Here is a 57,671-nt window from a genome sequence, read left to right as displayed (position 1 = left end):
AGATGATCGACACGCTGGCGGAACGTCTGCCCGGGCCGGATGGCCGGCTGCGCGCGGAACTGGTGATGTCGATGCTGACGGGTCTCGCCGTCATGCGCCGCAAGATGATGCAGGAGCATGCGACGGGCACGCCGGACGAGGTGGTGGCGCAGTACGCCCCGCTGGTGCAGGAGTTGCTCGACGGCTGAGGGCGGATTGTCCGGCTTGCGGGGTAAATGGTTGTTCACCTAATGTGGTGAACAATCATTTACCAGCTGCGCGAGGGGTGACATTTGACGATCTCGTTGCCGCGCCCGCTCTCGGCGCTCGCGGATCACCCGGGCGCGCAACCCGCATCGGCCAACGGATCGCGTTACCTCTTCCCGATTCTCGCGTTCGCGGGCGTGTTCCAGGCCGTCTTGCAGACCGTCATGGTGCCGCTCCTGCCCAGCATGCCGACGTTCACCGGCGCGAGTCAGACGTCGGTGTCCTGGCTGATCACCACCACCCTTCTGGTCGGCGCGGTCGTCACCCCGATCTTCGGCAGGCTCGCCGACATGTTCGGCAAGAAGCGGATGCTTCTCGTCGCATTCGCGTTCATGACGATCGGCGCGTTGATCTGCGCCGTGACGTCCGACATCGCCTTCCTGATCTTCGCCCGGGGACTGCAGGGGGCGGGCGCCGCCGTGATCCCGGTCGGAATCTCGATCCTCCGCGACGAACTGCCGCGTGAGAAGGTCCACGGCGCCATTGCCATGATGAGTTCGACCCTCGGGATCGGCACCGCGCTCGGACTGCCGTTCGCGGCGGCCGTCGCCGAGTACTCCAACTGGCACGTGCTCTTCTGGGTCGTCGCGGGAATCGGGCTCGCGGTCACCGTGGCCGCGATGCTGTTCATCCGCGAGTCCGAGGTGCGGTCGGGCGGGCGGTTCGACGGGGTCGGCGCCGTCGGCCTCACCGCCGCGCTCGTCTGCCTGCTCGTTCCGATCACCCAGGGCAGCTCGTGGGGCTGGGGAAGTCCCGCGGTGCTCGGCATGTTCGGGTCCGCGGTGTTCCTGTTCGCGCTGTGGGGATATCAGCAGCTACGCAACCGGAACCCGCTCGTGGACCTGCGGGTGTCGGCGCGACGGTCGGTGCTGCTGCCCCACGTCACGGCGCTGCTCGTCGGCTTCGCGTTCTACGGAAACGCCCTCATCACCACGCAACTGCTTCAAGCGCCCCGCGGCGATGCCGGCTACGGCCTGACCATCCTCCAGGCCGCGGTGTGCCAGCTCCCGACGAGCCTGTCGATGATCGTCTTCGCGCAGGTCGGCGCCCGGGTGTCCGAGCGCTACGGGTCCAAGGCGACGATCCTGTCGGGCGCGATCTGCCTCGTCCTCGGCTACGCACTGCACACCGTGCCGAACAAGGAGTTGTGGCTGGTGATCGCGGCTCTCGGGGTCGCGGCCATCGGCACGGCGCTGGTGTACAGCACGCTGCCGATGCTGATCGTCCGGGCCGTGCCGGCCACGCAGATGGCGGCGGCCAACGGCGTCAACGTGTTGCTGCGGACGATGGGCACGACCATGTGCAGTGCGGTCGTCGCGACGGTCCTGGCGGCGAGCATGGTGGGCGGGGTCGCCTCCGCCGCCGGATTCTCGATCGCCTACGGGGTGTGCGCCGTGCTCGCGGTCCTGGTGTTCGCGGTGTCCCTGATCCTGCCCGGGCACGATCGGACGAAGAAAAGTCCGGTGGAACCCCTTGTGACGTAGATCACTCGCGTGTATCGTCAGTGATGCGGATCGAGGAATTGTACCTGTGAGCAGAGAAAACTCGAGAAGCAGAGATCCGGCCGAGAATGCAGAAGCATTCCCGGCCGAACCCCTGTCTGGGGTCTTTACTCCTCCATCGATTCCGCGATCTCCTTGATGGCGGCCAAACGACGGTCCCACTCGGCCCCGATCCGCTCCAGCGTCCGCGCCGTCTTGTTCAGTTCGGCGCCCAGCGCGCGGTAGCGGATCTCGCGGCCCACCTTCACCGACTCGACCAGCCCGCACGCCTGTAGCGCGGTCAGGTGCTTCGCGATGGCCTGCCGCGACACCGGAAGTCGCGTGGCCAGCGACGACGCCGACTGGTCTGATCGCCCCAGTTCGGTCAGGATCTCCCAGCGGGTCTCGTCGGACAGCGCCGCGAATACCGAGGCCAGTTCGGCATACGTGCCCACCGTCATGCCTTCACGCCGTGCAGGTACGCGACCAGTTCGTCGAGTTCGGCGTGCCAGCCCTTGATGTTGGCCTCGCGGGCCCGCTTCTGGTCGGCGACGTCGCGGTCGAGGTCGTCGAATCCGGTTTCGACAACGGTCAGTTCGGTGCCTGCGGCGTGCTCGGACAGCGTGAACCGCACCAGGGTCGAGTTGCCGATCACCGGGTCGGTGTCGACGTCGGCGGCCCAGCGGAAGCCGAACGCGTTCGGTTCGTCGACCTCCGTGACGACGGCGCGGGCGGTGCCGTGCTCGTCCCACGTGAAGGCGGCCTCGCCGCCGACGCTGAGATCGAGCGACGTGCGCTGTCCGAACCACTGACTGATCTTGTCGGGATCCGTGATCGCCGCCCACACCGCCGCTCTCGGGGCGTTCACGACAACGGTCCGGGTGATGCTGCTCGATGCGTCCATGACGGCCACCTTCCTCGTGGGTTGTTCTGCAACTCCATGGTTGCACACGCCCTCTCCTTGTGCAACTGCCAGGTTGCACTGATACGTGAGTGGCAAAGCGTCGCCGGGGACGCTTTGCCACTCACCTGGGTTATGCACAGCCTGTGGATAAACGGGTCTGCGGGACCGATCCGTGTCGGAGCGGGCCGACACCGTTTCCGGCATGGAACACGACTCTTGGCAAGCACTTCTCGACGCCCAGGACGGCGTCGTCACCACGGCACAGCTACGGGCGCACGGCGTCAGTGCCACCGCACTCCGGCACCGGGTGGTCACCGGGCAATGGTTGAGGGTGTTTCCCCGGGTAATCGCGGTGACCAACGGCCCGCTCACGCGCCCGATGGCCCTCTCCGCCGCGCTTCTCTACGGCGGCGGGCGCGCGATCCTCAGCCACCGGACCGCGGCCGAGGAGTGGGGGATGCTCCGCATCGACGACCCGTCCGCTCCCGTCCACATCACCGTGCCCTACAAATGCTCGGCGGTGAACCAGGGGCCGACGGTACGCGCACCGGGCGGTCCACGCCCGACCTCCGCCGGCAACGCCCTCGTGCACGGTGGCGTCGTGGTCCATCGGTCCCGGGCGTTCGGGCACATCGCCGTCCCGTTCCGTCAACCCCGAACGTCGAAGGCCGACACGGTGTTCGACCTCGCTGTGTCCGAGGCAACCCCGAAGGAAGCGGCCGCGCGATTGATCGAAGCTGCCACCAACGGCAAGGTCCACGTCGACGCCCTCCGCCGGAAACTCGAGCTGCGGCGCCCGTACCGGCACGCGACGGACATCGCCGACGCCGTGACGCTGCTCGGCGACGGTGTCCAATCCGTCCTCGAGCATCGGTACGCGCTCGACGTCGAGAGGTCGCACGGACTGCCGACGGGGAAACGCCAGATGCCGCACGTCGTGGACGGCCGGATTCTGTACGAGGACGTCGACTACAGCCCGACGGGTGTCCCGCTGATCGTCCGGCTCGACGGGCAGCAGTATCACAGTGGGCAGCAGTCGCGCTTCCGTGACCGTCGGCGTGACAATGCCGCGGAACTCGCGGACCGTCCGCGGTTGGTCTACGGGTGGGACGAGACGACCCGCGACCCGTGCGGGGTGTTCGAGGAGGTGCGCCGGGTGCTGGTCCGTGAGGGCTGGGCCGACACGACGCACCGCTGTCCCGCCTGCCCACGTGAGTGAAAAAGCGTGTCCAGGGACGCTTTCCCACTCACCTGCCCACGTGAGTGAAAAAGCGTGCGGGACCACGCTTTGGCGCTCACCTAGACGCGCAGGCGCTCCCGGCGCAGCTGCTCGACCTCGGGCAGGTCGAGGGGCGCGAGTTCGTCGACGCCCAGCGCCCGCTTCAGTAGCAGGTCGGCGAGTTCGGGGTTGCGGGCGAGCGCGGGTCCGTGCATGTACGTGCCGATCACGGAACCCTGCACGACGCCTTCGAGCCCGTCCCCGACGCCGTTGCCGACGCCGTGCGTGACCCGGGCGAGGCCGCGGGCTCCGGAGCCGAGTGTGGTTCCGCCGCGGTGGTTTTCGAACCCCGTGAGCGGCTGCGTCAACCCGTCCATCTGCGGTGTCGTGATCACTTCACCGATGGACCGCGTCGCCTGCGGGGACGTGGTGACGTCGAGCATCGACACACCGTCGACGCGTTCGCCGCTCGACGTCTCGTACCAGTTGCCGAGCACCTGGATGGCGGCACAGATCGCCAGGACGGGGGCTCCGCGTTCGGCGGCCTTCTGCAGTCCGGGGTGTTTGGCGAGGTGCCGGGTGGCGAGGCGCTGCGCCGAGTCCTCGGCGCCGCCGAGCGTGTACACGTCGAGGGACTCCGGGACCGGGTCGTTCAGTGTGATCTCGACGATCTCCGCGTCGTAGCCGCGCATCCGCAGCCGCTGCCGGAGGATCAGGGCGTTGCCGCCGTCGCCGTAGGTGCCCATCACGTCGGGCAGCACCAGTCCGATGCGGACGGTCGAGTCAGGCATTGCGCGCCTCCTTCGCGATGGCGGTGTTGAGGTCGCGGAACGCGGTGTAGTTGGCGAGCACCTCGACGCGTCCGGGCGGGCAGGACGCGATGGCCCGCAACGGGTTCGGGTCGAGGGTGTGCTCGACTCCGGCGTACGTGAGGCGGACGGCCAGGTCGGTGCCGCGTTCGCCGGCCGCCACCACCTTGACGCCCTCGAAGTGCTCGAACCGCACGTCCCACAGCCAGGACAGGTCCTCGCCGTCGGGGACCTGCCCGTTCACGGCGATCACGAGGCCGTCGACGGTGGGGTCGATCATCGACAGCGCTTCCTGCCAGCCGGCGGGGTTCTTGGCGAGCAGCATGTGCACGGAGTGCGAACCGACCTCGACGGTGCTGTAGCGACCGGCGACCTCCTGCACGGTGGCCGCGGCGGCGACCGCGTCCTCCGCCTTCGCACCCATCGCGACGGCCGCCGCGACGGCCTGCGCGGCGTTGCCACGGTTGGCGCGCCCGGGCAGGGCGAGCGTCATCGGGATCTTCAGGCCGTCGGGCCCGTACAGGTTTTCGTCGTCCAGCCACCAGTCGGGGGTGGGGCGCGCGAAGTCGGAGCCGGTGCTGCGCCAGTGCGAGCCCTCCCAGACGATGGGTTCGCCGGTGCGCGGACAGCTGGCGGCGTCGCTGGCCCAGCCGCCGCCCGCGGCGACCCAGACGACGTTCTTCGCGTCGTAGGCGACCGAGGTGACGAGGACGTCGTCGCAGTTGGCGATCACGACGGACTCCGGGTGCGCGGCGACGCAGGCGCGGAGTTTGCGTTCGATCATGTTGATCTCGCCGACGCGGTCGAGCTGGTCGCGGCTGAGGTTGAGCAGAACGAGGGCTTCGGGGTTCACGGCGTCGCTGACGTGCGGGACGTGCAGTTCGTCGACCTCGAGGGCGGCGAGGGGCGCGTGGACGCGGGTGCTGAGCGCCGCGACGATGCCGGCGTCCATGTTGGCGCCGTCCGCCTGCGTCGCGACCTCACCGAGCGTGGAGAGCGCCGCCGCGGTCATCCGGGTGGTCGTGGACTTGCCGTTGGTGCCGGTGATCACCGCGGTGCGCCGGTGGGCGCCGAGCTGTTCCATCAGGGTCGGGTCGATCTTGAGGGCGATCAGGCCGCCGATCATCGAGCCCTTGCCGCGCCCCGCCTTCTGCGACGCCCACGAGGCCGCGGCCGCTGCGCGCAGGGCGACCTTGCCGCGCGTCGTGATCCTAGTTCCAGTACTCACTCCGCGAGTTTTGCACAGGCTCCGGTCAGACGCCGACTCGCGCGGGCGCACGTGAGTGCGAAAGTGTGCCCGGACGCACTGTGGCGCTCACCTGGGTGGCGGCGGCCCCGGCGATGACGACGGCCCCGCCGATCAGCGACAGGACGCTCGGCTCCTCGTGCAGCACCAGCCAGGACGCCCCGATCCCGACGATCGGGACCAGCAGCGAGAACGGCGCGACCGTCCCCGCGGGGTAGCGGCTGAGCAGCGCCGTCCACAGACCGGAGCCCGCGACCGTGCCGAGGATCACGATGTAGGCGAGGCCCGCGAGCGCCAGGGGGCCGGTGCCGTGCAGCGAGGACGTCAGGGAGTCCCAGCCGGCCGACGGGCCCTCCACCCCGAGCGACAGCGCCAGCATCGGCAGCGGCGGGATGACGCACATCCACAGCATCAGACGCATCGGCTGGTCCGACGCGGCCTTGCGGTTGCCGATGTTGCCCAGCGCCCACGACAGTCCCGCGAGCAGGGTCAGGGCCACCGGCAGCAGCGCGGCGTGCTGGGCGCGGTCCCAGCCGATGAGGGTCATCCCGGCCATCGCGACGAGCAGCCCGCCCACCTGCGTCGGCCGCAGCCGCTCCCGCAGCAGGATTGCGCCGAGGACCACCGTGAACGGCGCCGAGGACTGCAGCACCAGCGACGCCAGCCCGGTCGGCATCCCGACGTGCATGGCCCAGAACAGGAAGGCGAACTGGCCGACGCCGAATCCGAGGCCGTACACGAGCAGCCATTTCAGCGGGACCTGCGGACGGGGAACGAACAGGATCACCGGGATCGCGATGACGAAGAATCGCAGGGCCGCGAAGAAGAACGGCGGGAAGTGGTCGAGGCCTGCGCGGATGGCGAGAAAGTTGAGCCCCCACAGGACGACGACGGTGAGTCCGAGCAGCCGGTCGCGGGAGGTCATGCCTTCCATCGTGAGGGCGGGAAACAATCAGGACAAGCGCATAAAAGTGCACCATCGATGTAGTTTTGCTACATGGATGCGACCCGGCTGCGTGTGCTCCGCGAGCTCGCGGACCGCGGGACGGTGGCAGCGACCGCACAGGCGTTGTCGATGACGCCGTCGGCGGTGTCCCAGCAGCTCAAGATCCTCTCGCGGGAGGCCGGGGTGACGCTGCTCGAACCGGCGGGCCGCCGGCTGCGGCTCACCGATGCCGGTCAGGCCCTCGTCGTCCGCGCCGACGACGTCGTGGCCGCCCTGGACCGCGCGGCGGCGGAGATGAGCGCCTACCGCGGTTCGCCGCGCGGCCGGGTGCGGGTGGCGCTGTTCCCGTCCGGGGCCGCGCTGCTGCTGCCCGGACTGCTGGACGCGCTCGCCGGCAGCGGGGTGGACGTGCAGGCGCGGGACGAGGACCTGCCCGCGGCCGCGGTGCCCGCCCTGCTCGCCGATTACGACGTGGTGCTGACCCACCGCGACGAGCGGGCCCCGGACACGTCTTCGCCGCGGGTGACGGCCGAGCCGCTGATGCGCGAGCCCATCGACCTCATCCTGCCGCCCGGCCATCCGCTCGCCGGACAGGACGCGGTCCGCCCGGATCAGCTGGCGGACGAGCGGTGGATCAGTGTGCGCGGCGGATTTCCCGTCGACGACGTGCTGATGTCGGTGGCCGCCGCGACCGGTGTGCAGCCGCACGTGGCGATGCGCATCAACGACTTCCGGGTCATCGAGGAACTCGTCGCCGGCGGTCACGGCGTGGCCCTGCTGGCCCGGCACGCGGTGACCAGCCGCGCGGTGGTCCAGCTTCCCCTGGCCGGGGTGCGCGCCGCCCGCATCTACGAACTGGCGCGCAGACCCGCAGCCGACGACGTTCCCGCCGTCGCCACCGTGCTGCAGGCGTTCCGGGACGTCGCGGCCCGGATCGCGGAGTGAAGGGACGGGAAACGGAAGAAGGCCCGCCGGGCAGGCGGGCCTTCATCGGGGCGGGTGCTCAGCTGCTCAGCGCCTTCGCCTTCAGCGTGTCGTATTCCTCCTGTGTGATGGTGCCCGCGTCGAGGAGTGCCTTCGCGTCCGCGATCTGCTCGGCCGAGGACTTGCCCGCGACGGAACGGATGTAGCTGTCCTGCGCCTGCTTCGCCTCCTGCGCGGCCGCCATCGACCGCTCGGCCATGCTCTTGCTCCGGGTGATGAGGTACACGAGCGCGGTCAGCAGCGGGACGAAGAACAGGAAGACGATCCAGATCGCCTTCACCCAGCCCGATGTCTTATGGTCGCGGAACAGGTCGGTGATGATGGAGAACAACAGGATCAGGTAGGCCACGAAGCCGAAGGTGACGATGATCACCCAGAGAAAGTCCCAGAAAGAGTCCATAGCAGCGCTCCATTCACAGTCGAATTCACTCTGCGCTGACTATCGCACCGGGTCGGGGCGTCCGCGTCATCCGAAACAGGTGAAATGCGGGCCGACCTGACGCCACGCCCGCGAACGCCGAACGGCCGCGACACCGGTAGGTGCCGCGGCCGTTCGGGTGGGGATTACTTGCCGGCTTCGACCGCCCGGCGCATGCCGCGCTCGACCGCACCGATGATGTACGGACGCAGCTCCACGGCGGGGATGACGGCGTCGACGGAGCCGACCCGCTGTGCCCGCTGGATGTTGTGCACGGCCTCGAACTCGGCCGCGACCTCACCGAGCTTCTCGTTGCGCACCGCGGCCTGCTGGGCCGCCAGCTCCACCCGCAGGTGAGCCTGCTGGGCGTCGGTCTGGGCGCCCGCCAGGTTGGCCTCGAGCTCCCGGATCGACGGGTCCGCCGCCACCCGCGAGTTGACCTCACGGGTGAACACGACGGCCGCGGCGGGGGCACCACCGAGGACCGAGGCGAACGAGCCCTCGACCGCCAGCACCTCCATGTTGTCGTTCAGTGCTCCGGAGAACACCACGAACGCGCCACCGTGGTAGCGGGAGACGACGCAGAACACGATCGGGCCGTCGAAATTGACGATGGCGCGGCCGATCTCGGCGCCGTACTCGAGCTGGATGTGCCGCAGCGAGTCCGGGGAACCGTCGAATCCGGACAGGTTGGCCAGCACCACGAGCGGCCGGCTGCCGCTGGCGGCGTTGATCGCGCGGGCCGTCTTCTTCGACGACTGCGGGAACAGCGTGCCCGCGGTCCACTGGTCGGGACCGTTGGCCGGCGACCATCCCTTACGGGCGATGGCCCGCGACTCGATGCCGATGACGCTCACCGGGTATCCGCCGAGGTGCGCGTCGAACACGACGGACGTGTCGGCGTCCGCCATGTCGGCCCACCGCTCCAGCACCGTGTGGTCCTGGTCGACGAGTGAACGCATCACCGTGCGAATGTCGAACGGCTTCTTGCGTTCCGGGTTCGTCTCCGCGGAGAAGATGTCGCCGACCGTGGTGAAGTCGCTGGACGGGTGGATGTGCGGGAAGGACCGCACGTCGCGCCCAATCGGGTCGCTGGTCTGCGCCCGACGCGGGAAGCGTTCTCCGGCAACGACGTACGCGTGGTCGTAGTGCGCGAACAGGATCTCGCACGCGGCGGGCAGGTTCGGCGCCCAGTACTGCGCCTCACCGTTGGGGCCCATCACGCGGTCGTAACCACCGATGCCGAAGTTGTCCTCGGCCGAGACGCCACCCGAGTAGTCGAGCGAGTTCTTGCCGGTGAGCACCATGGCGCTGTCGGGCGTCATGACGAGAATGCCCTTGGTGTGCATCAGCATCGTGGCTTCGGCGTTCCAGTACGGCTGCGCACCGACGTTGATGCCGGCCACGATCACGTTGACCTCGCCACCGTCCTGCGTGAACGTGATGAGGCGACGCAGGCCGCGGGAGACCCAGTCCATGTTCTCGGTGCCGCTGTCCATGGAGATCGTCGCGCCGGACGACAGCGCGAACCACTCGACGGGGACACCCAGCTTCTCGGCCAGGTCGACACCGGCGACGAGGCGGGCGCACTCGGCTTCCGCAACGGTACCCAGTGCCTTCGTCGGGTCACCGAACAGCGCGACGCGGGTCATGCCCTCGGGGTGCCGGTCGGTGCGGGCCGTGACCAGACCGACGACGAGGCCGGCCTTGTTCTGGCCGTACGGACGCTCGACGGGCACCAGCTGGCCCGACTCGTCCAGGTCGTGCTCGACGAAGCTGCCGTCGCGGCCGGTGAGCAGCGGGATCAGCTCGTACGGGTAGACGGTGCCGCGGGCACGGGAGCTGCGGACCTTCTGCGTGTACGCGTCGAGCGGCTGCAGCGGCTCGGTCGGCGGTTCGGTGACCTTGACGACCACACCGGCGCCGGTGCGGTAGGAGAAGCGCAGAGCCTTCTCCCGCGACTCCGTGCCGGGCTCGCCCTGGAGGCGGGCGATGACGGTGATCTCCTCGAGGCCGGCGCCCGCGGTGAGCGGTGCCGCGACCCGGGCGAACGCCTCGAGGTCCTCGACGGGGACGTCGATCTTCGGCCACACGTACAGCACGACGCGGTTGGCGTCGAGCTTGCGCTTGCTGCCGCGCGTGGCCTGCGCCCGGCGGATGCCGTCGAGGCACGACTGCAGCACGCGTTCCGCGGCGGGAACACCGATGACCTGTCCGTCCTCGTTGCGGACCGGCGTGATGTCGCGGACCTCGGCGAGCGCGATGAGGCGTTCGTCGGTGGGGTTGTCGCGCGAGACCAGGTTGAACAGGAACGTCTCGGCGGCCGCGGGGAGGCGGGTGCCGTCGAAGTTCTTCAGACGCCACAGGTCGAGTCGCTGGCCGGTGAGCGGGTGCATGTCCCGGATCAGCTTCTCCTCCGCGAGGACGCCTGCGTCCGGGCGGTAGGTGAACTTGCGGACGTCGACGTCGGTTCCGCCGAAGACGGACACCGTGACGCGGCGGCAGGTCGCGGCCAGCGGCAGCGCCGTCAGTGCCTTCCGCAGGTCCTCGGACATGGTGTCCGGGTCGGCGGGCGGCGCAGTCCACGACAGGTAGAGGTCGAGGACGAGGTTCTCGGGGTTCTCCGAGGCGACGGCACCGATCTCGTCGAGCGCGCCGGGCAGTTCGGCGTACTCGCCGACGGCGGAGACCAGGTTCAGGCGCTCGCCGAGCAGGTCGAAGTTGCCGGTGACGAAACGGCGTCCGTTGCGTTCGAAGGCGGTGACGTCCTCGAGCGTGCGGATGTCGTAGTAGCGCCGGGTGACGACCTCGAGCAGCGGGCCGACGGTCGTGCTCTTGCGTGCGATCCGCTGTCCGAGGAGTTCGGTCAGCGACTGCGGGGTGGCGACCAGGGCCTCGAGGCGTTCCTGGTAGTCCGCCGCGTCGGGGTTCTCGGCGAGGTATTCGAGGCTGCCGCGGACACCGTCGTACACCTGCTCGCGGGCCTTGCGGATCTGCGGCTCGTCGAAGAACCGGAACCGCACGTTGCGGGCGACGTTGCCGATCACCGGGTAACGGACCTGGGTGGCGGTGATGAGCCGGTCCAGGACCTCGCCGAGTCCGCTGGGTGCGCGGCCGGGAGCGTTGCCGTCGTTCAGCCACCGGTCGAGCAGGGCGGCGATGACGGGAACCTGGTTGTCCATGCGCTGCTGCGCGAGGAACAGGCGGTAGACCGCCTCCTCCAGCTCGCCATTGCGCTCGAGGTCGGTGACGTCGTAGTGACGCAGCGCCCGAGACAGCCGGGTCGTGAACGACTCCGGCAGACCCTCGAGTTCGACGTCGAGGGTGTGGAGGTAGGTGTGGAAGTGCTCGCGCGGGCTGTGGACGCGCTCGTCAGCGTCCTCCTCGGCTGCGGTGGGACGGTTACGTCCGATCTCGCAGATGTCGGCGAACGTGTTCAGGAGGGCGAGTTCCGCCTGCACCAGATCCGCGTCGCCCGCGATTTCGGCGCGAAGCTTCTCGTAGCCGGCGAGGAGCACGCCTGCCCGCTTCGCGCTGACGTCGTAACCGGTGAGCAGGGCGCCGAGGGCGTCGATCTGCTCGAGGGCGTCGGTGCGGACGTCGCCCTTCGAGGCGGGGACGGCGACCGCGAATTCGACGCGCGGCGACTTCGGAGCGGCGGACTCCTCCGCGGTCTCCTCGACGCGCAGCAGTGCGGTGCCGGCGTCGACCTGGGAGTTGACCATCGCGAGGACTTCGCGGACCCGGCCTGCGACGGGCGCACGGACGGCCGTCTCCATCTTCATGCTCTCGAGGACGACCAGCGTGTCGCCGACCTCGACCTCGTCGCCGACGGACACGGGCACCGCGACCACGACTGCGGGGGCGGGTGCGCGGACGACGCCGGCCTCGTCCTGGCTGATCTGGTGGCTGATGCCGTCGACCTCGACGAGGTACTGGGCGCGGCCGGCGACCGACACCACGTGGTGGCGGCGGGTGCCGACGACGAGGCGGCTCTCGAATTCGCTGAGCCGATCGACCTCGACCTCGACGTCGGGGCTGTCGCCGTCGACGCGGTAGCTGTGGGCGCCGACCTGCGTGACGGTGAGGCCGTAGGCCTGACCCTGGTAGCTGAGCTCCACCTTGCGGCCGATGGCGTGACCGGCGCGGGGGCGTCCACCGCGAGCGGAGGACAGGAACGCCTCCCGCTCGAGCTTCTCCTCGGCGTCGTAGACGTCGATGGCGGCGGCGATCAGTGCGACGTCGGCCACCTTGGTGGGCGTCGTGACGCTACCGACGCCGGTGCGGTCGAGCCAGCCGGTGTCCGCGGATGCGGAGATGACCTCTTCGCGGTCGAGCAGTTCGAGGAGGAACGACTTCGTGGTGGTGCCGCCCTGCAGGACGACGGTGGTCTCGCGCAGTGCGGTGCGCAGCCGCGCGAGGGCCTCGGAGCGGTCGCGTCCCCAGGCGATGACCTTGGCGACCATCGAGTCGTAGTCGGGCGGGATGACGTCGCCCTGGGCGATGCCGGTGTCGACGCGGAGACCGGAGCCGAGCGGGAACTTGAGCAACTGCACGGCGCCGGGTGCGGGAGCGAAGCCGTTGGCGGCGTCCTCCGCGTTGAGGCGGGCCTCGACGGCGTGACCGAACTCGGACGGGCAGTCGCCGACCAGGGGCTCGCCGTTCGCGACGAGGATCTGCAGCTTCACCAGGTCGATGCCGGTGGTGGCCTCGGTGATGGGGTGCTCTACCTGCAGGCGGGTGTTGACCTCGAGGAAGGTGAAGGACTTCTGCTCGGGCTGGTACAGGTACTCCACCGTGGCGGCGCCGTGGTAACCGGCAGCGCGCACGAGGTCGGCGGAGACGCTGCGCAGGTTCTTCGACTGCTCGTCGGTGAGGAGCGGGGAGCTGGACTCCTCGATCACTTTCTGGTTCTTGCGCTGGATGGAGCAGTCGCGGACGCCGGGAGCCCAGACGTTGCCGTGCTTGTCGGCGATGACCTGGACCTCGACGTGGCGGGCGTCGGTGACGAGCCGCTCGATGAACACGACGGGGTCGCCGAAGGAACGCTGGGCCTCACCCTGGGTGCGTTCGAGCGCGAGTTCGAGTTCGTCTTCCGACCACACCTTGCGGATACCGCGGCCACCACCACCGGAGCGGGCCTTGATGATGAGCGGGTAGCCGATGGCCTGGGCGTGACGGCGGGCGTCGGCGCGGGTGGCGACGGGGCCACCGCTCCACGGCGCGACCGGGACCTCCACCTTCTCGGCGAGGAGCTTGGCCTCGACCTTGTCTCCGAGCAGGCGCATCGATTCGGCGGGCGGGCCGATGAACGTGATGCCGAGCTGGTCGCAGACCTCCACGAACGCGGGATCCTCGGCGACGAAGCCCCAGCCGACCCACACGGCGTCGGCCTTGCTCTCGCGCAGCGCGCGGGCGAGCTCGGTGTGGTCGAGGTAGGCGGTGCCGGTCTTGACTGTGCGCAAGCACACACCTTCGTCGGCCTGCCGGACGAACATCGCGCGACGTTCCGCCTCGGTGTGCAGGGCGATCGTGCGGATGCCGTAGTTGTGCTCGGCGTTCAGTTCGCGCACGGCACGAATCAGGCGGACGGCCGCCTCGCCGCGGTTCACTATCGCTATTCGCTTGAACATCTGTTATCGCTCCGTTTCCGTAAAACTCATTGATCCGCAGAGTGTTTCGATGGCCAAGGCCATGTCCCGCCGAGGACTGGGTGCCGCCTTCGCGGACACGTGCACCCCTGCACAACCCGCTTGACTACCTCCAGGGGCGCCCCGAACGCGATCGCCGGACCTGCGTCGTTGCAGGGCCGATGCTCGGGGAATGCGAGCATAACGTCGAAAATATGTACCCGCGCGTAACTTCTGCGGGGCCCCGATCGGCTTGTCAAGTCTTCAAGGACTTGCGTGTCGACCCTACGAGAGAGTAAGAAGGCCGGAATTCCGTCCAACTGGGCGTCCTTCGGCGAGTTGTCTGCAACCCGTTGTCACAGAGTCGGATTCGTCCGATTTTTCGAGATGTTCTCGCAGACGGGAACTTTCACACGGAAGTTACTGAGGGTTCACCTTCGGTTCGACGGCGACGGGTTCGGTCGCATGCGCCACCGCGCCCCGCAGGCCCACATGCGCCTCGCGGTGCATCCGGTCGACCATGTGCGGATAGTGCAGTTCGAACGCCGGCCGCTCGGAGCGGATGCGTGGCAACTCCGTGAAGTTGTGCCGCGGCGGCGGGCAGCTGGTCGCCCACTCGAGGGAGTTGCCGAAACCCCACGGGTCGTCCACCGTCACCACCTCGCCGTACCGGTAGCTCTTGAAGACGTTCCAGACGAACGGCACCGTCGACGCGCCGAGGACGAATGCGAACACCGTGGACACCGAGTTGAGGACGGTGAAGCCGTCCGAGGGCAGGTAGTCGGCGTAGCGGCGCGGCATCCCCTCCGCGCCGAGCCAGTGCTGGACGAGGAACGTGCCGTGGAACCCGGTGAACGTCGTCCAGAAGTGCCACTTGCCGAGGCGTTCGTCGAGCATGCGTCCGGTCATCTTCGGGAACCAGAAGTAGATGCCGGCGTAGGTGGCGAAGACGATCGTCCCGAACAGCACGTAGTGGAAGTGGGCGATGACGAAGTAGCTGTCCGTGACGTGGAAGTCCAGCGGCGGGCTCGCGAGGATGACGCCGGTGAGGCCGCCGAAGATGAACGTGATGAGGAAGCCGAGCGAGAACAGCATGGGGGTCTCGAACGTCAGCTGACCCTTCCACATGGTGCCGACCCAGTTGAAGATCTTCACCCCGGTGGGCACCGCGATCAGGAACGTCATGAACGAGAAGAACGGCAGCAGCACCGCGCCGGTCGCGTACATGTGGTGCGCCCACACGGCGATCGACAGGGCCGCGATCGCGATCGTCGCGTAGACGAGCCCGTTGTACCCGAACACCGGCTTGCGGCTGAACACCGGGAACACCTCCGTGACGATGCCGAAGAACGGCAGCGCCACGATGTACACCTCCGGGTGGCCGAAGAACCAGAACAGGTGCTGCCACAGCAGCACGCCGCCGGTCGCCGGGTCGTACAGGTTCCCGCCCAGGTGACGGTCGACGAACAGACCCATCAGCGCGGCCGTGAGGATCGGGAACGCGACCAGGATCAGGATGCTGGTGACGAAGATGTTCCACGTGAAGATCGGCATCCGGAACATCGTCATGCCCGGCGCCCGCAAGCAGATGACGGTGGTGATCATGTTGACCCCGCCGAGGATGGTGCCGAGGCCGGACAGCGCCAGCCCCATGATCCACAGGTCGGCGCCGACGCCCGGCGAATGCAGGGCGCTCGTCAGCGGCGAGTACGCCGTCCAGCCGAAGTCCGCGGCGCCGCCCGGGGTGACGAAGCCCGCGATCGCGATGGTCCCGCCGAACAGGAACGCCCAGTAACTGAATGCGTTGAGGCGGGGAAACGCGACGTCGGGAGCACCGATCTGCAGCGGCAGGATGTAGTTGGCGAACCCGAACACGATCGGCGTCGCGTACAGCAGCAGCATGATCGTGCCGTGCATCGTGAACAGCTGGTTGTACTGCTCGTTCGACAGGAACTGCAGACCCGGGACCGCGAGTTCGCCGCGGATCAGCAGGGCCATCAGACCGCCGGCCATGAAGAAGGCGAACGACGTGATCAGGTACAGAATCCCAAGGTCCTTGGGGTCCGTCGTCGTGATCATCTTGTAGAAGAAGCCGCCCTTGGGGCGGCGCCGGGCCGGATACGGACGGACCGGACGATGCTGTTGAAATGCCAGATTCACGACGCCCCCCGAAGGGTCCGAGGCGGTTCGGGTCCGGTGTGGACTCCGTTACCAGGGTAGTCACCCGGTGCCCGGAGAGCGCCATTTTCCGGGGGCCTGAAAACCGGGGGCCTGAAAACCGGGGGCCTGAAAATGAGCCGCCGCGGAAACGACGCTGCCGCAGGTGCGCGTGATGCGCGCCTGCGGCAGCGGTGGTGCGGAAGCGGTCAGTGCGCCCGGTTGACCGCCGAGACGACGGCGCGCAGCGACGCGGTGGTGATCGACGTCGCGATGCCGACACCCCAGACCACGGTGTTCCGACCGTCGGGGGCGGTCACCGCGCACTCGACGTACGCGGCCGCCTGGGCGTCGTCGCCCGCCGACATGGCGTGCTCCGAGTAGTCGAGGACGCGCACGTCGAAGTCGATCGTGGCGAGCGCGTCGACGAACGCGGCGAGCGGGCCGTTGCCCGAACCCGAGATCTCGTGCTCCTTGCCGTCGACCTTCACCGTCGCGGTGATGGAGTCGGTGCCGCCGTCCTCCTCGGCCGCGGTGACCTTCTGCTTCATCCGCTCGAGCGGCGTGATCGGAGCCAGGTACTCCTCGTGGAAGACGTCCCACATCTCCTTGGGCGACACCTCGCCGCCCTCGCCGTCGGTGATCCGCTGGACGGCCTGCGAGAACTCGATCTGCAGGCGACGGGGCAGCACCAGCCCGTGATCGGCCTTCATGATGTACGCGACGCCGCCCTTGCCGGACTGCGAGTTCACGCGGATCACGGCCTCGTACGTGCGGCCCACGTCCTTCGGGTCGATCGGCAGGTAGGGAACCGCCCACAGGATGTCGTCGACGTCCGCGTCCTGCGAGTCGGCGTCGAACTTCATGGCGTCGAGGCCCTTGTTGATCGCGTCCTGGTGGCTGCCGGAGAACGCGGTGTACACGAGGTCGCCGCCGTACGGGTGGCGCTCGTGAACGGGCAGCTGGTTGCAGTACTCGACGGTGCGGCGGATCTCGTCGATGTTCGAGAAGTCGATCTGCGGGTCGACGCCCCGGGTGAACATGTTGAGTCCGAGCGTGACCAGGCAGACGTTGCCGGTGCGCTCACCGTTACCGAACAGGCAGCCCTCGATGCGGTCGGCCCCGGCCTGGTAGCCCAGCTCGGCGGCGGCCACACCGGTGCCGCGGTCGTTGTGGGGGTGCAGCGACAGGATGACCGAGTCGCGGCGGGCCAGGTTGCGGTGCATCCACTCGATGGAGTCGGCGTACACGTTCGGCGTCGCCATCTCGACGGTGGCGGGCAGGTTCAGGATCACCGGGTTCTGCGGCGTCGGCTGCAGCACCTCGGTGACGGCGTCGCACACCTCCTTGGCGTACTCGAGTTCCGTGCCGGTGTACGACTCGGGGGAGTACTCCCAGCGCCACTGCGTGTCCGGGTACTTCTTCGCCTCTTCGAGGGCCAGGGTCGCCGCGTCCGTCGCGATCTTCTTGATCACCTCGCGGTCGGCCTTGAACACCACCCGGCGCTGCAGGACGGACGTCGAGTTGTAGAAGTGGACGATCACCTTGTTCGCGCCCTCACAGGCCTCGAACGTGCGCTTGATCAGCTCCGGCCGGGACTGCGTGAGCACCTGAATGGTGACGTCGTCCGGAATCGCGCCGTCTTCGATGATCTCGCGGACGAAGTCGAAGTCCGTCTGGCTCGCAGACGGGAAGCCGACCTCGATCTCCTTGTACCCCATCCGCACCAGCAGTTCGAACATGCGGCGCTTGCGGGCGGGGCTCATCGGGTCGATCAGCGCCTGGTTGCCGTCACGGAGATCGACGGCGCACCACTGCGGGGCGCGGTCGATGATCTTGTCGGGCCACGTGCGGTCCGGCAGCGACACCGGCTCCACTTCCTCGGAGAAGGAGCGGTAGCGGAACGTCGGCATCGACGAATTCTTCTGCGTGTTCCATTCCGGCTGATCGGAGGGAGCAGGCTTGGAAGGCGGCGTGATGGTGCGCGTTCCGGAGGTAAAGGCGTCAGCGGGGGACATGGGATTGATCTCCAGGTTCGATGTGGACTGTCGGGAGTCCAACGGCTGTGTCGACCGGCGCACGAGAAACCCCGCGACGGGAAGCCAGTCTGGATCAGACCCCGTCGCGGCAACCAAGGAGGAGTGCGCGCTGCATACTCAGCACTGTACTCCGGGCATCGTCGTTCGCGTGCCGGGGTTCGAAGTCCGAGTGAGGAGTGAGCGGTGGGCCGCAGCGCGACGGTGGTATCACCGCTGGTGGCCGCCGTTTTTGTGATGCTGCTGGTGTCGTGTTCCAGCGTCGTCGCGGGGGCGCCGAGCGTCGCCGGGACAGGTGAGCCGATCTACGGCCTGCCGGTCAGCGAGCACACCCGCGCGGAGTTGGCCGTCGCCGCCGCGGCCCGCGACCTCGCACCGTGCGGTCTGCTCGACCGAGATCTGATCGCCTCGTTCGGGCAGGTCACCGCGTACGGGCCCGTCGGCGACCTGTCGACCTGCCACGCCGAACTGGTGCCTGCCCGCGGCACACCCGCCAACCCCGTCTGGGTCGAGGTGACGGTGGGTGAACGCGAACCCACGGAGCGCACCGGTGCGGGGGAGGCGACGTCGGGAATCGAGGTGCGTCCCGCGGCCGGCGCACTCCCGGGCACGTGCACGCTCTACTTCTCGCTGCCGCCGGTCCCGGGCGCGGCAGGTTACGCGCCGGGGCGCTGGGGGCACGTGTCGTACCTCGACGGGGCAGGCGGGACGGGCGACTCCGCGGCGGGCGACGACTGCGCCGAGGCCCGCACTGTACTCGCGTCGGTCGTGGGCAGGCTGGGGTCCCCGGTGTCTTGGCCGTCGGATATTCCTCTCGCACAGCAGGATCCGTGCCGGGTGGTCGAGCAGCTGCCCAGACGGGGCGTCGAGACGTTCACCCCCGGCAGCCGCCCCTACGAATGCCTCCTGACACTCCGCGGCGGCGCCGAGGCGTCCGTGCAGCTGGCGCTGTCGCCGGAACCGTCGCAGGCCGGCGGACCCGAAACGGTCGAACTCGACGACAAGCCGTTCACCTACTTCCGGGACGCGATCGAATGCCACTACTACTTCTATCCGGGGTCCGTGTTCGACACGAACCTGCCGTCGAGCCCGGTGAGCGAACGCGACAAGATCGGCAACCGCCTGACGGCGTCCGTCGCGGCGTCCGCACCTAGCTGCGACGACGCGGAAACGCTGGTGCTCGCCGCGACCGAAGTGTTCGACTACTGAGATGAACACACAGGTCGATGTCGCCCGGGCCTATCTGGACGCGTTGCTCAGCCACGACGGCAACTCGGTGCCCATCGAACCCCGGGCCGTGCGGTACGAGATGGGGCTGAAGACGGCATTCTCCGGAAATCACCTGCGCCGAAGCCTGTCCGGCGGCCCCCAGTACCGGGTGATCCGGTCGATCCGCGACTGCGTGTGGACGGTCGACGGCGACGACGTCACCGTCGACTACCTCCTGGACGCCGGACTCCTCGGCCGCACCCTCGCGACGGTCCGGGTGATCGAGACGTTCCGGATCCCGCCACACGACCTGCGCATCCACCGCATCGACGCGAAGATCCGGCGACCCTGAGCGGTTGTCGCGCTGGGACTTCCGGTAGGTGAGTGGCAAAGTGTGCTCGCGCACGCTTTGCCACTCACGTACCCGTCAGGCGAGCGTTTCGTGCGCTGCGGGAACGGAACCCAGGCGACCGGCCTGGAAGTCCTCGAACGCCTGCAGCACCTCGGCCTTGGTGTTCATGACGAACGGTCCGGCCATCGCGACGGGCTCGCGGATCGGCTTGCCGCCGAGGACGAACACCTCGAACGACTCGGTCCGCGAATCCTGCGTGTCGGCCGCGGCGATCGTCAGGGTGTCACCGCGTCCGAAGACGGCCGTCTGACCCATGCGGATCGGGCGGCGCTCCGCACCGACGAGTCCGTCGCCCGCGAGGACGTAGGCGAGCGCGTTGAACTCGGGGTTCCACGGCAGCGTCAAGCTCGCACCCGGCGCGACCGTCGCGTGCACGAGGCTGATCGGCGTGTAGGTGGAACCGGGACCGTGGTGACCGTCCACGTCACCGGCGATGACGCGAACGAGAGCGCCGCCGTCGGACGAGGACAGCAGGGCCACCTTCGCGCCGGTGATGTCCTGGTAGCGGGGTGCGGCCATCTTGTTGTCGCGCGGCAGGTTCACCCACAGTTGGACGCCGTGGAACAGGCCACCGCTCGTCACCAGATGCTCGGGCGGGGTCTCGATGTGCAGGATGCCGCCGCCCGCGGTCATCCACTGGGTGTCGCCGCCACCGATGGTGCCGCCGCCGCCGTTGGAATCCTGGTGCTCCATGATGCCGTCGATCATGTAGGTGACGGTCTCGAAGCCGCGGTGCGGATGCCACGGGGTGCCTTTGGGTTCACCGGGTGCGTAGTCGACCTCGCCCATCTGGTCCATGTGGATGAACGGGTCGAGGGCCGGCAGGTCGATGCCGGCGAACGCGCGGCGCACCGGGAACCCTTCGCCCTCGTACCCGACCGGTGCGGTGGTGAGCGAGCGGACCGGGCGGTCGACGGCGCCGGGAGCAGGTGCGTCGATACGCGGCAGGGCAAGGATGTTGTCGACCGTCACGGCTGGCATGGGGTGTCTCCTCGTACTCAGGTAATTGATTGTTCAACTACTTCATGGTGTGTAACACCCGCTGCGTCCAGGTATTCCCACAGGGCGGCTCCGCCGCCTGTGAGTGGTTTGCGAGTGCGGAGACTCGTTAACCACGCACAGGCGCGGAGCGCCTACTAGTTGAGGACGTTCTCGTGGTCCGGGCAGTACCGCGTGATCGCGCCGATGATGTACGGGTAGACGCCGTCGTTGGTGAGCATCGGCGTCCACTCCTCACGCACCTGGTCGAGCGGCTTGCCCGCGTCGAGGGCGGTGCAGATCTCGCCGGCCTGATGGACCGCCAGGTCGTCGTCGGTGACGGTCTGGTTGTTCGCGCGCAGGTAGGCCAGGTAGTCGGCGGCCGTCTGCGGGTCGTCGGCGACCGCGAACACTCGGCTGCCGGGCGCGGTGGCGGCGGTCGTCCGCGCTGCCACGGACACCGAGGCGGACGTGGTCTCGGATGCTGCGGTGTCGGTGTCGCCACCACCGCAGGCGGTGAGGAGTGCCGCGGAGCAGACGGTGAGGGCGGTCAGAGCAAGGGTGCGGCGCATGGGGCGTGTGATTCCTTTCGAGGCCTGTGACGGCGACGATCGTATCGCCTGCGGGGCCGGTGTTCCCGGCGGCGATCACCCACGCTGTTCCCGGTCAGAGACCGCGATCGATCAGGTCCAGGATCTCCTCGCTTGTGGCGGCATGAATCTTGTCGACCGCGGCGGCATGCGCGTCGTCGGACGTTCCGACCTCGGCGAGGAGGCTTCCGAGGCGTTGCGCGATGGCCGACCGCGCCTCGGCGTCGTCGCCGAGTTCGGCGATGGTGGCGCGAAGCCGGTCGACGTCGGCGAGCGCCACCGACATCGGATCCGGAACGAGTTCCGAGCGCAGGAACTCGGCGACGGCCCGCGGGCTCGGGTGGTCGAACACCATGGTCGGCGGCAACCGCAGTCCCGTGGCGGCGCCGAGATGGTTGCGGAGCGCGACGGCCGCGAGTGAATCGAAGCCGAGTTCCTTGAACGCCTGGTCGGGGTCCACGGAGTCCGACGCGTCGTAGCCGAGCACGGTGGCGGCCCCGCCCCGCACCAGGTCGAGCATCAGGTGCCGCTGCTCGGGAATCGACAGGTCGGCGAGTCGCTGCGACCAGTCCGACGGCCCCGACCCGTTCGGCCCGGTCACGACGGAGTCCGATCCGGCGGCGTGCGGGCGCGACTCCCGGATCAGGCCCCGCAGCGGTGGGGGAACGTACGGTGCGGCCGAACCGGAGTGGTCGAATCGCGCGGCCGCGACGGTGGGGGCACCGGCGGCCAGCGCGCTGTCGAACAGCGCCAGGCCGTCGGCTGCGGGCATCGGCACCATCCCGCTGAGACGGGCGCGGGCGAGGTCGATGGCACCGAGGTTGTCGGTCATGGCGCTGGGTGTCGCCCACATGCCCCACGCGATCGAGAGTCCGGGCAGCCCGAGGGCGTGCCGGTGATGGGCGAGGGCGTCGAGGAACATGTTCGCGGCCGCGTAGTTCGCCTGCCCGGGAGCGCCGAGGACGCCGGCGAGCGAGGAGAACACGACGAACGCCCGCAGGTCGCTGTCCGCGGTCAGCCGGTGCAGGTGCCAGGCCGCGTCGACCTTCGGCCGCAGGACCGTGTCGAGTCGCTCGGGGGTCAGCGACGCCAGGGTGCCGTCGTCGATCACGCCTGCCGCGTGGATCACCGCCGTCAGTGGATGCTCGGACGGTATCCCCGCCAGCAACCCGGCGACCGCCGACTCGTCCGCGGTGTCGCAGGCGACGATGCTCACCTCGGCGCCCAGATCGCTCAGTTCGCGGTGCAACCGGTCGCTGCCCTCGGCGCCGGGCCCGCGCCTGCTGGTCAGCACCAGGTGCCGTACCCCGTGCTCGGTCACCAGGTGGTGGGCGACCAGAGATCCGACCGTGCCGGTGCCGCCGGTGACCAGCACCGTGCCGCCGGGATCGAACGGCGTCGGTTCGTCGACGGCGGGCATGCGCCGCAACCGCGGTGCGCACAGGGTGCCGTTCCGGGCCGCCACCTGCGGTTCCCCGCTCGCCAGTGCCGACGTGATCGCGGCCTCGGCGTCCGACGCGTCGTCGAGGTCGATCAGCACGAACCGGTCCGGGTTCTCGTTCTGCGCGGAGCCCACCAGGCCCCACACCGCCGCGGCCGCGAGGTCGGAGCGAGCGTCGTGGTCCTGCCCGTCGTCGGTGACCATGGCATTGCGGGTCACGATCACGAGCGGGTTGTCGGCGAACGTCTCGTCGTCCTGCCACTCCTGCAGCAGTCGCAGCACCCGCGCGCACAGTTCGTGGGTCGCGTCCGGACCGTGGTCGTCGTCGGTCGCGCACCCCACCAGCACCGTCCACGGACGCCGGTCGTCCTCGTCCGGCCCGGACTCCATCGCCGTCCGCAACGCCTCCAGGTCGGGACACCCCGGGAACGTCGAACCGATGCCCGGGTCGCCGAACCCGTCGGCGCCGAGGACGACCACCGGTCCGCGAGGCTCGGACGGCGCGACCTCCACCCGAATCCAGGCGGTCCGGTGCAGTCGCAGCGACGCCGGACGGCCCCCGTCGTCCGCCCGCTGCACCACGCGCAGCGCATCGACGGTCAGCACCGGTTCACCGGCGGGGTCGACGGCGGCGACGCGGTGCCTCCCGTCGTCGCCGGGCGTGAACCGGGCGGTCACCGCGTCGGCACCGACGGTGTGCAGACGGATTCCCGACCAGGTCGACGGCCAGCCGTCCCACCCGAGGAGGGGTTCGATCGCGGCCTGCAGCAGCACCGGGTGGATGCCGAACCCACTCGTGTCGACGCCGTCTCCGAGCCGCACTTCGGTCTCGGTGTCGCCCGGATCCTGTTGCGGCACTGAGGCGGACGAGCCGGCGACGTCGTCGATTGTCGCCGACGCGTTCCGAACCCAGCTGTCCGGGCTGTCGGTGTCACCCGACTTCGACGAGACGGTGACGCTGCGAGCCCCGGTGGTGCCCGGCGGCGACACGAGCACCCGGATCGAGGCCAGTCCCGACGTCGGGAGGACGAGCGGGTGGTGCAGGGTGAGTTCGTCGATGTGGTCGAGACCGACGTGGTGGGCCGCGTGCAGGGCGAGTTCGACCGGCACCGCGGGCAGCACCGTCTTCGCCTCGCCGTGATCGGGTGCCGGGGAGTCGCCGTCGTCGACCGACGGTGACACGAGCCAGGGATCCCGGTGCAGCGACAGCTGTCCCGTGAACAGGGTCGCGTCGTCGTCGAGGGTCACCGCGGCACCGAGCAGCGGATGATCGGACGGGGTCAGCCCCAGTTCGGTCGGATCGCCGGTGTTCCGGACGGCCGCCGTCGGCCAGTAGGAGCGGCGCTGGAATGCGTACGTGGGCAGGGCCACGCGACGGCGGCCGGGCAGCACCCGATCCCAGTCGACGGTTGCGCCCTGCACGTAGGCGGCGGCGACCGCCTCGATGATCCCGTGCGCCTCGTTCTCGCGCCCGGGCAGTGTGGCGATCGTGTTCGGGACGACCTCGGCGGCGAGTGCCGCCAGGGTCGCACCGGGACCGACCTCGACGAGGCGGGTGACGCCGAGTTCGTCGAGGGCACGAACGCCGTCGTGGAACCGCACCGTGTGCCGGATGTGCCGGGTCCAGTACTCCGGGGACACGAGTTCGTCGGCGGTGGCGACGCGTCCGGTGATGTTGGAGACGACCGGGATCTTCGGCGGCTGTGCCGTCAGCTTGGACAGCACGGCGGTGAACTGGTCGAGGATGGGATCCATCAGGGTCGAGTGGAAGGCCCGTTCGACCCGCAGGCTCGTGGTCTTCAGTCCGGCGGCGGACAGTTCGGCGGCGACGGCGTGCACGTCGCGTTCGCCGCCGGCGAGGACGACGGACTCGGCGCCGTTGACGGCCGCGAGATCGACGCGGCCGTCGATCCGCGGCAGGATGTCTTCCTCGCGTGCCCGGACGGCGATCATCAGACCCGGTTTGGTGGACTGCATCAACCGTCCCCGGTCGCCGACCAGGGCAGCCGCATCGGGCAGGCTGAACACGCCCGCGACGTGGGCCGCGGTGATCTCGCCTATCGAATGGCCGATCAGGTAGTCGGGGGTGATGCCCCACTCCCGCAGCAGCCGGTACAGCGCGACCTCGATGGCGAACAGGGCCGGCTGGGTGTATTCGGTGCTGTCGAGCTTCGCGCCGTCGTCCTCGTCCCAGATGACCTGCCGTACCGGGGTTTCCACATGCTCGTCGAGTACGGAGCAGACCTCGTCCAGTGCCGTCGCGAACACCGGGTAGGCGTCGTAGAGGCCGCGGCCCATGCCGATGCGCTGCGCGCCCTGGCCGGTGAACATGAACGCCGTCTTGCCGCGGGCGCTCGTCCCGGTGACGACGTTGCCGCCGGGACGCTCCGTGACGATGCGGGCGAGGCCGTCGCGCAGGTCGTCCAGCGTTTGCCCGATCACCGCGGCGCGATGCGTGAAACCGGATCGGGTGGTGGCCAGCGAGTAGGCGAGGTCGGCCGGGTCCGGGAGTTCGGTCTCGCTCGTGTCGAGGAATTCCGCCAACCGGGTGGCCTGCGCGCGCAGTGCGTCGCCGGTCTTCCCGGAGAGCACCCACACCAGTGGCGACGCCGACGGCGGCGAGGCCTCCGGCACCACGTCCTCGGGTGGCTGTTCGAGGATCATGTGCGAATTGGTGCCGCTGATCCCGAACGACGACACGGCCGCCCGCCGGGGCCGCCCGGTGTCCGGCCAGGCGACCGATTCGGCGAGCAGTGACACCTCGCCCGCGGTCCAGTCGACGTGCCGGGTGGGGACGTCGCCGTGCAGGCTCGGGGGCAGCACCCCGTGCCGCATCGCCATCACCATCTTGATCACGCCGGCGACGCCCGCCGCCGCCTGGGAATGGCCGATGTTCGACTTGACGGAACCGAGCCAGAGCGGCCGGCCCTCCCGGCCCTGCCCGTACGCGGCGAGCAGCGCCTGCGCCTCGATCGGGTCGCCGAGCGTCGTGCCGGTGCCGTGCGCCTCCACGGCGTCGATGTCGGTGGGGCCGAGCGCGGCGTCGGCCAGAGCCTGGCGGATGACGCGTTCCTGGGACGGCCCGTTCGGGGCGGTCAACCCGTTGGATGCGCCGTCCTGGTTGACCGCGGATCCGCGGACGATCGCCAGCACCCGGTGCCCGTTGCGCCGGGCGTCGCTGAGCCGTTCCAGCACCACCATTCCCGCGCCCTCGCTGAGCCCGGTGCCGTCGGCCCGGTCGGAGAACGGCTTGCAGCGTCCGTCCGAGGCGAGCCCGCGCTGGCGGCTGAACTCGACCAGCACACCGGGTGTGGCCATCACCGTCGCGCCGCCGGCCAGCGCCAGCGTGCATTCACCGTCGCGCAGCGCCCGCGCCGCGAGATGCATGGCCACCAGCGACGACGAGCACGCCGTGTCCACCGTGACCGCGGGACCGGTGAAGCCGAGCGTGTAGGAGATCCGGCCGGACGCGACGCTGTTGCTGGTCCCCGTCATCAGATAGCCCTCGGCGTCGACGTTGCGCTGCGCCATCAGGTGGAAGCCGTAGTCGCCGCCCATCAGCCCGACGAACACACCGGTGTCGGTGAGCCCGGGTGCGGTCGGCTTGATCCCGGCCTGTTCCAGGGCTTCCCAGGCGCTCTCGAGGAGCAACCGGTGCTGCGGATCCATCGCGATCGCCTCGCGCGGGCTGATGCCGAAGAATGCGGCGTCGAATTCGTCTGCGTCGTAGAGGAATCCACCCTCCTTCATGTACGTGGTGCCGGGCCGGTTCGGGTCGGGGTCGTACACCTCGTCGAGATTCCAGCCCCGGTTGTGGGGATACGCGCCCACCGCGTTGTGGCCGTCGCGGACGAGTCGCCACAGGTCCTCCGGGCTGTACACCTTGCCCGGGTAGCGGCACGCCATCCCGACGATCACGATCGGGTCGTCGTCCCGCCGGGCCCGCGTCGGGCCTGCCGGCTGCGGAGCCGCCTCGTCCCCGAGCAGTCGGGACACCAGTTCCTGGGTGAGCGCGTCCGCGGTGGGATGGTCGAACACCACCGTCGCGGCCAGACGCACACCGGTGGCGGTCGCCAGCTGATTGCGCAGTTGCACCGCGGTCAGCGAGTCGAAACCGAGTTGCTTGAAGGCACGTTCCGGATCGATCGCCTCCTTGCCTTCGTGACCCAGCACGGCCGCCACGTGGGTGGTGACGATGTCGAGCACCCGGCTGTGCCGCTCTCCGGGGTCCAGTGCCCGCAACTCCTCGGCCAGGCCGGTCGGGGAATCGGCGGCAGCGGCGCGGCGACGACGGACCCCGAGCACCCGGCGCAGGATCGGCGGCAGCGACTCGCCCTCGGAGCGGGAGGCGCGCGTCGACAGCCGGACCGGCACGATCAACGGACGATTCACGGCGAGTGCGTGATCGAACAGCGCCAGCCCCGCCTCCGGGCTGATGGTGTCGATGCCGTTGCGCTGCAACCTGTCCAGATCGGCCGCATTCAGATGGGACGTCATCCCGCTGGGCCGGTCCCACAGCCCCCAGGCCATGGACGTTGCGGGCAGCCCGCGGGCACGGCGGTGCTGTGCGAGTGCGTCGAGGAAGACGTTCGCCGCCGCATAGTTCGCCTGTCCCGCGCCGCCGAGCACGCCCGCCGCCGAGGAGAACAGCACGAACGCCGACAGGTCGCGGTCCCGTGTGAGGTCGTGCAGATGCCAGGCGCCGTCCACCTTGGGGCGGAGAACCGCGTGCAACTGCTCGGCGCTCAGCGTGGCGGCGGTGGCGTCCTCGAGCACGCCGGCCGCGTGGATCACGCCGGACAGGTCGGGAATGCCGGCGAGCAGCGCGGCCACCGCGTCGCGGTCGGCCACGTCGCACGAGACAGCGTCGACATTTGTTCCCGACGCGGCGAACTCGGCCCGCAGTTCGTCTGCGGCCTCGGCGTCGAGCGCGCGCCGGCCGATCAGCACCAGCCGCCGCACCCCGTGCTGTGCGACGAGGTGCCGGGCGATCAGCCTGCCGATGGTGCCGGTGCCGCCGGTGATCAGGACGGTGCCGTCCGGGCCGAACGTGGCGGGGCCCTCGTCGGGCGCGGCCGTCGCGGGGGTCACCGCGGCGAGCATCGGCGCCAGCAGTACCCCGTCCCGGACCGCGAGCTGAGGTTCGTTGCAGGCCAGGGCCATGGACAGCAGCGCGGGATCGGAGAGTTCACCGGCCACCGCGTCCAGGTCGACCAGGGTGATGCGGTCCGGGTGCTCGTTCTGCACCGCGCCGATCAGCCCCCACGCGGGCGCGGCGGACACGTCGTCGACCGGGTCGTCGTCCCGGACCGCCACCGCGAGCCGCGTCGTGACCAGCAGGCGGGTCTCGGCCAGGCGATCGTCGCCGAGCCAGGACCGGACCGCTCGCAGCGTCGACTCCGCGGCGGCGTGCGACCGGGCCGGCACGTCCGGTTCGTCGCCCGGTGCGCGGTCGAGCCACAGCACGCGACCGTCCGGATCAGCGCCCGCCAGCGCCTCGTCGAGCGGCAGCAGGTCCGCCGGAGACGTGCTGGACGCACCCACCGGCATCCACTCCACCCGGTACAGGCTGTCGCGGACCCGGGCGGCAGGCACACCCGCCTCGCCGAGCGGCCGCAGCGCCAGCGACTCGGCGGTCAGCACCGGTCTGCCCGCCGCGTCGTATGCGGAGACCCGGTACCGCTCGGGCCCGGTCGTTCTGACGTGCACGCGCAGGGCGGTGGCGCCCACGGCGTGCAGTTGCACCTTGTCCCAGGCGAACGGCAGCCGGATGCCGGTGTCCGCGGCTCCGAGCGCAATCAGGTGCAGCGCCGCGTCGAGTACCGCCGGATGGATCCCGTACCCCGCGACCGCGGCGGCCGGGTCCTCTCCGCTCAGCCGGACCTCGCCGTACAGGTCGTCGCCGCGGCGCCACGCCGACTTCAGGCCCCGGAAGGCCGGGCCGTACTCGTAGCCGGCGTCGTCGAGCACGTCGTACAGGCCCCGAACGTCGATCGGCGTGACCTCCGCGGGCGGCCACTGCTGTTCGAGGGAGTCGGCGGTGTCCGCGGCGACCGTGAGCGTGCCGGTGGCGTGCCGGGTCCACGGCGTGTCCGGCGCGGCATCCGCGGGCCGGGAGTGCACCGACACCGTGGATCGGCCCGCCTCGCCGTCGGCGAGCACGCTCACCTGCAATGCCACCTCGCCCTCGGCGGGAATCACCAGGGGTGCCTCGATGGCGAGTTCCTCGAGCCGGCCGCACCCGACGCGGTTCCCCGCGTGCAGGGCGAGTTCCACGAAAGCCGTGCCCGGCAGGATGACCGTGCCGTCGACGCCGTGGTCGCTCAGCCAGGGAAGGCGTTGCGGCGACAGCAGTCCCGTGAACACGGCGCCCCGGCCGTCGCCGAGTTCGACCGACGCGGCGAGCATCGGGTGCCCGCCCGACTCCATGCCCGTGGACGCGAAATCGCCCTGCGGAACCGGGCTCTCCAGCCAGTAGCGGCGATGCTGGAAGGCGTACGTGGGAAGGTCCACCCACCGCTGCCGGTCGTCGTGCCGGGCCCAGCTCACCCGGTCCCACTCGACGTGCAGTCCGTGGACCCGCGCCTCGGCGAGCGCGGCGGTGAACTGCCGGAGCCCCGCGCGGTCGCGGCGGATGGTGCCGATGGCGCGGCCGGCGACACCCGCCGCGTCGAGCGTTTCCTGCATCGCCACCGTGAGGACGGGGTGGCTGCACGACTCGACGAACAACCGGTACCCGTCCGCGGCCAGCGATCTCGTCGCCTGCTCGAACCGGACGGTCCGGCGCAGATTGCGGTACCAGTAGTCGGCGTCCAGCGCGGTGCCGTCCAGCACGCCACCGGTCACCGACGAGTAGAACGGAATCCGCGACCGGCGGGGGGTGATCGACGCGAGGACGTCGAGAATCGGCTCACGCAGCACGGACACGTCCGCGCAGTGGGAGGCGTATTCCACCGCGATCCGCCTGGCCTGGACGCCGTCGCCCTGCAATTGTGCGATCAGAAGGTCGAGGGCGTCGACGGGGCCGGATATCACTGTCGCGGACGGACCGTTGATCGCCGCGACCTCGACGGCGCCCGCCCAGGGCTGGATCTTCTCCCGCACGAGGTCCGCGGGCAGCGTCACCGACGCCATCCCGCCGCCCCGCCGGGCCGACGCGCCGATCACCCGGCTGCGGGCCGCCACGACGAGCGCCGCGTCGGACAGGCTCAGCGCCCCCGAGACGTACGCGGCCGCGATCTCGCCCTGCGAATGCCCGACGACCGCCGCCGGTTCGACGCCGTGGGAACGCCACAGCCCCGTGAGCCCGACCATCATCGCGAACAGCGCCGGTTGCACCACGTCGACCCGGTCGAGCGCGGCAGGATCGCGGTCGCGCAGCACGTCCAGCAGCGAGAAGTTCGTGTACGGGGCCAGTGCTTCGGCGCACTCCCGCACGGTGTCGGCGAACACCGGTGACGTGTCCAGCAGTTCGGTGGCCATGCCCACCCACTGCGATCCCTGGCCGGGGAAGACGAACACCGGCCGGTCGCCGGCCTCCAGCGCCACACCGGTGACCACGTCGGCGCTGGGCGCGCCGCGGCTGAGCGCGTCGAGACCGTTCAGCAGGGCGTGGGGCTGTGCGCCGATCACGGCGGCGCGATGGTCGAACGTGGCCCGGGAACCCAGCAGGGCGCCTGCCACCGCGGCCGGCGTCAGGTCGGGGTGGCCGGTGACGTACTCGCGGAGCCGCTCGGCCTGCGCGCGCAGTGCGGGCTCGGTGTGTCCCGACACGAACCAGGCGACGACTTCGTCAGGTGGACGGGGTGGTTCGCCAGGTGAAGGCTCGACCGGCGGCGCCTCTTCCAGCACGACGTGCGCGTTGGTGCCGCTGATGCCGAACGACGAGACCGCGGCCCGGCGGGGACGGTCGGATTCGGGCCACTCCCGGTTCTCGGTGAGCAGCGACACCGCACCGGCGGACCAGTCGACGTGCGGGGTCGGCCGGTCCACGTGCAGGGTCTTCGGCAGGACACCGTGCCGCATCGCCATGATCATCTTCATCACTCCGGCGACGCCCGCGGCCGCCTGGGTGTGCCCGAGGTTCGACTTCACCGAGCCGAGCCACAGCGGACGGTCGGCGGGGCGCTCGCGGCCGTAACCGGCCAGGAGGGCGGACGCCTCGATCGGGTCACCCAGTTTCGTGCCCGTGCCGTGCGCCTCGACCACGTCGACGTCGCCGGGCCCGAGCCCCGCATTCGCCAGCGCCTGCGCGATCACCCGCTCCTGCGCCTGCCGGTTCGGTGCGGTCAGTCCGTTGCTGGCGCCGTCCTGGTTCACCGCGCTGCCCCGGATGACGGCCAGGATCCGGCGACCCTTGCGCTCCGCGTCGGACAGTCGCTCCAGCGCGACCATCCCCGCGCCCTCACCCCACGCCGTGCCGTCCGCCGCGGCGGAGAACGCCTTGCACCGCCCGTCGCGGGCCAGCCCGCGCTGGCGGCTGAACTCCACGAACACCGCGGGGGTCGCCATGACGGTCGCCCCGCCCGCCAGCGCCAGTTCGCACTCACCGCTGCGCAGCGCCTGCATCGCGAGGTGGATGGACACCAACGACGACGAGCACGCGGTGTCGACCGTGATCGCGGGTCCGTTGAGGCCGAAGCTGTACGCCACCCGGCCGGACGCGACGCTCATCGCGTTGCCGGTGATGAAGTAACCCTCCAGATCTTCGGGCGGCATGCCGCCCGCCCGCGCCGCGTAATCGATGCCGGACAGCCCGGTGAAGACGCCGACCTGCCTGCCGTGCACCGACCGCGGGTCGATGCCGGCATGCTCGAACGTCTCCCAGCTCGTCTCGAGGAGAAGCCGCTGCTGCGGGTCCATCGCCAGCGCCTCGCGCGGCGAGATGCCGAAGACCTCGGGATCGAACCCGGCGGGGTCGTCGAGGAAACTGCCCTGCACCGTGTACGTCTTACCGGCCTGCTCGGCCTTCGGGTCGTAGAGATCCGCCAGGCCCCAGCCGCGGTCCTCGGGGAACCCGGCGACGGTGTCCGAACCCGACTCGACCAGCCGCCACAGGTCCCGCGGCGATCGCACACCGCCGGGGAACCGGCAGCCCATGCCGATGACGGCGATCGGTTCGCGGCTCACGCCCTCGACCTCACGGAGCTTCTCCCGCGCCTGATAGAGGTCCGCGGTGACGCGCTTCAGATAGTCGAGAAGCTTCGCCTGATCGGCCATACGAGGTCCTATCCGAGATCCGCCATACGTAGCGCGGAAACCTCGATTGTATCCGCCGTCACGATGCGGATGGAGCGGTCCGAGCTTCGCGCCGACGACCGATCCACCTGGTCAGCTCGGCACGCCCAGGGGATACCCACCGTCGCTCCGGTGTATGCCGATTCCGGCTGTTCGGCTTCCCGGCGACCACCGCTGTCGGTAGTGTTGCGACTCCGAGCAGGATCCGTATCGAGGAGGTGAGACCCGTGTCCGTTCGTTCAGCTCGGGTGCTCTCACTTCGCGACCGCGCGGTCGTACCGACATAAGGTGACCGGGAGAGCGCCCATCGGCATTCCGAAAGGCTCTCCCATGCCAGTGTCTCTCTCCCCGTCCCTCGAATTCGTCCTCGTCACGAGGCTGCGCGCCGCCGGCTGTGTGTTTGCCGAGGACGAGGCGCGCCTGATCGTCTCCGCCGCCCGGACGTCGGATGAACTCGCCTCGATGCTGGACCGCCGCGTCGCAGGGGTCCCCCTCGAACACGTCCTCGGCTGGGCTGAATTCTGCGGGCTGCGGATCGAGGTCGATCCGCAGGTGTTCGTGCCGCGGCGTCGCACCGCGTTCCTCGTCGAGCAGGCCGCCGCCCTCGCGCGCCCGCGCGCCGTCGTGGTCGACCTGTGCTGCGGTTCGGGGGCGGTGGGCGCCGCGCTCGCCGACACCCTCGACGGCGTCGAGGTGTACGCGGTCGACATCGACCCTGCCGCGGTCCGGTGCGCGCGACGCAACCTCGCCGAACCGGCCCGGGTGTTCGAGGGCGACCTGTACGCGCCGTTGCCGACCGCGCTGAGGGGACGCATCGACGTCCTGGTGGCCAACGCCCCCTACGTGCCCACCGATGCGATCAGGTTGATGCCGCCGGAAGCGCGGTTCCACGAGCCGCGGGTTTCACTGGACGGCGGCGCCGACGGACTCGACATCCAGCGGCGCGTCACCGCCGGGGCGCGCGACTGGCTCGCGCCGGGCGGTCATCTGCTGATCGAGACCAGCGAGAGTCAGGCCCCGCTCACCGCCGAGGCGTTCGCGGCGGCCGGGCTCATCACCCGGATCGAGACGTCCGACGAGGTGGGCGCCACCGTCGTCGTCGGCACCAACCCCAGGTGAGCGGCCACCCCCAGGTGAGCGGCAAAGCGTCCCGGGGCACACTTCGTCACTCACGTGGGGAGTCGATCCGCACACGTGAGATGCACCTCATCGACTGTTTCGAGTGACGCGACCGCTCGTAGGGTGAGTGGTCGTGTCGGTAGGTGCGCGGGATCAGGGAACCGGATCGCGGGATCACGGTGTGCCGATCCCTGCGCCGGCCCCGGCACGGTCGCTGCTTCTCGGGGTGCCCAAGCTGGGTCGACGCTGGCCGGGCGTGGTCCGTGCCGGCGTGGCCGTGGGCCTGCCCGCGCTGGCGGGGGTCGCGCTCGGACATTCGGCTGTCGCCGCGACCGCCACCCTGGGCGCGTTCGCCGTCGTCTACGGCGAGGGCCGGGCGTACCGGGTGCGGTGGCGGGTGGTGTCGATCGCCGCCGCCGTGATGGTGCTCCTGGCCGGCGTCGGCGCCGTGGTCGGCGGGTTCGTGCACGACGCGACGGCGGCGGGCGGGTCCGCGCTGTGGGGGATGGCGCTCGTCCTCGCGATGACCGTGGTCGTCGCCGTCTGCGCGTTCGTCGTCGACGGACTGCGTCTCGGCGCGCCGGGCGCCTTCCTTCCGCTGCTCACCGTGGAGATCGCGTCCGCGCTGCCTGCGCTCGGTGTCTCCGTGGCGGAGGTGACGGCCTGGGCGGCGGCCGGGGCGGTGTCGGCGTTGCTCGTGTCGATGTCGGGGCGGATCGTTCGTCCCCGCACCCCCGAGCGCGCCGCGGTCGCGACCGCGGTCGCCGCAGTCGACACCGCACTCTGCGACGGGTCCTCGCCCGGTTCCCGGCGGGACGCGGTGCGGTCGCTGCACGCCGCGTGGCAATGCCTCCACGACGCCGCCCTCGTCGGCGGTGATCACCCGTTGACCCGCACGTTGCGCGCGGCGCACCTGCGGTGTGCGGCGACGGTGGACGGTGTCGACGCGGACCACGCGTCGGACGTCGACGACCTGCGGCCGCAGGTCCCGCTGCCGCGGCCGTCGATCCGCTATCGGCTCGGCCGGGCTTCGCATCTGCGGGGCCGGTCCTGGACGATCGTCGCGCGACTGCTGGTCGCGTGCCCCGCGGCCGGTCTCCTCGCGCTGGGGTTCGGCGTCGGCAGGCCCGACTGGGCGGTGATCACCGCGGCGATGATCCTGCACCAGGGACCGGACCGGGTGCTGGGGACGTACCGCGGGCTGCACCGGTTCTTCGGAACGGTGCTCGGACTGGTGGTGCTCGCCGTGCTGTCGTCGCTCGACCTGTCGGCGGCGGTGCTGGTGCTCGTGGTGGCGGGTCTGATGGCGGGGATTGAGGCGTTCCTCGTCCGCAATTACGGGCTGGCGATGGTGTTCATCACCCCGCTCGCCCTGGTTCTCGGTAGCCGCGGCACGCACGTGGACCTGATGACCGTGTCCCGCGACCGGCTCGTCGAGACCGTGCTCGGCGTCGCGGTGGCGCTGGTGGTGCTGTGGACGGTGCTTCCTGGTTCGTACCGGCGGATCCTGAGCGACGCGGACGAGCAGGTGGCCGCGACGATCGGGCGGCTCGGCGATGCCCGGGAACCGGGTGCCGTCGCCGAACTCTGCCGGGATCTCGAGTTCGATCTGCACGCATCCACGACCGCCGCGATCACCGCCGCCCACACCGACCCGGCGTGGACCCGCGACCGGTGGCCGGAGCACCATCATCTGCACGAGCTCGGGTACCGAATCCTCACCCGGCACTTCGGACCTCGTCTTTAGCCGGTCGTCGCCGGATTCCCGCTGTTAGGGTTCGGTGATGGGTCCTGTGACGGGAATCGGAACAGTATTTCGGGCCTCGTTGGCCGCGGCTCTCTGCGTCGGGGTGCTGGCCGCGTGCTCGTCGGACGAGGAACCGCAGAGCGATCCGGCGGCCACGTGCGCGGACGTTCCCAACGGCACCCCGGTCTCCAAGGCGCCGCCACCGCCCGGCCCGGCGCCGACCACCCAGAACCTCGCGACCAATCCCGAGATCGCCACCGTGTACCGCTCCGGGATGACGCCCGTGACCACCGCGTCGTATGCGGTCTCCACCGCCAATCCGGTGTCGACGCAGGCCGCGTGCGAGGTGCTGCGGGACGGCGGGACGGCCGCCGACGCGCTGATCGTGGCCCAGACCGTTCTCGGTCTCGTCGAACCGCAGTCCTCCGGAATCGGCGGCGGTGCGTTCCTGCTCTATTACGACGCCGGGCAGAACAGTGTCGAGGCGTACGACGGGCGCGAGGTCGCGCCGATGGCCGCGACGGAGAACTACCTCCGCTGGATCAGCGACACCGACCGCACCGAGCCCAAGCCCGACGCCCGCGCGAGCGGACGGTCCATCGGGGTGCCGGGCGTCCTGCGGATGCTCGAGATGGCGCACCGCGACCACGGGCGGGACGCGTGGCGGGAACTGTTCGACCCGGCCATCTCCCTCGCCGACCAGGGGCTCGAGATCAGCCCGCGGATGGCCGGGCAGATCGCCGCGTCCGCGCCCGACCTGGCCGTCGACGAGCCGTCGAAGGCGTACTTCCTGAACCCCGACGGCAGCCCGAAGCCGGCCGGGACGAAGCTGACGAACCCGGCCATGGCCAAGACGCTCGGAGCGATCGCCGCGGGCGGCGCCGACGCCTTCTACACCGGGGCGATCGCCCAGGGCATCGTCGACGCGACGGCGACCGCGTCGGGCGGCCGCACCCCCGGCCAGATGACCCTCGACGACCTCGCCAACTACCAGGCGAAGAAGCGGACACCGCTGTGCACGCCGTACCGCGACCACGAGATCTGCGGCATGCCGAACCCGTCGTCCGGCGGCACCGCGGTCGCGGCGACGCTCGGCATCCTGGAGAACTTCGACCTGTCGCAGTACGGGCCGACGAACCTCGACGACAACGGCGGAAAGCCGACAGCGGAGGCCGTGCACCTCATCTCCGAGGCCGAGCGCCTGGCGTACGCCGACCGGGACAAGTACGTCGCGGATTCCGATTTCGTTCCGCTGCCCGGCAATTCCCTCGACACACTGCTGAACGAGGACTACCTGAAGCAGCGGGCCGGCCTCATCGACCCGGGCAAGAGCATGGGCACTGCGCAACCCGGCAACTTCGGGCCCGTTCCGCTCGGTGTGCAGCCGCAGGACAAGGAACACGGCACCAGCCACATCTCGATCGCCGACCAGTACGGCAACGTCGCGGCGATGACGACGACGGTGGAATCGGCGTTCGGCTCGTTTCACATGACGGACGGCTTCGTGCTCAACAATCAGCTCACCGACTTCTCGGCCCAGCCGGTCGGCCCCGACGGGGCGCCCCTCGCCAACCGCGTCGAACCGGGGAAGCGGCCGCGGAGTTCGATGGCACCGACACTCGTCTTCGACCGCGGCAGTGACGGCTCACGCGGCGACGTCCAGTTCGCGACCGGGTCGCCGGGCGGTTCGGTGATCATCCAGTTCGTCGTGAAAACGCTCGTGGGAATGCTGGATTGGGGCCTGAACCCGCAGCAGGCCGTGTCGGCGGTCGACTTCGGGGCGGCCAACACCCCGGTCACCGGCGTCGGCGGAGAGCATCCGAACATCGACGCGGTCGACGACGGCGCCGCCGACCCGTTGATCGTGCAACTGCGGGCGATGGGTCACCAGGTGTCGGTCGCACCGCAGTCCAGCGGGCTCAGTGCGCTGCAGCGTCAGGACTCGGGGTGGGTCGGCGGCGCGGACCCGCGGCGGGAGGGCGCGGTGATGGGTGACGGCACCGGCTGAACCGCGAATGAGGTGTGAAAAAGAAGGGGGCGGTGTGAAAAAGAAGGGGATAGTCCATCCGATGGTTCAGACCCCGACCGGCGGGGAACCCATCGACCATGGCGAACAGCGATGTGAACGATCCCCCGGACGGCACCTGGGCGTTCTTCGACCATTCCGAGGGTGACACAGGGAAATAGAGGCCCATCGTGCTCGTCAGCGACCCACGGAAAGTGGGGGTCGAAGAGGAATTCCATCTCATCGATCGCAAGACCCGGCGCCTGACCACCCGCGCGCCGGAATTGCTGGCACGACTTCCCGACGACGTGTACGTCGACGAACTCCAGCAGTGCGTCGTCGAGGTGAACAGCGGTGTGTACGCCGACCTCGCCGGCCTGCGCAGCGATCTGGAGCGGCACCGGACGGTGCTGATCGACGCGGCCGAGGGGCTCGGGATCGGGGTGGCGGCCGCGGGTTCGATGCCGCTGGCGCTGCCCGCCGAGATGCACGTGACGGGGACGCGGCGCTACCGGCGGATGCTCGCGGACTACCAGATGCTCGCCCGTGAGCAGCTGATCTGCGGCACCCAGGTTCACGTCGACCTGCCCGACCGTGACGAGGCCGTGCAGGTCGCGCACCGTGTCGCCCCGCACATGCCCGTCCTCCTGGCGCTCAGCGCGAGCTCCCCGTTCAGGTCGGACGGTGCGGACACCGGCTATGCCAGCGCGCGGACGCTTCTGTGGTTGCGCTGGCCCAGCACCGGTCCGGCCGCGCCCGTCGCCTCGGCCGTCGAGTACGGCGCCCTGATCGACGACCTGGTCGCGAGCGGGGTGATCAGCGACCCGGGCATGGCGTATTTCGACGTCCGGCCGTCGGTGAAGCTTCCGACCCTGGAGCTGCGGGTGTGCGACAGCTGCCCGCGGCTGGACACGGTCGTGCTCGTCGCCGCCCTGTTCCGGGCGCTCGTCGAACGCGAGGTGGAGGGTCTGCGCGCCGGGACGAAGGGCGTCGAGGTGGTCCCGACCCTGACGCGGGCGGCGTTGTGGCGGGCGGCGCGGTCGGGGTTGGAGGGGGAGTTGGTCGACGTGCGATTTCCGCAGGCGCGTCCCGCGTCGGACCTCGTCGGCGACTTCGTGAACTCGCTGCGACCGCAGCTCGAGCAGGCAGGCGACTGGGACACCGTGCTGGAGTTGTCCGCCGAGGCGTCCGCCCACGGGAGTTCCGCGGCCCGGCAACGTCATGCGCTCGCTCGCCGAGGCCGGCTCACCGACGTCGTCGACCTGCTGCTCGCGGAGACGGCGGGCCGCACCGAACACCTCCCGGAGGTGGAGGTCCCGCCCGCGCCGCCCCGGACGGACCCGACCTCGATCGGTGGTCGCCGGACCCGGCGGTACTGGAGCGCCAGGCTGTGGGATCGCGCCGACACCGCCGACATGACGTGGACGGAGTCGACGGAGCTCGACGAGAAAAAACTGATCGAGTGGCGCCGGGATCTGCACGCGCATCCGGAGCTGTCGTTCGAGGAACGCCGGACCACCGGAATCGTGCGCAACCACCTCATGGGTCTCGGACTCGACCCCGTCGTGTTGCCCGGCGGCACCGGCCTGTGGTGCGACCTCGGCCCGGAGACGGGCGACTGCGTCGCACTGCGCGCCGACCTCGACGCACTCCCGGTTGCCGAGACGACGGGCCTCCCGTTCGAGTCGACGGTCCCCGGGGTGTCGCACGCCTGCGGTCACGACGCCCACACCACGATGCTGATGGGGGCGGCGTCGGTCCTCGTGAAGTACCCGCCGCCGACCCGGGTCCGGCTCATCTTCCAGCCCGCCGAGGAGACGACACCCGGCGGTTCCGTCGACACGATCGCCGCGGGCGCACTCGACGGGGTGTCGAAGATCTTCGCACTGCACTGCGACCCGCACCTCGAAGTCGGCAAGCTCGCCACCCGGACCGGGCCGATCACCTCGTCCAACGACTCCGTCACCGTGCGGTTGTGGTCGTCGGGCGGGCACACCGCCCGACCGCACCTGACCGGCGATCTGATCCACGCCGCCGCCGTCCTGGTGACGGGACTCGCGTCCGTGCTCGACCGCCGCATCGACGCCCGCACCGCGACCGTCCTCACCTGGGGCAAGGTGGCCGCGGGGCAGGTCGCGAACTCCGTGCCCGAGTCGGGTGAACTGGTCGGCACCCTGCGCAGTGCGTCCCGCGAGACGTGGGCCTTGCTCGAACCGCTGGTCACGGACGCGATCTGCCACCTGCTCGCACCGTACAACGTGCGGTACGAGCTCTCCTACCGGCAAGGTGTCCCGCCCGTCGTCAACGATCCCGACTGCACCGCCGACCTGCGTGAGGCGATCGAATCGGTCGTCGGCTTCGACCACCTGGGCGAGGCCCACCAGTCCAGCGGCGGCGAGGACTTCGCCTGGTACCTCGAGAAGGTCCCGGGCGCGATGGCCAGGCTCGGCGTGTGGGGCGGCACCGGCACACCCCAGGAGCTGCACCAGCCGGGTTTCAACCTCGACGAACGCGCCATGGTGCACGGGGTCCGGACGCTGGTCGCGCTCACCCGGCTCGAAGACGAGTCGGAATGAACGGTCAGGCCGGTTTGGAGGCGGCCTCCGCCAGTTTCGGCACGACGGCGTCGACGGCGTAGGGAAGGCTGAGGACGGTGCCCCAGGTGAGTGCGCCGGAGACGGTGGGGTCGTCGACGAACACGGCCCGTCCGGCCTTCGCCACCGGCAGCGACTGATAGACGGGGTCCGCGGTGATCTGCGCTTCGGCGCCGGGGCTGCTGCCCACGTTCCAGACGAGGACGTCGACGTCGAGGATGTTCAGCTGTTCCTTGCTGATGGTGAATGCGTCCTGGTCGCCCGCGAGCTGGGTGATCTGCTCCGGGACGACGAATCCGAGCGACGTCATCAGGCGTGAGCGGGGGTCGTTCGGGGAGCGGACGTAGAACGACCCGGCGTCGCCCAGTTCGGCCACGGCGACCGTCTTGCCCTCGAATTCGGGGTGGGCGGCGCGCTGCTGCGCGACCAGGTCGTCGACGTCGGCGACGAGTTGATCCGCCTTCCGGTCCTCGCCGAGGGTGGTGCCGACGATGCGGACGGCGTCCTGCCACGGCATGCCGAAATCGGGGTAGTCCGGCGATGTCGTCACGGTGGGCGCGATCGCCGAGAGTCGCTGATACGCGTCGTCGTCGACGTCGATGTACAGCGCGAGGATCAGGTCGGGGCCGAGTTTCGCGATCTCTTCGTACGCGAAGTTCGCCTCACCGGTGAACTGTCCGCGGTTGAAGACTTCGGGGTGCGCACCGCCGAGCGCGTCCTGGGCCCAGGGCCAGGTGGCGTCCGGATAGTCGCCGTACCAGTCGGTGACGCCGACCGGCGTCCGTCCGAACGCGAGGAGCGTGTCCTGGTCGGAGTAGCCGACGGTGACGATCCGCTGGGGGTCGCCCGGGACTTCGGTCGTTCCCTTCTTGTGCGTCACCGTCCGGGTGTCGCCTTCGGCGCCGGCTTCGGTGCCGGACGAGCACGCTGCGGCGACGGCGGCCATGCCGACCCCGGCGCTCACGGTCAGGAACTTGCGACGGTTGAGCGTTGGCATCAACTACCTCCCTGTAGGTGAGGCTAACCTACAGGGACTGGGTGGGGTCGTGCATCTGTGGCGGGAACGGGGGAGTCGGCTCGGGAATCGGCGGACCCGGGGGCGGCGTCGGCCCCGGCGGACCAGGCTGCGGTCCCGGCTCGGGCGGTGCGGGTTCCGGACCCCGCTCCGGCGGAAACGGGTGGGGCGGTGTCGGTGTCGGCGGCACGGGAGGAGGGCCCGGAGACGGCGGCACCGGCTCCGGGTCGGGCACGGGATTGCCGTGCTCGTCGCGCGCACTCGTCATCGACAGACCACCTTCCGATCGGCTGATTGAGTGGTACCCGGAACGGGCATCCCGCAATCACAGGGCAGCTGTGGCCGCCCGGGAACAAAATGCGGGATCGGTGCGTTGTCTAGCAACCGTGCCCCGCAAGTGTGGAATTTCACGACACGGGGAACATGAGCCAAAGGGAGGAAGTCATGGCAACCGACTACGACGCACCACGGGTTACCGTCGACGACGAACTCGCCGCGGACTCGCTCGAAGAACTGAAGACACGGAGGAACGACTCGCAGTCGTCCGTCGTCGACGTCGAGGAGACCGACACGGCGGAGTCCTTCGAACTGCCCGGCGCCGACCTGTCCGGTGAGGAACTCACGGTCCGGGTCGTCCCGAAGAGGGCCGACGAATTCACCTGTAGCAGTTGCTTCCTGGTCCATCATCGTTCGCGTCTCGCGTCCGAAGAGGGCGGGCAGCTGATCTGCCGCGACTGCGCATAGGAGGCCCGCGTGGCCGACGTCAGCAGAACGTTCACCGTCGCCTCACCGCTCGGGGAAGTCGTCGCATACCTGCGTGACTTCGCGAACACCACGGCCTGGGATCCCGGGACCGAGAAGTGCGAGCAGACCACGCCCGGTCCGGTGGCGGTGGGCACGGAATGGCACAACGTGTCCTCGTTCTTCGGGCGCACCACCGAACTCACCTACCGCATGACCCGCGACGACCCCGATCACGTCGTCTTCGAGGGTCGCAACGGAGCCGCGGTCACGTCGGACGACCTGTCGTTCGAGAGGGTGCACGACGCCTCGACGTCGATCACCTACCGCGCGCATCTCGAATTCACCGGCTTGGCGCGCTTCGCCGACCCCGCCGCCCGCCTCGCGTTCGAGGTCCTCGCGGCCAAGACCGTCAGACAGATGACCGAGGTCCTCGAGGCGAGGTAACAGTCCGCCGCACAGCGTGTTTGGCGACGCCCCGAGTCTGGCCGCACACAGTGTGCGGGCGCCCCGCACGATGCGAGGCGCCCGCGTCATGTCGGGACCGATCAGCTGAGGTGATGCACCTCCTGCAGCCCGTAGACCGGTGTCGGGATCTCCTCGTGCCGCGCCTTGAGCTGCAGGGCGAGGTACAGCGAGTAGTGCCGCGACTGGTGTAGGTTGCCGCCGTGGAACCACAGCGCTTCCTGCTGGGTGGGCTTCCACATGTTGCGCTGTTCGCCCTCCCACGGCCCGGGGTCCTTGGTGGTGTCGGAGCCGAGACCCCAGCACTTTCCGACCTTGTCGGCCACTTCCTGGCCCATGAGGTCGGCGGCCCAGCCGTTCATCGACCCGTAGCCGGTGGCGTAGACGACGAGGTCGGCGGGCAACTCGGTGCCGTCGGTGAGAACCACGGCGTCCTCGCTGAGATGGTCGACCTGTCCGGACACGAGGTGGATGCTGCCGTCCGCGACGAGTTCGGACGCGCCGACGTCGATGTAGTAGCCGGACCCGCGGCGCAGGTATTTCATGAACAGACCGGAACCGTCGTCACCGAAATCGAGCTTGAAACCGGCCTTTTCGAGTCGTGCGTAGAAGTCTCTGTCCCGGTCGGCGATCTTCTGATAGATCGGGATCTGGAACTCGTGCATGATCTTGTACGGCAGGGACGCGAACGTGAGGTCGGCCTTTTCCGTCGTCATGCCCGCCGCGAGTGCACGCTCCGAGTAGAGGTCGCCGAGGCCGAGGTCCATCAGCGAATCCGACTTCACGATGTGCGTGGACGACCGCTGCAGCATCGTCACGTCGGCGCCGGTCTCGAAGAGCGCCTTGCAGATGTCGTGCGCCGAGTTGTTGGCTCCCACGACGACGACGCGCTTTCCGGCGTAGGCGTCCGGACCGGGGTGCCGGCTCGAGTGGTGCTGTTCGCCGCGGAAGACGTCCTGGCCGGGGAACGTCGGAACGTTCGGTTTGCCCGACATGCCGGTGGCGAGCACCAACTGCTTCGGGTGGAGCACCACCTCTTCGCCGTCGCGGTCGAGGACGACGGTCCACTCCTTCGTCTCTTCGTCGAACTTCGCGGACGTGCAGGTGGTGGACGCCCAGTACGGAATCTCCATCACCTTCGTGTACATCTCGAGCCAGTCGCCGATCTTGTCCTTCGGCGCGAACACCGGCCAGTTGTCCGGGAACGGCATGTACGGCAGGTGGTCGTACCAGACCGGGTCGTGCAGGCACAGCGACTTGTAGCGGTTGCGCCACTGGTCGCCGGGGCGTTCGTTCTTGTCGACGACGATGGCGGGCACCCCGAGTTGGCGCAGCCGCGCGCCGAGCGCGATGCCGCCCTGGCCGCCGCCGATCACGAGAACGTACGGCTGCCGGGTGTAGCCGAGTTCGCGCTCCTCGATCTCCCGCTTCTCTGCCCAGCTCTGGGTGTCGCCGCCGGAACCGTGGACGGCGCCCTTGACGCGGTTCCGTCCCCGGCGTTCCTCGTGGCCCTTCAATTCCTGCATGGTGGTGAGGAACGTCCACGCCTCGTCGTCCTTCAGCCGCAGGTGCCCCTTGCCCCGGCCGGTCGCCGTCTCGAATTCGATCCACGCGGACGTGACGCCGTCGGCCTCGTCGGGGGTCTCGGTGGTGCGGAAGTTCGTCGGGTCGGTGTCGTCGAGGCGTGCGTGCAGCATCGCGGCGACGGCGTCGCGCCCCTCCACGGTCTTGAGGTTCCAAGTGAACGCCACCAGGTCCCGCCAGAAACTGTCGACGGCGAACATGCCCGCGGCGCGATCGACGTCGCGCGTGGCGAGCGCGGATTCGAAGCTCGCCAACCACAGGTCGACGCGTTCCTGGGGGGTCAGGGTCGTCTGCGCCTCAGTCGGCTGGACCGTCTGTGTCATGTACCTCTCCTTCGCTCGGTATGTGACATACAGCACACGCCGGTCGGGGTTGAGCGGCAAGCGTTGCATCGTGTTGCAATCGCCCCCGTGAGTACTTGTTAACCGCCGGCGGTTAATAACTACTCACGGCTGATGTCATGGTGATGATCGAGGGTGCCGGAGCCGACGAAGACAAGATCGCCCCGACGGAGGCGATGCTCGCCGCGATGAGCGCGTACAACGAGGACTTGGTGAACGCCGGGATCATGCTCGACGGGCAGGGTCTGAAGCCGACCAGCGCCGGGGCGCGGGTGGTGTTCGAGGGCGGTACGACGTCGGTGGTCGACGGCCCGTTCACGGAGTCGAAGGAGATCGTCGCGGGTTTCTGGATCTGGGAGGTGCGGTCCCTCGAGGAGGCGATCGAGTGGGTGAAGAAGTGCCCCGCCGACCCCGGTACCGGAATGCGACAGCTGATCGACGTGCGGCCGATCTTCGAGTCGGACGACTTCGGGGACGAGTTCACGCCGGAGTTGCGGGAGCGGGAAGAGGCGCTCGCGGCGCGGATCCGCGAGCAGCACCCCGACCGCTGACATGGACGCGCGGCGCACGGTCGAGGCGGTGTGGCGGATGGAGTCGCCGCGACTCATCGCGTCCCTCACCCGTCTCGTCCGTGATGTCGGCACGGCGGAGGAGATCGCGCAGGACGCGTTCGTGCTGGCGCTGGAGCAGTGGCCGCGGGACGGCGTCCCGGACAACCAGGGTGCGTGGCTGACGGCGACGGCCAAACACAAGGCGATCGATCGGATTCGCCGTGAGCGGTCGCAGCAGTCGAAGTACACGCAGATCGCCGTGGACCCGTCGGCGCAGCAGCCGAGCGCGATGCCGGCGCCGGACGCGGTCGAGGGGGTGGAGGACGATCTGCTGGCGCTGGTGTTCGTGGCGTGTCATCCGGTTCTTCCCCGGGAGTCGCGGGTGGCGTTGACACTCCGGCTGGCGGGTGGTCTCCGGACGGACGAGAGCGCGCGGGCGTTCCTGGTGCCGTCGGCGACGATGGGGCAGCGGATCAGCAGGGCCAAGCGGACGCTGTCGGAGGCGAAGGTGCCGTTCGAGGTGCCGTCGCGGGAGGAACTCCCGGCGCGGCTGTCGGCGGTGCTCGAGGTGGTCTACCTGGTGTTCAACGAGGGCTACGCCGCCACGTCGGGTGAGGACTGGATACGACGTGATCTCGCCGCCCAGGCGATGCGGCTCGCCCGTGTCCTCGCCGGACTGCTGCCCCGTGAGCCCGAGGTGCACGGACTGGTGGCGCTGACCGAGTTGCAGGCGTCGCGGTTCGCCGCTCGGCTGGGCCCGGGCGGCGAACCGATCCTGTTGCAGGATCAGGACGGGTCGCGGTGGGACCGCATCCTGCTGAAGCACGGTAATGCCGCGCTGTTGCAGGGCCGTTGCGCTGGGCCGCCCGCTCGGTCCCTATTCGTTGCAGGCCGCGATCGCCGGATGTCATGCCCGGGCGCCTCGTTTCGAGGACACGGACTGGGAGGCGATCGCCGCCCTGTACGACGCGCTGGCGCAGGTGGCGCAGGTGGCGCAGGTGGCGCCGTCGCCGGTGGTGGAACTCAATCGCGCGGTGGCGCTGGTGCATTCGGACGGTCCGGACGCGGCGCTGGCCGCCCTCGACGCGGTGCGGGACGATCCCCGGCTGGCCCGTCTCAATCTGTACGCCGCGGCCACCGCACCCACCCGGCGTGAACGCAACCTGCTCATGGCACGGGCCGCCGCCGCGTCCGCGCGCACCGAACCCTGAGGCGACCGGTGGTCGCAGCGCGGATCAGGATCCGGGCCGCGACTGCTTGTGGTCGCCGAACGGCTCGTCGCGTTCGCGGACGGCCTCCCGGAATCCGGCGGTGGCCGAGCGCAATTGGAACGCATACCCCTCACGCGTGTGCCGGGACATCCCGTCGAAGACGGTGCCCACCATCGTCGAGTTGGCGACACCCTGCGCGAGCAGCGCGCTGTTCAGCGCGAGTTTGACCATCATCAGCTGGTTGATCGGCATCTGCGCGATCCGCTCGACGAGGTCCTCGGTGCGGCGGTCGAGCTCGTCCGCGGGCGCCGACTCCACGGCGAGACCCCATTCGGCGGCATGCCGTCCCGTGATGCAGTCGCCGGTGAGGAGGAGTCGTTTCGCCCGCTGGTCGCCGAGGCGGTGCGCCCACATGCCGGCGGCGGGCACACCCCACACCCGGGTCGGGGGATAGCCGATCTTCGTGTCGTCCGCGGCGACGATCTGGTCGCAGTACAGCGCGATGTCGGTGCCGCCCGCCACGCAGAATCCGTGGATTTTCGCGACGGTCGGCTTGTTCGCGTGCAGCAGGGTCGCGAAGCCCCGATTGAACCGGCTCATCATGGCGTAGTCGGCCATCGGGTCCCAGTTGGCGAACGGATTGTGGTTGCGGGCCTGCACGATCGGATCGAGGACGGTGCCCGTCGTGGCGCCCGGCTGTTCGCCGCTGTTCTCGGCGAAGACGCCCAGGTCGTATCCGCCGCAGAACCCCTTCCCGCGCCCCGACAGCAGGATCACGTGGACACGCGGGTCGAGGTCGGCGCGTTCGACAGTCGCGGCGAGTTCGAGGGGGGTGTCGGCGGTGATCGCGTTGCCGTGCTCCGGCCGGTCGAACGTGATCCGGGCGATGCGGCCGGTCACCTCGTACGTGAGGGTCCGGTACTCCGGCTCGTCGGCCCGATCCTGTTCGCGACCTGCGAACAGGGAGTCTGCACCCTCGTCCCAGCCGTCGCGCCAGGCCGCCGGGCGGGTGCCGGCGTGGTCGGTCACGACCCCACCTCGAGAGTGGCGCGGTCGATGATGGCGGCGGTGTCGACGCCGGTCGGCAGTGTGCCGAACACGGTGCCCCAGTCGCCGGACAGCCGGCTGACGCAGAACGCGTCGGCCACCGCGGGGTGCCCGTGGCGGACGAGCAGCGAACCCTGGAGGGCGAGTGCCATGTCGCCGACGACGCGCCGGGCCCGGTGCTCGAGCGTGTCGACGTCGCCGAAACCGGATTTCAGCTTTGTGACGGCGGCGTCGAGTCGCGCGTCGGCGCCCGCGGTCGTGCCGAGTTCGTCGAAGAACACCTGAAGCGTCTCCTGCTGTTTCGCGATCGCGCGGAGGGTGTCCAGGGCGGCGACGTTGCCGGAGCCCTCCCACACCGACAGCAGGGGTGCCTCCCGGTACAGCCGCGGCATCCGGGATTCCTCCACGTACCCGTTGCCGCCCAGGCATTCCAGGGCCTCGGCGGCATGGATCGGCCCGCGCTTGCAGACGAAATACTTGCTGACCGACAGCGAGATGCGGCGGAGCGTGTTCGCGTGCTCGTCGCCCGCGGTCGCCCGGTCGGTGAGCGCGGCCAGCCACAGCGCGACGGTCGTGGCGGCCTCCGACTCGACGGCGAGGTCGGCGAGCACGTTCCGCATCAGCGGCTGATCCACGAGGTGGGCGCCGAACGCGCTGCGGTGCACGGCGTGATGCGCGGCCTGCGCCGTGCCGACGCGCATGCCGGTGGCCGTGCCGATCGTGCAGTCGAGGCGGGTCATGTTGACCATCTCGATGATCGTCGGAACGCCGCGACCTTCCTCGCCGACGAGCCAGGCAACGGCCTCGTCGTACTCGACCTCGCTGCTGGCGTTGGAGTGGTTGCCGAGCTTGTCCTTGAGGCGCTGCAGGTGCATTCGGTTGCGGGTCCCGTCCGGCAGCACCCTGGGAAGGAAAAAGCACGACAGTCCGCCGGGTGCCTGGGCCAGCACCAGGAACACGTCGGACATCGGCGCCGACGTGAACCACTTGTGCCCGGTCAGCAGGTAGCTGCCGTCGGACTGCGGCACGGCCCTGGTGGTGCCCGCGCGGACGTCGGAGCCGCCCTGCTTCTCCGTCATCGACATCCCGGCGATCAGGCCGGCCTTCGTGAGCGGAGGGTGCAGCGCCGGATCGTAGACCCGGGCGGTGAGCAGCGGTTCGTACCGTTCGGCCAGCTCACGGTTGTGCCGCAGGGCGGGGACGACGGCGTACGTCATGGAGATCGGGCAGCCGTGGCCGGCGTCGACCTGGCCCCACACCGTCATCTTCGCGGCCCGCACCAGGTGGGCGCGCGGGTGCGGATCGGCCCACGGTGCGCCGTGCAGGCCCATCTCGACGGCGGTGGTCATCAGCCGGTGGTAGGCGGGGTCGTACTGGACCTCGTCGATGCGGTTGCCGTAGCGGTCGTGGGTGTGCAGGACGGGAGGGTGCGCCTCGGCGAGGTCGCCCCAGCGCTGCGCCTCCTCGCTTCCGGCGAGGCGTCCGACGTCGTGCAGTTCCTCGAGCGCGTCGTGTGCGCCTTCGCGTTGCAGCGCTTCGAGAATCGGTGCGTACTCGGCGGCGTCGAAGTTGATCAGCGGCGGCACCTGGTTGACGACCTCGTGTGTGGCACTCATGTCGGGCTCCCGAGGGATCGAAGGGTGAACGTGAGCAGGGCTGGGATGATCGCGGCGTCGGCGGCGCCGCGGGCGAGGGGCAGGATCAGTGCTTCGCCGATGGCGCCGACGATGCAGGCGGCCGTGACCGACGCGTCCTGGTCCGGGATCTCCCCGGCCTCGACGGCGCCGGCGATCGCCACCGCGAGGGCGTCGCGGAACGACTCGCGGAACAGCAGGCGCTCCGTGTCGACCTGCGGGTCGACGGGTTCGACGAGCAGTGCGTACGCCAGGGTGGGTGCGCGCAGCGCGCGTTCGGCGAATGTGGCGACGGAGGCGGAAACGGCGGCAACGCAACGACCCTCGGCGGCCCGGGCGGTGTTGCCGGATTCGACGGCGGCGCTCACCTCGCGGCTGCAGACGATGCGGAAGACTTCCGCGAACAGTTCGCCCTTGTTCGCGAAGTGTCGGTAGACGGTGCCGGTGCCGACGCCGGCCTCCGCGGCGACGGCGGAGATGGAGCACCCCGCGTAACCGTCGCGGGCGATCAGGCCGATCGCGGAGTCGAGGAGGGTGGTGCGGAGAGCGTCCAGGCGTTCCTGGACGGCGGGTGTGCGCCGGTAGGCCATATTCAAGGAGTGAACACCCGTTCCGTTCTTGCGTCAAGGGTGCTAGCGTCGGCTACACCGGCGAGGAAAGGCGCATGCGATGACTTCCGACGTGGTACTCGTCCGCACGGACGGCCCGGTCACGACGATCAGCCTGAACCGGCCCGAAGTCCGCAACGCCGTCGACCGGCCCACCGCCGAGGCGCTCGCCGACGCCTTCCGCGCCTTCGACGCGGACGAGGCCGCGTCCGTCGCCGTGCTGCACGGTGAGGGCGGAACATTCTGCGCCGGAGCCGATCTCAAGTCCATCAGTTCCGGCACCGGGAATCGGGTGGCGCCCGACGGCGACGCACCGATGGGCATCTCCCGGATGCGGTTGTCGAAACCGGTGATCGCCGCGATCGACGGGCACGCGGTGGCGGGCGGACTCGAACTCGCGTTGTGGGCCGACCTGCGGGTCGCGGGCGCGGACGCCGTCCTCGGAGTGTTCTGCCGACGCTGGGGTGTGCCGCTCATCGACGGCGGAACCGTCCGCCTGCCGCGGCTCATCGGGGAGAGTCGCGCGATGGACCTCGTCCTGACCGGGCGGCCCGTCGACGCCGACGAGGCGCTGAGCATGGGGCTGATCAATCGGAAGGTCGCGGCGGGGGAGGCGCTCACCGCGGCCCGGCAACTGGCCGCCGAGATCGCCGGCCTGCCCCAGGTGTGCCTGCGGCAGGACCGGCTGTCGCTGCTCGAGCAGTCCGGGCTCACCGAGGACCAGGCGTTGCTGAACGAATTCCGGCACGGCGCAATCTCTCTGGCCAACGGAACGGTCGAGGGCGCCGCACGCTTCGCCGCCGGGGCGGGCAGGCACGGTGATGCCGCCCCCGTGAGTACTTCTTAACCGCCCGTGGTTAACAAGTACTCACGGGCGGTGTGGGTCGCATACCTGCTCGCGCTGACCGTCACGATCTTCACGCTGGGGCTGCCCACCGACCGCATCTACCAGGCGACGTGGATCGTCGCGGGCCTGATCGCGTTCACGATCGACCGGCCGTGGCGGGACCATGTGCGGGTCGTGTGGGACTGGTTGCCGCTCATCGCTGCCCTCGTCGTCTACGACCTCAGCCGGGGTGTCGCCCACCACCTCGGGATGCCCGTGCGGGCGCAGGAGCTGGTGACGGTGGAGACCTGGCTCTTCGGCGGCACGATCCCCACCGTGTGGTTGCAGGAGACTCTGCTGCCTCCGACGGGTGAGCTGCCGTGGTGGACGCTACTCACGGGGATCGTCTACACCAGCCACTTCCTCGTGCCGTGGGTGCTCGCGGCCGTCTTCTACGTGTATTCGCGCGACGTGTGGTCGGGGTACATGCGTCGGGTGCTGCTGTTGTCGTACCTCGGGCTGGTCACCTACATCCTGCTGCCGTCCGTCCCGCCGTGGCTGGCCGCCGAGGGGGACGTGATCTCCGGCAGCGTAGGTCGCGTCGCCGGTTTCGGATTCGGCGTCGTCCCCATGGATGTCGGCACGCGGTGGCTGGAGGCGCAGAGCAATCCGGTCGCCGCGCTGCCGTCGCTGCACGCCGCGTTCGCGCTGCTGGTGGCGGTCGCGTTGTGGCCGTTCGCGAAGAATCTGTGGTCGCGCGCGCTGCTGGCCGCGTACCCGGTCGCCATGGCGTTCGTCCTGGTCTACGGCGGCGAGCACTACGTCGTGGACGTGCTGGCGGGATGGGCGTATCTGGGGCTGGCGATCCTCCTGGCGCGGGCGTGGGAGGCGCGCACGACGACGTTGCCTGGCCGAGATCTCACCGTCGGCCACCCGAGGCATCGCTCGTGACCGACACCTCGTCGAGCGTGGCACGCAGGAACGGCAGGATGCGCTTGACGATCGCCTCGTTGTACGCGACCGGTTGCTGATTCGGGTTCGCGTGGCCGGTTCCGTCGAGCTTCGCCACCAGCAGCGCGCCATCGGTCCCGCCGGACTGTTCGACGAGGATCTTCTGCGTGTAGTCGACGTCGACCACCGGATCCTTCCAGCCCGCGCGGGGACGCACGAAGACGATCCCCGGTCGCGGTTTGTCGTCCGACTCCACCGCCAGCGACTTCAGGTTGTCGATGGCACCGGACGCGACGATGGTCTTGAACTGCGATTCGATCAGCCCGTTGCTCGCGACGTCCTCCGACAGGACCTTCTCGGTGAGAACCTCGTCGAGGACGTCGCGGAATTCGTCGACGTCGACGTGCGGATACCAGTCCGACTTCGTGTCCAGGAATCTGCTCTGCCGGGCCGCGGTCTCCACCAGCACGCGCATCGTCCGGCTCTCCCGCGCGCCGGGCAGCCAGCCGATCCACCGCAGCATGTCCTCGCCGCTGTCCCGGCTCCCGGCCCGGACGGCGTGCAGGTCCACCGGCGTGCAGTCGAGCACCACGCCGATGAGGTTGGCGTCGGTGTCCTCGTAGATGTGCTGCGCCACCTCCAGTGCGACGACGCCGCCCATGCTGTGCCCGGACAGGACGACGTTGTCGATCCCTTCGTCGGCGGCGCGGGCGGCGATCAGTTCGCTGATCACCTTGGTGTCGATACCGCCGTTGTCGTACTGGACCGCCCAGACCCGTCCGATGCCGCCGTACGAGGACAGCGTCCTGGCCGTGTCGGTGGCGTCCTTGTTGCCGAGGCCGACGAGGTCGACGACGGCGGTGTCGTGGTCGGTGGGCGACTGCGCGTCGTACACCTCGTGGATCTGCGGCTGGGTCAGTGCGAGCCGCTGGCGTTCGGGTTGGACGTCGTGGACCCAGTACTGGCCGCCGGCGAGGAGCAGGGGAACGGTCCCGAGCGCGACGGCGGCGAGGACGCGCCTGGTGCGGCCGAATTTCTCCCACCGGTGACCGAGCCGTGTCGCGTGCAGTCGCGCCTTGCGGCGGTCGTTGCTCCAGTCGGCCACGGTGGACGGATGGCGTGTGATTCTCTCCGACATCTACTCCGAGGGTACGCGTGGCGGCTTCGCCGCCCGTGAGTACTTGTTAACGTCCGGCGGTTAACAAGTACTCACGGCGGAAGCGGCTGGAATCCGGGCAGAGCGCGGCGACCGGGGCGACGTCGGACGCGTGGTCGACGTCGCGGAGCGTCGGCAGCGACAGTACCTCGGCGCCGGCCGCGAGCAGTGCCGCCCGGGTGAGGCGCCCGGTGTCCGGGCTCGACGTGGGAACCGGAAGTATCGCCCGGGCCGAAACCGCATCGGGCACACCGAGGATCCACCACCCGCCGTCCTCGGCGAGCCCGAGGGCGCATCGGCCCCGCCGCTCGGTGAGGAGGTCCGCCGAGTCGGCGAGCAGCCCCGCCGTCACCTGTGGTGTGTCCATTCCGATCTGGAGAATCGGCAGACCGAAACGGCCGAACGTGTCGGCGTGGGCGTTCACCAACCGCTCCGCGAAACTCTCACCCCGCTGCGGCACCACCGTGAACCGGCCCAGCGTCGCGGCGATGTCGCTGCCCCGGACCGCGCGGGCGAGGTCGCCGGTCATCGCCACCACCCGCTGCGCCACCCCGGCACCGGCGACGGCGTCGAGCGTGTCCAGCAGCGAGGCGGCGGCGAGGCCGGCCGCCCTTGTGTCGCCGACGTCCCGCGCCAGCCGGGTCTTCGCGAAGCCGGGCACCGGAGCCTTCGCGACCACGAGGACGGCGACGTCGCGGGTCACCCGATCACCTTCCAGAAGTCGTGGACGGCGACGACGGTGCCCTTGAGCGAACCCGACACCTTCGACGTGCCCGCGGTGCGCGGGCGATACGCGACGTCCTGCTCCACGACCCGCCAGTGGGCGCGGCCCGCGAGCACGAGAAGCTGCAGCGGGTAGCCGGACCTGCGGTCGTCGACGCCCAGATCGAGAAGGTCCTGCCTGCGCACGGCTCTCATCGCACCGAGGTCGTGGATCGGCAGCCCGTACCGGCGCCGGAGCCGGGCGGCGAGGACGGCGTTGCCGATCCTGCTGTGCAGCGGCCATGTTCCCCGTCGCCGCCCCACGGCGAGGTCGGCGCCCGAGTCCAGGGCGGCGACCAGCCGGGGGAGTTCACCCGGATCCATCGAGCCGTCGCCGTCCAGCACGCAGACCACCATGGTCTGCGCCGCCAGCACCCCGGCGTGCACGGCCGAACCGTATCCCGGGACGGGCTCCCGCACCACCGACGCTCCGTGTGCCACCGCGACCGCGGCGGTGTCGTCGGTGGAGTTGTTGTCCACCACCACCGTCCGGTAGCCGGGCGGCACCGCGGCGAGCACGCCGGGCAGGGAGCCGGCCTCGTTCATACACGGGATCACGACGGTGACGTCCCGCGGCGAGATCGGCGCGCACTCAGACACGGGGAGGTCCCGCCGGCGCCGCGTCCCTCAGGGGTGCATGCGCGAACGCCGCGATCCCCTCGGCGGGCAGGATCTGCGCCCGGAATCCCAGCCGCTCCCGGGCCAGCCGGGGATCGGCGACGATGTGCCGGACGTCGCCGGGCCGGTACTCGCCGGTGACGACGGGTTCGGGGCCGCCGTACGAACGCGCGAGCGTCGCGGCCACCTCGCCGATCGTGATCGGTTGTCCCGAACACACATTGAACGCCGAGAATCCCGGCAACGCCGCCTCGATCGCGACCACGTTCGCCGCCGCGACGTCGTGCACGTGCACGAAATCCCTTGTCTGCCTGCCGTCCTCGAACACGCGCGGTGGTTCGCCGTTCTCGAGGGCGGAGCGGAACATCGCGGCCACCCCGGAGTACGGGGTGTTGCGCGGCATACGGTCGCCGTACACGTTGTGGTAGCGCAGCGCCGTCACGGAACCGCCGGTGGCCAGTGCCCAGGCGAGGGCGTAGTGCTCCTGGGCCACCTTGGCCGCGGCGTAGAGACTCCGCGGCCGCAGCGGCGAATTCTCCTCCACGAGTGCCCACTCCAGGGGCTCACCCGCGCCGGGGTCCGTCTCGTCGAAGATCCCCGCCTCGAGGTCCTCGGCCCGCCGGGGTGCCGGCTCCACGGACTCGCCCCGCCCGTTGCGATACCGGCCCGCCCCGTAGACGACCATCGACGACGCGAGTATCAGCCGCCGGCAACCCGACTCGTGCATCGCGGCGAGCAGCGTTGCCGTGCCGAGATCGTTGTGACTGGCATAGGCAGGGGCGTCGCTCACATCCACGCCGGCGCCGACGACGGCAGCCTGATGGCACACCACGTCCACACCCCTCAGCAGTTCGGTCAGGACGGGCAGGTCGCGCACGTCCGCGCGCTGCACACCCTCTGGGGGTTCGGGGCCGGCGCCGTGCGCGGACGGAAGCAGTGCGTCGACGGCGACGACGTCGTGACCGGCCTCGGTCAGTGCGGTGCGGACGTGACCGCCGATGAATCCGGCTGCGCCCGTGAGCAGTACGCGATTTCCCGTCATGGCAACTCGATCGGCAGGGTCACACCCTCATGGACCCGGCAGGCGTCGCAGGGTCCGTCGGGGGCGGCGGCGATCGCGGACCGGACCAACGTCTTCAGTGAACCGAGGTTGCGTTGGAACTCGGCGAACACGTCCACGGCACGCACCCCGTCGCCGGCCTCGATTCCTGCATCGAGGTCGGTGACCAAAGCGATGGTGGCGTAGCACATCTCGAGTTCTCGGGCGAGCACCGCCTCGGGATGACCCGTCATGTTGACGAGGGTCCAGCCCTGCCGGGCGAACCACAGGCTCTCGGCCCGGGTCGAGAACCGTGGTCCCTCGACCACCACCAGCACACCGCCCTCGACGGTGCCCGGCCGGGCGGCGGCCTTGCGCAGGTCGGCGCAGTACGGGTCGGCGAACTGGACGTGCACGCCGCCGCCGTCGAAGTACGTCTGCGCGCGGCCGCTGGTGCGGTCGACCAACTGGTCCGGCACGACCATCGTGCCCGGTCCCAGGTCCGGGGTGAGGCTGCCGGCGGCGCAGGGTGCGAACACCCGCTGCACGCCCAGCGTGCGCAGCGCCCACAGGTTCGCGCGGTACGGGATGGTGTGGGGAGCGAATTCGTGCCGGGCGCCGTGGCGGGGGAGGAACGCCACCGTCCTGCCGTCCACGTCGCCGACCGTGATCGGGGCGCTGGGGCCGCCGTACGGAGTGTCGATCGTGACTTCCGCGGCTCCCTCGTCGAAGAACGAGTAGAAGCCGCTTCCCCCGATCACGGCGACGTCCGCGCGGACCGGGTCGGGTGAACTCGTTGCGGTCATACGCTCCATCCTCCGTCGTTATGCTGGGCGCGAGTGCGACTTTCGTCGAAGGAGATGACGTCATCGGATCCCCACAGCGCACCGGCGAGCGGAATTTCCTCTACCGCGACTTCGCCGGCGCCGGGCTCGCCCTGGTCCTCGTGGTGGTTGCGTTCGTCGTCCCGCATCTGGGAAACGAGACGATCACCCCCATCGTCAACCGGACGGCGGAGAGTGTGCGGGATTTCGCGGACGCCGCGCCGCTGTTCGGGTTCCGCGACGTCCACTTCGGGTGGGGCAGCCCGGTCGCCGTCGTCTTCGCGGCGGCGGTCGTCGTATGGGGCCCCGGGCTGGCGCAGACGCTGTCGTGGCGGCGCCTCACGGTCGGGGTGTGGCTCGGGTCCGCCCTGTGGGCGATGGCGCTCGCCCTGGTCGACGGCTGGCGGCGCGGGTTCGTCGACCGCCTGACCTCCACCGACGAGTACCTGCACGAGGTCCCCGGTGTCACGGACATCCCGGCGACGCTGCGGGGCTTCGCCGACCGGATCCTGGACCTGCAGCCCGATTCGTGGACCACCCACGTATCGGGGCACCCGCCCGGCGCATTGCTGACCTTCGTCTGGCTCGACCGGATCGGACTCGGCGGCGGCGCGTGGGCGTCCGCGCTGTGCGTCGCGGTCGGGTCGAGTGCCGGCGCCGCCGTGATCGTCGCCGTCCGGGCGCTCGGTGACGAGGCGACGGCCCGCCGCGCGGCCCCGTTCCTCGTGCTCGCACCCTCCGCGATCTGGGTGGCGGTGTCGGCGGACGCGCTGTTCGCCGGCGTGGTGGCGTGGGGGATCGCCCTGCTGGCGCTGTCGGCGACCCGCGCTGTCCCGGTCCCCCCGCTCGTCGCCGTGGCCGCAGGGGTGCTGCTCGGATTCGGCGTCTACCTCAGCTATGGGCTCACACTGATGGCGATTCCCGCGGTCGCGGTCCTGGTGATCGCGCGCACGGCCCGGCCGCTGGCCGGCGCACTGGTCGGCGCGCTCGCGGTGGCCGCCGTGTTCACGCTGTGTGGATTCTGGTGGTTCGACGGCTACCAGTTGGTGCAGGAACGGTACTACCAGGGCATCGCGTCGGACCGCCCCTTCGCCTACTGGGGCTGGGCCAACTTCGCGTCGCTGATCTGCGCGGTCGGGTTGGCGGTGCCCGCCGCACTGCCCCGGACGTTCGCCTGGTCGCGGGTGCGGGCGCTGTCGCCGGTCCCCGTCCTGGTGCTCGCCGCGCTCCTCGCGGTGGTGATCGCCGACCTGAGCGCGCTGAGCAAGGCGGAGACCGAGCGGATCTGGTTGCCGTTCGAATGCTGGCTCCTCGCGGCCCCCGCACTCCTGCCGCGCGGAAGCCATCGGTTCTGGCTCGCGGTGCAGGCCGCCGGTGCGCTGGCCGTCAACCATCTGCTGTTCACCAACTGGTGACGGCCGGCGCATCCGGGATGCCGTTCGACGGCCTACGGTCACGTGGTCGCGATCGTGATGGTGGCGATCCCGACCAGCAGCCCCGGCGTGACGGCGTCGGTCTTGAACGTCTGGTTCAGCAGGCCGGCGGCGTCCGCCGAGATCTTGACCTCGGTGCCCTGCAGGATCGCCGTGTCGTTCGGTCCGGTCTGCAGCGGCTTCAGCGTGCGGCCGTTGAGATCGAACAGCACCGCGTCGGTTGCCGCGGGTGAACCGTTGACGCTCACGTCGCCGGTGAGGAGCGACGTGCCCGGATCGATCGCGAAATCGGTGAGTTCGACGACGGTGCCGGGCGCCGCCAGCGACAATCCGCTGCCGTCGTGCATGATCTCGCCCTGCACGTAGGGGTCGACCGTGCCGGGCTCCCAGTACTTCACGTTGCCGCCGGTGATCGGGAAGCTGACCGATCCGTCGGCGAGGGTTGCCGTGCCCACCACTCCGGGTGTGAGGCCGAGCGTCGTCAGCGCGCCGGTGAAGCCGGGATCGAGTGCGACGGCGGTACTCACCCCGGTCAGGTTGTCGACCTGGGCGACGGGTGCGGGCTGGGAGGATGCTGCTGCGCTCATATTCGAGGATGCACTCGAATCATTGCTCGAGCACGCCGCGAGCGGGGTCAGTGCCAGGGCACCGATGGCCGCTGCTGCGAGTGCTTTTCGATAGTTCGACATGATGATCAAACAACCTTTCCGGAGGAAGGGGTGGTGGGTGGATGTTCACTAGGTATTCGACGCGGCTTCCCCGGCGGATGGGAACTTCTCACGCCCATTCCATCCGCGCGAAGTGCCGATTCGCATGCTGCAGAACATCGATCACCCGCAGCCCGGCCACGCGCGCGACCTCGGACACGGCGGCCACGCCCACGCTCGCCCAGGCGAACCAGTCTCCGGCGAGATGCTCCGTCTCCCAGCGCAGGAGTTCGTGACGAACCCCCGCCGTGGTCGGCGGATCCACCTCGGCGATCACAATTCCGTGTGGTTGCAACAACTCTCGCGCGCGGCGGAGCACGCGGACGGGTTCCCCGCCGATGCCGATGTTGCCGTCGGCGAGCAGCACGCGGTCCCAGTTCCCCGACCGAGGCAGCGGCGCGAAGATGTCCCGATGCAACGCGACGCCGCCGCGGCGGATCGTGAGTTGCACTGCCGTGACGGATGAATCGACACCCAGGGCGGTGACGCCGGCGGACACGAGCGCGGCGGTGAGCCGGCCTGGGCCGCACCCGAGATCGACGGTCGCACCGTGACACCCCGTGAGCATCACGCGGTCGGCGATCCGATCGGCGAGGGAAGCCGAGTCGCCGCCCATCCAGCGGTCGAGCGGCAGGGCGCGGCGCGTTCCCCGCGCATCCCGCACCCAGCACGGGAGCCCCGCCGACGCCCGCCGCAGCAGGAGGTCCGTGGACATCCCGCTCTTCCTCATGGCCGGCTCACCGCGTCGTC

Annotated in this window: 41 protein-coding genes and 1 pseudogene (2 of these 42 only partly in view); 17 read left to right on the top strand and 25 right to left on the bottom strand. The window is 70.0% G+C overall.

Features of this window, described 5'->3' with window-relative positions; all coding sequences use genetic code 11:
* Nucleotides 1-188, top strand: the 3' end of a protein-coding gene (locus P3H15_RS11940) for a TetR family transcriptional regulator (RefSeq protein ID WP_276137417.1). Its footprint begins 385 nt before the window's first position; only the last 188 of its 573 coding nucleotides appear in the window; the start codon falls outside the window, past its left edge; its stop codon occupies nucleotides 186-188.
* 84 nt (nucleotides 189-272) lie between these two features.
* Nucleotides 273-1,730, top strand: a complete 1,458-nt coding sequence (locus P3H15_RS11935; protein ID WP_276137416.1) for an MFS transporter — start codon at nucleotides 273-275, stop codon at nucleotides 1,728-1,730.
* A gap of 125 nt (nucleotides 1,731-1,855) precedes the next feature.
* Here the strand turns inward: P3H15_RS11935 and P3H15_RS11930 are convergent, their stop codons facing one another.
* Together P3H15_RS11930 and P3H15_RS11925 are read right to left on the bottom strand one after the other, a co-directional pair.
* A complete protein-coding gene (locus P3H15_RS11930) occupies nucleotides 1,856-2,188 on the bottom strand; it encodes a helix-turn-helix transcriptional regulator (protein WP_072938215.1) in 333 nt (110 codons plus the stop codon).
* Nucleotides 2,185-2,631: an SRPBCC family protein gene (locus tag P3H15_RS11925; RefSeq protein WP_276137415.1), complete on the bottom strand. Its 447-nt coding sequence runs from the start codon at nucleotides 2,629-2,631 to the stop codon at nucleotides 2,185-2,187. Before P3H15_RS11925 ends, P3H15_RS11930 begins: the two co-directional genes overlap by 4 nt.
* A gap of 202 nt (nucleotides 2,632-2,833) precedes the next feature.
* Here P3H15_RS11925 and P3H15_RS11920 point away from each other — a divergent pair, with 202 nt between their 5' ends.
* Nucleotides 2,834-3,850, top strand: a complete 1,017-nt coding sequence (locus P3H15_RS11920; protein ID WP_276137414.1) for a type IV toxin-antitoxin system AbiEi family antitoxin domain-containing protein — start codon at nucleotides 2,834-2,836, stop codon at nucleotides 3,848-3,850.
* 80 nt (nucleotides 3,851-3,930) lie between these two features.
* On the opposite strand, the gene P3H15_RS11915 is transcribed toward P3H15_RS11920, so the two are convergent.
* From P3H15_RS11915 to P3H15_RS11905, 3 genes are read right to left on the bottom strand one after another with little or no spacing between them, the layout of a single operon-like run.
* The gene (locus P3H15_RS11915) at nucleotides 3,931-4,641 is read right to left on the bottom strand and encodes a type 1 glutamine amidotransferase (RefSeq protein WP_276137413.1); all 711 of its coding nucleotides are present in this window, start codon (nucleotides 4,639-4,641) and stop codon (nucleotides 3,931-3,933) included.
* Nucleotides 4,634-5,887, bottom strand: a complete 1,254-nt coding sequence (locus P3H15_RS11910; protein WP_276137412.1) for a MurT ligase domain-containing protein — start codon at nucleotides 5,885-5,887, stop codon at nucleotides 4,634-4,636. Before P3H15_RS11910 ends, P3H15_RS11915 begins: the two co-directional genes overlap by 8 nt.
* A 25-nt stretch (nucleotides 5,888-5,912) precedes the next feature.
* Complete coding sequence (locus P3H15_RS11905) at nucleotides 5,913-6,830, bottom strand: EamA family transporter (RefSeq protein WP_276137411.1); 918 nt, start codon at nucleotides 6,828-6,830, stop codon at nucleotides 5,913-5,915.
* Between the two features lie 72 nt (nucleotides 6,831-6,902).
* Between P3H15_RS11905 and P3H15_RS11900 the strand changes: the two genes are divergently transcribed.
* Nucleotides 6,903-7,796 (top strand): LysR family transcriptional regulator, encoded by an 894-nt coding sequence (locus tag P3H15_RS11900; RefSeq protein ID WP_095862914.1) that lies wholly within the window; start codon nucleotides 6,903-6,905, stop codon nucleotides 7,794-7,796.
* Nucleotides 7,797-7,854: 58 nt separating this feature from the next.
* Here the strand turns inward: P3H15_RS11900 and P3H15_RS11895 are convergent, their stop codons facing one another.
* The 4 genes from P3H15_RS11895 to leuA form a co-directional block, all read right to left on the bottom strand.
* A complete protein-coding gene (locus P3H15_RS11895) occupies nucleotides 7,855-8,235 on the bottom strand; it encodes an SHOCT domain-containing protein (RefSeq protein WP_276137410.1) in 381 nt (126 codons plus the stop codon).
* 164 nt (nucleotides 8,236-8,399) lie between these two features.
* Complete coding sequence (locus tag P3H15_RS11890; RefSeq protein ID WP_276137409.1) at nucleotides 8,400-13,886, bottom strand: biotin carboxylase N-terminal domain-containing protein; 5,487 nt, start codon at nucleotides 13,884-13,886, stop codon at nucleotides 8,400-8,402.
* A gap of 417 nt (nucleotides 13,887-14,303) precedes the next feature.
* Entirely contained in the window at nucleotides 14,304-16,043 is a 1,740-nt protein-coding gene (gene ctaD / locus P3H15_RS11885; protein WP_276137408.1) for a cytochrome c oxidase subunit I, read from the bottom strand.
* A gap of 206 nt (nucleotides 16,044-16,249) precedes the next feature.
* Nucleotides 16,250-18,058 carry a 2-isopropylmalate synthase gene (gene leuA / locus P3H15_RS11880; protein WP_276137407.1) on the bottom strand — a complete coding sequence of 603 codons (1,809 nt, stop codon included), beginning with the start codon at nucleotides 18,056-18,058 and terminating at the stop codon, nucleotides 16,250-16,252.
* A 204-nt stretch (nucleotides 18,059-18,262) separates the two neighbouring features.
* Between leuA and P3H15_RS11875 the strand changes: the two genes are divergently transcribed.
* Nucleotides 18,263-19,285: a hypothetical protein gene (locus P3H15_RS11875; protein ID WP_276137406.1), complete on the top strand. Its 1,023-nt coding sequence runs from the start codon at nucleotides 18,263-18,265 to the stop codon at nucleotides 19,283-19,285.
* A gap of 1 nt (nucleotide 19,286) precedes the next feature.
* Complete coding sequence (locus tag P3H15_RS11870; protein WP_276137405.1) at nucleotides 19,287-19,637, top strand: hypothetical protein; 351 nt, start codon at nucleotides 19,287-19,289, stop codon at nucleotides 19,635-19,637.
* Nucleotides 19,638-19,712: 75 nt separating this feature from the next.
* Here P3H15_RS11870 and P3H15_RS11865 read toward each other — a convergent pair whose 3' ends face one another.
* From P3H15_RS11865 to P3H15_RS11855, 3 genes are all read right to left on the bottom strand, one after another.
* Nucleotides 19,713-20,678, bottom strand: coding sequence for a pirin family protein (locus P3H15_RS11865; RefSeq protein WP_276137404.1), 966 nt, complete (start codon nucleotides 20,676-20,678; stop codon nucleotides 19,713-19,715).
* Between the two features lie 155 nt (nucleotides 20,679-20,833).
* Nucleotides 20,834-21,247, bottom strand: coding sequence for a DUF732 domain-containing protein (locus P3H15_RS11860; protein ID WP_276137403.1), 414 nt, complete (start codon nucleotides 21,245-21,247; stop codon nucleotides 20,834-20,836).
* Nucleotides 21,248-21,341: 94 nt separating this feature from the next.
* A complete protein-coding gene (locus tag P3H15_RS11855; protein ID WP_276137402.1) occupies nucleotides 21,342-31,925 on the bottom strand; it encodes a type I polyketide synthase in 10,584 nt (3,527 codons plus the stop codon).
* 348 nt (nucleotides 31,926-32,273) lie between these two features.
* Between P3H15_RS11855 and P3H15_RS11850 the strand changes: the two genes are divergently transcribed.
* The 4 genes from P3H15_RS11850 (at nucleotide 32,274) to P3H15_RS11835 (ending at nucleotide 39,390) form a co-directional block, all read left to right on the top strand.
* A complete protein-coding gene (locus P3H15_RS11850; RefSeq protein WP_276137401.1) occupies nucleotides 32,274-33,062 on the top strand; it encodes a putative protein N(5)-glutamine methyltransferase in 789 nt (262 codons plus the stop codon).
* Between the two features lie 181 nt (nucleotides 33,063-33,243).
* The gene (locus tag P3H15_RS11845; RefSeq protein WP_276137400.1) at nucleotides 33,244-34,809 is read left to right on the top strand and encodes an FUSC family protein; all 1,566 of its coding nucleotides are present in this window, start codon (nucleotides 33,244-33,246) and stop codon (nucleotides 34,807-34,809) included.
* 37 nt (nucleotides 34,810-34,846) lie between these two features.
* Nucleotides 34,847-36,817 carry a gamma-glutamyltransferase gene (gene ggt / locus P3H15_RS11840; protein WP_276137399.1) on the top strand — a complete coding sequence of 657 codons (1,971 nt, stop codon included), beginning with the start codon at nucleotides 34,847-34,849 and terminating at the stop codon, nucleotides 36,815-36,817.
* Nucleotides 36,818-37,005: 188 nt separating this feature from the next.
* On the top strand, nucleotides 37,006-39,390 hold the full coding sequence (locus tag P3H15_RS11835) for a glutamate--cysteine ligase (RefSeq protein WP_276137398.1): 2,385 nt from the start codon (nucleotides 37,006-37,008) through the stop codon (nucleotides 39,388-39,390).
* Between the two features lie 4 nt (nucleotides 39,391-39,394).
* Here the strand turns inward: P3H15_RS11835 and P3H15_RS11830 are convergent, their stop codons facing one another.
* A complete protein-coding gene (locus P3H15_RS11830; protein ID WP_276137397.1) occupies nucleotides 39,395-40,405 on the bottom strand; it encodes an iron-siderophore ABC transporter substrate-binding protein in 1,011 nt (336 codons plus the stop codon).
* Between the two features lie 462 nt (nucleotides 40,406-40,867).
* On the opposite strand from P3H15_RS11830, the gene P3H15_RS11825 reads away from it, so the two are divergent.
* Both P3H15_RS11825 and P3H15_RS11820 read left to right on the top strand, forming a co-directional pair.
* The gene (locus P3H15_RS11825) at nucleotides 40,868-41,167 is read left to right on the top strand and encodes a DUF4193 domain-containing protein (RefSeq protein ID WP_005248611.1); all 300 of its coding nucleotides are present in this window, start codon (nucleotides 40,868-40,870) and stop codon (nucleotides 41,165-41,167) included.
* A 9-nt stretch (nucleotides 41,168-41,176) separates the two neighbouring features.
* The gene (locus P3H15_RS11820) at nucleotides 41,177-41,611 is read left to right on the top strand and encodes an SRPBCC family protein (RefSeq protein WP_276137396.1); all 435 of its coding nucleotides are present in this window, start codon (nucleotides 41,177-41,179) and stop codon (nucleotides 41,609-41,611) included.
* A 101-nt stretch (nucleotides 41,612-41,712) separates the two neighbouring features.
* Here the strand turns inward: P3H15_RS11820 and P3H15_RS11815 are convergent, their stop codons facing one another.
* Entirely contained in the window at nucleotides 41,713-43,536 is a 1,824-nt protein-coding gene (locus P3H15_RS11815; protein ID WP_276137395.1) for an NAD(P)/FAD-dependent oxidoreductase, read from the bottom strand.
* Between the two features lie 137 nt (nucleotides 43,537-43,673).
* On the opposite strand from P3H15_RS11815, the gene P3H15_RS11810 reads away from it, so the two are divergent.
* Nucleotides 43,674-44,105 carry a YciI family protein gene (locus tag P3H15_RS11810; RefSeq protein ID WP_276137394.1) on the top strand — a complete coding sequence of 144 codons (432 nt, stop codon included), beginning with the start codon at nucleotides 43,674-43,676 and terminating at the stop codon, nucleotides 44,103-44,105.
* A gap of 1 nt (nucleotide 44,106) precedes the next feature.
* Nucleotides 44,107-45,316: pseudogene (locus P3H15_RS11805) on the top strand (RNA polymerase sigma factor).
* A 24-nt stretch (nucleotides 45,317-45,340) separates the two neighbouring features.
* Here the strand turns inward: P3H15_RS11805 and P3H15_RS11800 are convergent.
* Genes P3H15_RS11800 through P3H15_RS11790 form a run of 3 tightly spaced genes read right to left on the bottom strand, consistent with a single transcriptional unit; the run spans nucleotide 45,341 to nucleotide 48,587 of the window.
* A complete protein-coding gene (locus P3H15_RS11800; RefSeq protein WP_276137393.1) occupies nucleotides 45,341-46,345 on the bottom strand; it encodes a crotonase/enoyl-CoA hydratase family protein in 1,005 nt (334 codons plus the stop codon).
* Entirely contained in the window at nucleotides 46,342-47,979 is a 1,638-nt protein-coding gene (locus P3H15_RS11795) for an acyl-CoA dehydrogenase family protein (RefSeq protein ID WP_276137392.1), read from the bottom strand. Before P3H15_RS11795 ends, P3H15_RS11800 begins: the two co-directional genes overlap by 4 nt.
* Nucleotides 47,976-48,587: a TetR/AcrR family transcriptional regulator gene (locus P3H15_RS11790; protein WP_276137391.1), complete on the bottom strand. Its 612-nt coding sequence runs from the start codon at nucleotides 48,585-48,587 to the stop codon at nucleotides 47,976-47,978. Before P3H15_RS11790 ends, P3H15_RS11795 begins: the two co-directional genes overlap by 4 nt.
* 79 nt (nucleotides 48,588-48,666) lie before the next feature.
* On the opposite strand from P3H15_RS11790, the gene P3H15_RS11785 reads away from it, so the two are divergent.
* Nucleotides 48,667-49,452: a crotonase/enoyl-CoA hydratase family protein gene (locus P3H15_RS11785; RefSeq protein ID WP_276137390.1), complete on the top strand. Its 786-nt coding sequence runs from the start codon at nucleotides 48,667-48,669 to the stop codon at nucleotides 49,450-49,452.
* 30 nt (nucleotides 49,453-49,482) lie between these two features.
* Nucleotides 49,483-50,382 carry a phosphatase PAP2 family protein gene (locus P3H15_RS11780; protein WP_276137424.1) on the top strand — a complete coding sequence of 300 codons (900 nt, stop codon included), beginning with the start codon at nucleotides 49,483-49,485 and terminating at the stop codon, nucleotides 50,380-50,382.
* Here the strand turns inward: P3H15_RS11780 and P3H15_RS11775 are convergent.
* The 5 genes from P3H15_RS11775 to P3H15_RS11755 are packed head-to-tail and all read right to left on the bottom strand — an operon-like array spanning nucleotide 50,351 to nucleotide 54,763.
* On the bottom strand, nucleotides 50,351-51,520 hold the full coding sequence (locus P3H15_RS11775) for an alpha/beta fold hydrolase (protein ID WP_276137389.1): 1,170 nt from the start codon (nucleotides 51,518-51,520) through the stop codon (nucleotides 50,351-50,353). The genes P3H15_RS11780 and P3H15_RS11775 overlap by 32 nt on opposite strands.
* 46 nt (nucleotides 51,521-51,566) lie before the next feature.
* A complete protein-coding gene (locus P3H15_RS11770; RefSeq protein ID WP_276137388.1) occupies nucleotides 51,567-52,241 on the bottom strand; it encodes a DUF2064 domain-containing protein in 675 nt (224 codons plus the stop codon).
* Nucleotides 52,238-52,882: a glycosyltransferase family 2 protein gene (locus P3H15_RS11765; RefSeq protein ID WP_276137423.1), complete on the bottom strand. Its 645-nt coding sequence runs from the start codon at nucleotides 52,880-52,882 to the stop codon at nucleotides 52,238-52,240. The genes P3H15_RS11770 and P3H15_RS11765 overlap by 4 nt, the downstream gene beginning before the upstream one ends.
* A gap of 10 nt (nucleotides 52,883-52,892) precedes the next feature.
* Nucleotides 52,893-53,960, bottom strand: a complete 1,068-nt coding sequence (locus P3H15_RS11760) for an NAD(P)-dependent oxidoreductase (protein WP_276137387.1) — start codon at nucleotides 53,958-53,960, stop codon at nucleotides 52,893-52,895.
* Complete coding sequence (locus P3H15_RS11755) at nucleotides 53,957-54,763, bottom strand: S-methyl-5'-thioadenosine phosphorylase (protein WP_276137386.1); 807 nt, start codon at nucleotides 54,761-54,763, stop codon at nucleotides 53,957-53,959. Before P3H15_RS11755 ends, P3H15_RS11760 begins: the two co-directional genes overlap by 4 nt.
* A 20-nt stretch (nucleotides 54,764-54,783) precedes the next feature.
* On the opposite strand from P3H15_RS11755, the gene P3H15_RS11750 reads away from it, so the two are divergent.
* Complete coding sequence (locus P3H15_RS11750) at nucleotides 54,784-56,196, top strand: hypothetical protein (protein ID WP_276137385.1); 1,413 nt, start codon at nucleotides 54,784-54,786, stop codon at nucleotides 56,194-56,196.
* Between the two features lie 38 nt (nucleotides 56,197-56,234).
* Here P3H15_RS11750 and P3H15_RS11745 read toward each other — a convergent pair whose 3' ends face one another.
* From P3H15_RS11745 to P3H15_RS11735, 3 genes are all read right to left on the bottom strand, one after another.
* Nucleotides 56,235-56,903, bottom strand: coding sequence for a hypothetical protein (locus tag P3H15_RS11745; protein WP_276137384.1), 669 nt, complete (start codon nucleotides 56,901-56,903; stop codon nucleotides 56,235-56,237).
* An 88-nt stretch (nucleotides 56,904-56,991) separates the two neighbouring features.
* A complete protein-coding gene (locus tag P3H15_RS11740) occupies nucleotides 56,992-57,636 on the bottom strand; it encodes a methyltransferase domain-containing protein (RefSeq protein ID WP_276137383.1) in 645 nt (214 codons plus the stop codon).
* An 11-nt stretch (nucleotides 57,637-57,647) separates the two neighbouring features.
* A protein-coding gene (locus tag P3H15_RS11735; RefSeq protein ID WP_276137382.1) for a hypothetical protein crosses the window boundary here: on the bottom strand, nucleotides 57,648-57,671 show its end. Its footprint extends 489 nt past the window's final position; the window shows 24 of its 513 coding nt (coding positions 490-513); its start codon lies off the right edge, out of view; the stop codon is at nucleotides 57,648-57,650.

The sequence above is a fragment of the Rhodococcus sp. T2V genome (assembly GCF_029269925.1).
In the GTDB taxonomy this organism is placed as follows: Bacteria; Actinomycetota; Actinomycetes; order Mycobacteriales; family Mycobacteriaceae; genus Rhodococcus_F; species Rhodococcus_F koreensis.
The sequence above is the reverse complement of the archived record's forward strand: the minus strand, read 5'-3'. Positions and strand labels throughout refer to the sequence as shown.

Excerpts from the sequence above, each read along its gene's own strand:
- P3H15_RS11775 (WP_276137389.1), bottom strand. The coding sequence starts at position 51,520 with ATGTCGGAGAGAATCACACGCCATCCGTCCACCGTGGCCGACTGGAGC.
- P3H15_RS11905 (WP_276137411.1), bottom strand. The coding sequence starts at position 6,830 with ATGACCTCCCGCGACCGGCTGCTCGGACTCACCGTCGTCGTCCTGTGG.
- P3H15_RS11760 (WP_276137387.1), bottom strand. The coding sequence starts at position 53,960 with ATGACGGGAAATCGCGTACTGCTCACGGGCGCAGCCGGATTCATCGGC.
- P3H15_RS11825 (WP_005248611.1), top strand. The coding sequence starts at position 40,868 with ATGGCAACCGACTACGACGCACCACGGGTTACCGTCGACGACGAACTC.
- P3H15_RS11915 (WP_276137413.1), bottom strand. The coding sequence starts at position 4,641 with ATGCCTGACTCGACCGTCCGCATCGGACTGGTGCTGCCCGACGTGATG.
- P3H15_RS11925 (WP_276137415.1), bottom strand. The coding sequence starts at position 2,631 with ATGGACGCATCGAGCAGCATCACCCGGACCGTTGTCGTGAACGCCCCG.
- P3H15_RS11815 (WP_276137395.1), bottom strand. The coding sequence starts at position 43,536 with ATGACACAGACGGTCCAGCCGACTGAGGCGCAGACGACCCTGACCCCC.
- P3H15_RS11790 (WP_276137391.1), bottom strand. The coding sequence starts at position 48,587 with ATGGCCTACCGGCGCACACCCGCCGTCCAGGAACGCCTGGACGCTCTC.
- P3H15_RS11830 (WP_276137397.1), bottom strand. The coding sequence starts at position 40,405 with ATGCCAACGCTCAACCGTCGCAAGTTCCTGACCGTGAGCGCCGGGGTC.
- ggt (WP_276137399.1), top strand. The coding sequence starts at position 34,847 with ATGGGTCCTGTGACGGGAATCGGAACAGTATTTCGGGCCTCGTTGGCC.
- P3H15_RS11855 (WP_276137402.1), bottom strand. The coding sequence starts at position 31,925 with ATGGCCGATCAGGCGAAGCTTCTCGACTATCTGAAGCGCGTCACCGCG.
- P3H15_RS11890 (WP_276137409.1), bottom strand. The coding sequence starts at position 13,886 with ATGTTCAAGCGAATAGCGATAGTGAACCGCGGCGAGGCGGCCGTCCGC.
- leuA (WP_276137407.1), bottom strand. The coding sequence starts at position 18,058 with ATGTCCCCCGCTGACGCCTTTACCTCCGGAACGCGCACCATCACGCCG.
- P3H15_RS11755 (WP_276137386.1), bottom strand. The coding sequence starts at position 54,763 with ATGACCGCAACGAGTTCACCCGACCCGGTCCGCGCGGACGTCGCCGTG.
- P3H15_RS11740 (WP_276137383.1), bottom strand. The coding sequence starts at position 57,636 with ATGTCCACGGACCTCCTGCTGCGGCGGGCGTCGGCGGGGCTCCCGTGC.
- P3H15_RS11810 (WP_276137394.1), top strand. The coding sequence starts at position 43,674 with ATGGTGATGATCGAGGGTGCCGGAGCCGACGAAGACAAGATCGCCCCG.
- P3H15_RS11895 (WP_276137410.1), bottom strand. The coding sequence starts at position 8,235 with ATGGACTCTTTCTGGGACTTTCTCTGGGTGATCATCGTCACCTTCGGC.
- P3H15_RS11785 (WP_276137390.1), top strand. The coding sequence starts at position 48,667 with ATGACTTCCGACGTGGTACTCGTCCGCACGGACGGCCCGGTCACGACG.
- P3H15_RS11870 (WP_276137405.1), top strand. The coding sequence starts at position 19,287 with ATGAACACACAGGTCGATGTCGCCCGGGCCTATCTGGACGCGTTGCTC.
- P3H15_RS11860 (WP_276137403.1), bottom strand. The coding sequence starts at position 21,247 with ATGCGCCGCACCCTTGCTCTGACCGCCCTCACCGTCTGCTCCGCGGCA.
- P3H15_RS11750 (WP_276137385.1), top strand. The coding sequence starts at position 54,784 with ATGCTGGGCGCGAGTGCGACTTTCGTCGAAGGAGATGACGTCATCGGA.
- P3H15_RS11795 (WP_276137392.1), bottom strand. The coding sequence starts at position 47,979 with ATGAGTGCCACACACGAGGTCGTCAACCAGGTGCCGCCGCTGATCAAC.
- P3H15_RS11865 (WP_276137404.1), bottom strand. The coding sequence starts at position 20,678 with ATGCCAGCCGTGACGGTCGACAACATCCTTGCCCTGCCGCGTATCGAC.
- P3H15_RS11900 (WP_095862914.1), top strand. The coding sequence starts at position 6,903 with ATGGATGCGACCCGGCTGCGTGTGCTCCGCGAGCTCGCGGACCGCGGG.
- P3H15_RS11920 (WP_276137414.1), top strand. The coding sequence starts at position 2,834 with ATGGAACACGACTCTTGGCAAGCACTTCTCGACGCCCAGGACGGCGTC.
- P3H15_RS11930 (WP_072938215.1), bottom strand. The coding sequence starts at position 2,188 with ATGACGGTGGGCACGTATGCCGAACTGGCCTCGGTATTCGCGGCGCTG.
- P3H15_RS11850 (WP_276137401.1), top strand. The coding sequence starts at position 32,274 with ATGCCAGTGTCTCTCTCCCCGTCCCTCGAATTCGTCCTCGTCACGAGG.
- P3H15_RS11745 (WP_276137384.1), bottom strand. The coding sequence starts at position 56,903 with ATGTCGAACTATCGAAAAGCACTCGCAGCAGCGGCCATCGGTGCCCTG.